Annotated in this window: 53 protein-coding genes (1 of these 53 only partly in view); 25 read left to right on the top strand and 28 right to left on the bottom strand. The window is 67.0% G+C overall.

Translation table 11 applies throughout. From position 1 onward, the window contains the following. Both IM760_RS15900 and IM760_RS15895 read left to right on the top strand, forming a co-directional pair. Positions 1 to 126, top strand: the 3' portion of a protein-coding gene (locus IM760_RS15900; RefSeq protein WP_204431224.1) for a hypothetical protein. The gene continues 252 nt to the left of window position 1, outside the view; only the last 126 of its 378 coding nucleotides appear in the window; the start codon falls outside the window, past its left edge; the stop codon is at positions 124 to 126. A 105-nt stretch (positions 127 to 231) separates the two neighbouring features. Next, a complete protein-coding gene (locus tag IM760_RS15895) occupies positions 232 to 591 on the top strand; it encodes a hypothetical protein (protein ID WP_204431220.1) in 360 nt (119 codons plus the stop codon). Positions 592 to 818: 227 nt separating this feature from the next. Here the strand turns inward: IM760_RS15895 and IM760_RS15890 are convergent, their stop codons facing one another. The 3 genes from IM760_RS15890 to IM760_RS15880 form a co-directional block, all read right to left on the bottom strand. Then, entirely contained in the window at positions 819 to 1,736 is a 918-nt protein-coding gene (locus IM760_RS15890; RefSeq protein WP_204431219.1) for a hypothetical protein, read from the bottom strand. 405 nt (positions 1,737 to 2,141) lie between these two features. Further along, positions 2,142 to 2,879 (bottom strand): pteridine reductase, encoded by a 738-nt coding sequence (locus IM760_RS15885; RefSeq protein ID WP_204431218.1) that lies wholly within the window; start codon positions 2,877 to 2,879, stop codon positions 2,142 to 2,144. Continuing rightward, positions 2,867 to 4,108, bottom strand: coding sequence for a multifunctional CCA addition/repair protein (locus IM760_RS15880; RefSeq protein WP_204431216.1), 1,242 nt, complete (start codon positions 4,106 to 4,108; stop codon positions 2,867 to 2,869). Before IM760_RS15880 ends, IM760_RS15885 begins: the two co-directional genes overlap by 13 nt. Positions 4,109 to 4,327: 219 nt before the next feature. Here IM760_RS15880 and IM760_RS15875 point away from each other — a divergent pair, with 219 nt between their 5' ends. Then, complete coding sequence (locus tag IM760_RS15875) at positions 4,328 to 5,251, top strand: DMT family transporter (RefSeq protein ID WP_204431214.1); 924 nt, start codon at positions 4,328 to 4,330, stop codon at positions 5,249 to 5,251. 63 nt (positions 5,252 to 5,314) lie between these two features. Continuing rightward, the gene (locus tag IM760_RS15870) at positions 5,315 to 6,292 is read left to right on the top strand and encodes an NAD(P)H-dependent flavin oxidoreductase (RefSeq protein WP_204431213.1); all 978 of its coding nucleotides are present in this window, start codon (positions 5,315 to 5,317) and stop codon (positions 6,290 to 6,292) included. On the opposite strand, the gene IM760_RS15865 is transcribed toward IM760_RS15870, so the two are convergent. From IM760_RS15865 to IM760_RS15810, 12 genes are all read right to left on the bottom strand, one after another. Further along, the gene (locus tag IM760_RS15865; RefSeq protein WP_204431212.1) at positions 6,265 to 7,320 is read right to left on the bottom strand and encodes an ABC transporter ATP-binding protein; all 1,056 of its coding nucleotides are present in this window, start codon (positions 7,318 to 7,320) and stop codon (positions 6,265 to 6,267) included. The two genes, IM760_RS15870 and IM760_RS15865, sit on opposite strands and share 28 nt — an antisense overlap. 10 nt (positions 7,321 to 7,330) lie before the next feature. Beyond that, the gene (locus tag IM760_RS15860) at positions 7,331 to 8,932 is read right to left on the bottom strand and encodes an ABC transporter permease (protein WP_204431211.1); all 1,602 of its coding nucleotides are present in this window, start codon (positions 8,930 to 8,932) and stop codon (positions 7,331 to 7,333) included. Between the two features lie 4 nt (positions 8,933 to 8,936). After that, a complete protein-coding gene (locus IM760_RS15855) occupies positions 8,937 to 9,959 on the bottom strand; it encodes a Fe(3+) ABC transporter substrate-binding protein (RefSeq protein WP_204431210.1) in 1,023 nt (340 codons plus the stop codon). A gap of 110 nt (positions 9,960 to 10,069) precedes the next feature. Beyond that, positions 10,070 to 11,581 (bottom strand): SpoVR family protein, encoded by a 1,512-nt coding sequence (locus IM760_RS15850; RefSeq protein ID WP_204431208.1) that lies wholly within the window; start codon positions 11,579 to 11,581, stop codon positions 10,070 to 10,072. Further along, positions 11,578 to 12,858 carry a YeaH/YhbH family protein gene (locus IM760_RS15845; RefSeq protein WP_204431206.1) on the bottom strand — a complete coding sequence of 427 codons (1,281 nt, stop codon included), beginning with the start codon at positions 12,856 to 12,858 and terminating at the stop codon, positions 11,578 to 11,580. Before IM760_RS15845 ends, IM760_RS15850 begins: the two co-directional genes overlap by 4 nt. Positions 12,859 to 12,883: 25 nt before the next feature. Further along, positions 12,884 to 14,806, bottom strand: coding sequence for a PrkA family serine protein kinase (locus tag IM760_RS15840; protein ID WP_204431205.1), 1,923 nt, complete (start codon positions 14,804 to 14,806; stop codon positions 12,884 to 12,886). A 421-nt stretch (positions 14,807 to 15,227) separates the two neighbouring features. Beyond that, entirely contained in the window at positions 15,228 to 16,037 is an 810-nt protein-coding gene (locus IM760_RS15835) for a symmetrical bis(5'-nucleosyl)-tetraphosphatase (protein WP_204431204.1), read from the bottom strand. A gap of 16 nt (positions 16,038 to 16,053) precedes the next feature. Next, positions 16,054 to 16,443: a Co2+/Mg2+ efflux protein ApaG gene (apaG, locus tag IM760_RS15830; RefSeq protein WP_239549906.1), complete on the bottom strand. Its 390-nt coding sequence runs from the start codon at positions 16,441 to 16,443 to the stop codon at positions 16,054 to 16,056. Beyond that, entirely contained in the window at positions 16,440 to 17,246 is an 807-nt protein-coding gene (gene rsmA / locus IM760_RS15825) for a 16S rRNA (adenine(1518)-N(6)/adenine(1519)-N(6))-dimethyltransferase RsmA (RefSeq protein WP_204431203.1), read from the bottom strand. The genes apaG and rsmA overlap by 4 nt, the downstream gene beginning before the upstream one ends. Further along, the gene (pdxA, locus tag IM760_RS15820) at positions 17,243 to 18,235 is read right to left on the bottom strand and encodes a 4-hydroxythreonine-4-phosphate dehydrogenase PdxA (protein WP_204431202.1); all 993 of its coding nucleotides are present in this window, start codon (positions 18,233 to 18,235) and stop codon (positions 17,243 to 17,245) included. Before pdxA ends, rsmA begins: the two co-directional genes overlap by 4 nt. Then, entirely contained in the window at positions 18,232 to 19,524 is a 1,293-nt protein-coding gene (locus IM760_RS15815) for a peptidylprolyl isomerase (protein WP_204431201.1), read from the bottom strand. The genes pdxA and IM760_RS15815 overlap by 4 nt, the downstream gene beginning before the upstream one ends. Further along, the gene (locus IM760_RS15810; protein ID WP_204431200.1) at positions 19,517 to 21,787 is read right to left on the bottom strand and encodes an LPS-assembly protein LptD; all 2,271 of its coding nucleotides are present in this window, start codon (positions 21,785 to 21,787) and stop codon (positions 19,517 to 19,519) included. The genes IM760_RS15815 and IM760_RS15810 overlap by 8 nt, the downstream gene beginning before the upstream one ends. A 145-nt stretch (positions 21,788 to 21,932) precedes the next feature. On the opposite strand from IM760_RS15810, the gene IM760_RS15805 reads away from it, so the two are divergent. The 6 genes from IM760_RS15805 to IM760_RS15780 all read left to right on the top strand — a co-directional run bounded on the left by IM760_RS15805 (position 21,933) and on the right by IM760_RS15780 (position 26,895). Continuing rightward, positions 21,933 to 22,922: an aminoglycoside phosphotransferase family protein gene (locus tag IM760_RS15805; protein ID WP_204431192.1), complete on the top strand. Its 990-nt coding sequence runs from the start codon at positions 21,933 to 21,935 to the stop codon at positions 22,920 to 22,922. A 17-nt stretch (positions 22,923 to 22,939) separates the two neighbouring features. Then, on the top strand, positions 22,940 to 23,605 hold the full coding sequence (gene murU / locus IM760_RS15800; RefSeq protein ID WP_204431238.1) for an N-acetylmuramate alpha-1-phosphate uridylyltransferase MurU: 666 nt from the start codon (positions 22,940 to 22,942) through the stop codon (positions 23,603 to 23,605). Positions 23,606 to 23,626: 21 nt separating this feature from the next. Continuing rightward, positions 23,627 to 24,295, top strand: a complete 669-nt coding sequence (rpe, locus tag IM760_RS15795; RefSeq protein WP_204431189.1) for a ribulose-phosphate 3-epimerase — start codon at positions 23,627 to 23,629, stop codon at positions 24,293 to 24,295. 116 nt (positions 24,296 to 24,411) lie between these two features. Beyond that, the gene (locus tag IM760_RS15790; protein WP_204431187.1) at positions 24,412 to 25,074 is read left to right on the top strand and encodes a DUF4396 domain-containing protein; all 663 of its coding nucleotides are present in this window, start codon (positions 24,412 to 24,414) and stop codon (positions 25,072 to 25,074) included. Positions 25,075 to 25,137: 63 nt separating this feature from the next. Next, positions 25,138 to 25,728, top strand: coding sequence for an NlpC/P60 family protein (locus IM760_RS15785; RefSeq protein ID WP_228232310.1), 591 nt, complete (start codon positions 25,138 to 25,140; stop codon positions 25,726 to 25,728). Positions 25,729 to 25,782: 54 nt separating this feature from the next. Beyond that, entirely contained in the window at positions 25,783 to 26,895 is a 1,113-nt protein-coding gene (locus IM760_RS15780) for an NADH:flavin oxidoreductase (RefSeq protein WP_204431185.1), read from the top strand. Positions 26,896 to 27,007: 112 nt separating this feature from the next. On the opposite strand, the gene IM760_RS15775 is transcribed toward IM760_RS15780, so the two are convergent. Next, entirely contained in the window at positions 27,008 to 28,321 is a 1,314-nt protein-coding gene (locus tag IM760_RS15775) for an MFS transporter (RefSeq protein ID WP_204431183.1), read from the bottom strand. A 222-nt stretch (positions 28,322 to 28,543) separates the two neighbouring features. Here IM760_RS15775 and cyoA point away from each other — a divergent pair, with 222 nt between their 5' ends. Genes cyoA through IM760_RS15740 form a run of 7 tightly spaced genes read left to right on the top strand, consistent with a single transcriptional unit; the run spans position 28,544 to position 35,224 of the window. Next, complete coding sequence (cyoA, locus tag IM760_RS15770; RefSeq protein WP_204431181.1) at positions 28,544 to 29,572, top strand: ubiquinol oxidase subunit II; 1,029 nt, start codon at positions 28,544 to 28,546, stop codon at positions 29,570 to 29,572. Between the two features lie 23 nt (positions 29,573 to 29,595). Beyond that, positions 29,596 to 31,596, top strand: a complete 2,001-nt coding sequence (cyoB, locus tag IM760_RS15765; RefSeq protein ID WP_239549905.1) for a cytochrome o ubiquinol oxidase subunit I — start codon at positions 29,596 to 29,598, stop codon at positions 31,594 to 31,596. Beyond that, entirely contained in the window at positions 31,589 to 32,230 is a 642-nt protein-coding gene (gene cyoC, locus IM760_RS15760; protein ID WP_204431179.1) for a cytochrome o ubiquinol oxidase subunit III, read from the top strand. The genes cyoB and cyoC overlap by 8 nt, the downstream gene beginning before the upstream one ends. After that, positions 32,227 to 32,604, top strand: a complete 378-nt coding sequence (gene cyoD / locus IM760_RS15755; protein ID WP_204431178.1) for a cytochrome o ubiquinol oxidase subunit IV — start codon at positions 32,227 to 32,229, stop codon at positions 32,602 to 32,604. Before cyoC ends, cyoD begins: the two co-directional genes overlap by 4 nt. 4 nt (positions 32,605 to 32,608) lie before the next feature. After that, complete coding sequence (locus IM760_RS15750) at positions 32,609 to 33,385, top strand: SURF1 family protein (protein ID WP_204431177.1); 777 nt, start codon at positions 32,609 to 32,611, stop codon at positions 33,383 to 33,385. Beyond that, complete coding sequence (locus IM760_RS15745; RefSeq protein ID WP_204431176.1) at positions 33,363 to 34,667, top strand: ATP-binding protein; 1,305 nt, start codon at positions 33,363 to 33,365, stop codon at positions 34,665 to 34,667. Before IM760_RS15750 ends, IM760_RS15745 begins: the two co-directional genes overlap by 23 nt. Beyond that, entirely contained in the window at positions 34,667 to 35,224 is a 558-nt protein-coding gene (locus IM760_RS15740) for a response regulator transcription factor (protein ID WP_204431173.1), read from the top strand. The genes IM760_RS15745 and IM760_RS15740 overlap by 1 nt, the downstream gene beginning before the upstream one ends. 20 nt (positions 35,225 to 35,244) lie before the next feature. On the opposite strand, the gene IM760_RS15735 is transcribed toward IM760_RS15740, so the two are convergent. Beyond that, a complete protein-coding gene (locus IM760_RS15735) occupies positions 35,245 to 35,793 on the bottom strand; it encodes a pyridoxamine 5'-phosphate oxidase family protein (protein WP_204431171.1) in 549 nt (182 codons plus the stop codon). Between the two features lie 265 nt (positions 35,794 to 36,058). On the opposite strand from IM760_RS15735, the gene trpE reads away from it, so the two are divergent. From trpE to trpC, 4 genes are read left to right on the top strand one after another with little or no spacing between them, the layout of a single operon-like run. Next, positions 36,059 to 37,549: an anthranilate synthase component I gene (gene trpE / locus IM760_RS15730; protein WP_204431169.1), complete on the top strand. Its 1,491-nt coding sequence runs from the start codon at positions 36,059 to 36,061 to the stop codon at positions 37,547 to 37,549. Continuing rightward, positions 37,549 to 38,139, top strand: a complete 591-nt coding sequence (locus tag IM760_RS15725; RefSeq protein WP_228232319.1) for an anthranilate synthase component II — start codon at positions 37,549 to 37,551, stop codon at positions 38,137 to 38,139. The genes trpE and IM760_RS15725 overlap by 1 nt, the downstream gene beginning before the upstream one ends. Next, a complete protein-coding gene (gene trpD, locus IM760_RS15720) occupies positions 38,136 to 39,179 on the top strand; it encodes an anthranilate phosphoribosyltransferase (RefSeq protein WP_204431168.1) in 1,044 nt (347 codons plus the stop codon). The genes IM760_RS15725 and trpD overlap by 4 nt, the downstream gene beginning before the upstream one ends. A gap of 8 nt (positions 39,180 to 39,187) precedes the next feature. Next, positions 39,188 to 39,979, top strand: coding sequence for an indole-3-glycerol phosphate synthase TrpC (gene trpC, locus IM760_RS15715; protein ID WP_204431167.1), 792 nt, complete (start codon positions 39,188 to 39,190; stop codon positions 39,977 to 39,979). A gap of 129 nt (positions 39,980 to 40,108) precedes the next feature. On the opposite strand, the gene crp is transcribed toward trpC, so the two are convergent. Next, positions 40,109 to 40,738, bottom strand: coding sequence for a cAMP-activated global transcriptional regulator CRP (crp, locus tag IM760_RS15710; RefSeq protein ID WP_138772954.1), 630 nt, complete (start codon positions 40,736 to 40,738; stop codon positions 40,109 to 40,111). 259 nt (positions 40,739 to 40,997) lie between these two features. Between crp and IM760_RS15705 the strand changes: the two genes are divergently transcribed. Beyond that, positions 40,998 to 41,420, top strand: a complete 423-nt coding sequence (locus tag IM760_RS15705; RefSeq protein ID WP_204431166.1) for an OsmC family protein — start codon at positions 40,998 to 41,000, stop codon at positions 41,418 to 41,420. Positions 41,421 to 41,450: 30 nt separating this feature from the next. After that, on the top strand, positions 41,451 to 42,254 hold the full coding sequence (gene speD, locus IM760_RS15700; protein WP_138772952.1) for an adenosylmethionine decarboxylase: 804 nt from the start codon (positions 41,451 to 41,453) through the stop codon (positions 42,252 to 42,254). A gap of 63 nt (positions 42,255 to 42,317) precedes the next feature. On the opposite strand, the gene coq7 is transcribed toward speD, so the two are convergent. The 10 genes from coq7 to prmA all read right to left on the bottom strand — a co-directional run bounded on the left by coq7 (position 42,318) and on the right by prmA (position 54,556). Continuing rightward, a complete protein-coding gene (gene coq7, locus IM760_RS15695) occupies positions 42,318 to 42,968 on the bottom strand; it encodes a 2-polyprenyl-3-methyl-6-methoxy-1,4-benzoquinone monooxygenase (protein WP_204431165.1) in 651 nt (216 codons plus the stop codon). A gap of 84 nt (positions 42,969 to 43,052) precedes the next feature. After that, complete coding sequence (locus IM760_RS15690) at positions 43,053 to 45,764, bottom strand: hybrid sensor histidine kinase/response regulator (protein ID WP_338021407.1); 2,712 nt, start codon at positions 45,762 to 45,764, stop codon at positions 43,053 to 43,055. A gap of 31 nt (positions 45,765 to 45,795) precedes the next feature. Further along, positions 45,796 to 46,902, bottom strand: a complete 1,107-nt coding sequence (locus IM760_RS15685) for a cyclic nucleotide-binding domain-containing protein (protein ID WP_239549903.1) — start codon at positions 46,900 to 46,902, stop codon at positions 45,796 to 45,798. A 124-nt stretch (positions 46,903 to 47,026) separates the two neighbouring features. After that, positions 47,027 to 47,773 carry a TSUP family transporter gene (locus IM760_RS15680; RefSeq protein ID WP_204431163.1) on the bottom strand — a complete coding sequence of 249 codons (747 nt, stop codon included), beginning with the start codon at positions 47,771 to 47,773 and terminating at the stop codon, positions 47,027 to 47,029. Positions 47,774 to 47,782: 9 nt separating this feature from the next. Then, a complete protein-coding gene (purD, locus tag IM760_RS15675) occupies positions 47,783 to 49,069 on the bottom strand; it encodes a phosphoribosylamine--glycine ligase (protein WP_204431162.1) in 1,287 nt (428 codons plus the stop codon). A 105-nt stretch (positions 49,070 to 49,174) separates the two neighbouring features. Continuing rightward, positions 49,175 to 50,743, bottom strand: coding sequence for a bifunctional phosphoribosylaminoimidazolecarboxamide formyltransferase/IMP cyclohydrolase (gene purH / locus IM760_RS15670; RefSeq protein ID WP_204431160.1), 1,569 nt, complete (start codon positions 50,741 to 50,743; stop codon positions 49,175 to 49,177). Positions 50,744 to 50,862: 119 nt separating this feature from the next. Beyond that, positions 50,863 to 51,144: a DNA-binding transcriptional regulator Fis gene (fis, locus tag IM760_RS15665; protein WP_138772945.1), complete on the bottom strand. Its 282-nt coding sequence runs from the start codon at positions 51,142 to 51,144 to the stop codon at positions 50,863 to 50,865. Positions 51,145 to 51,188: 44 nt separating this feature from the next. Beyond that, positions 51,189 to 52,244: a tRNA dihydrouridine synthase DusB gene (gene dusB / locus IM760_RS15660; protein WP_204431158.1), complete on the bottom strand. Its 1,056-nt coding sequence runs from the start codon at positions 52,242 to 52,244 to the stop codon at positions 51,189 to 51,191. A gap of 152 nt (positions 52,245 to 52,396) precedes the next feature. Beyond that, entirely contained in the window at positions 52,397 to 53,566 is a 1,170-nt protein-coding gene (locus IM760_RS15655; RefSeq protein ID WP_204431156.1) for a zinc-ribbon and DUF3426 domain-containing protein, read from the bottom strand. Positions 53,567 to 53,680: 114 nt separating this feature from the next. Further along, entirely contained in the window at positions 53,681 to 54,556 is an 876-nt protein-coding gene (gene prmA / locus IM760_RS15650) for a 50S ribosomal protein L11 methyltransferase (RefSeq protein ID WP_204431154.1), read from the bottom strand. A gap of 174 nt (positions 54,557 to 54,730) precedes the next feature. On the opposite strand from prmA, the gene IM760_RS15645 reads away from it, so the two are divergent. Beyond that, on the top strand, positions 54,731 to 55,315 hold the full coding sequence (locus tag IM760_RS15645) for an isoprenylcysteine carboxylmethyltransferase family protein (protein WP_228232343.1): 585 nt from the start codon (positions 54,731 to 54,733) through the stop codon (positions 55,313 to 55,315). 31 nt (positions 55,316 to 55,346) lie between these two features. Continuing rightward, the gene (locus IM760_RS15640) at positions 55,347 to 56,009 is read left to right on the top strand and encodes a BUD32 family EKC/KEOPS complex subunit (protein ID WP_204431150.1); all 663 of its coding nucleotides are present in this window, start codon (positions 55,347 to 55,349) and stop codon (positions 56,007 to 56,009) included. The last annotated feature ends 112 nt before the right edge of the window (positions 56,010 to 56,121 follow it).

Genomic DNA, 56,121 nt, shown 5'->3' with positions numbered 1-56,121 from the left:
TGGGCAGGTGGTGGTCTGACAGTTATCCCTCCGGTGATTTTGAGTGGCGTCACTTATATTTTTATGTGGGCCTACAAACCTGAAAGAAAGCTCAAAAATTTTGGTTGGGAAAAAATTGAAAATTAGGGTTGCGTAGAGGGTTTATTTTTTTAGTTGTGGGATTGAGCATTCCTTGCGTTCGGTTTTTGGATGGCGTTTTGACAAAAGCGTGATTAATTCGGGGGTAAGTTTATGATGGTGATTGTTTTTAAAGTATGGATTAGGTCGGTGTTTTGGGGGCTTCCCCTTGGCCTTGCAATTGGAGTATATCCCGCTATGGCGGGGACCTGTGGGGCAGGAAAGATCGTCTCAGTGCTCGAAGGTGGTTGGGACTCTAATGATTTTATGATCAAGCTTGATTATTCATCGGCTGATAGTTCACACCCGGGCACAGAAAAGAGCGGCTGGATAGTTTACAAAAGCACGCTGGATGAGCAGCGAATCAACGGGATACGCGCAATGGCATTGGCGGCTTATATCTCGGAAAGGGACGTCGTTGCTTTTACTCACAATGGAAGCTGCAGTGATGCAGGTGAGCTGAAGCTTCAGTAGCAAGGGGCTGTTGTTGAGGTTGCAGAGAGCAATAGTGTTTGTTAAAGGAAAAAGCGCAGCTTTTTGAAGGCGCCAGGAATTTGGTCTTTCTTTAAAGAGATTGGCGTTTAGCGGCAATTTTTGCAATTGGCTCGCTCTGAGCGTCCCTCCCCCCGGGGATTGACTGGTGTTTTCGCATACACGTCAACCGAATTGAAAGCGGCGCTCAGACCAATTTGTAGCACTGCCTAATGCGCGATCACCAGCGCCGCCATCGGATCGGCGAGGTCGAGCAGGTCACCGCAGTCGACCAGCCGGGCGAGGCCGTTGGTGGTGATCACCGCTTCATCGGCGTGCTGAACGCTGAGGCGCACCTGGCTGTCTTGCGCGCCGGTGACGGTCAGGCCGCCGGAGTCCGGGCAGGCCGCCATGGAGGTGGACAGCAGCGGGTCGGTGTCCAGGTCGACGAACCCGGCGGGCTGATCCGGGCCGGTCAGCGTCAGCCGCCCGTGGGCGCCGATGCCCATGCCGCCGGTCATCAGGTCCACGGCGAACGGCACGGCGAAGTGCCTCAGTTGCCATTCACGAACATCCACCACCTGATCTTCTTCCAGGTACTCGAAGGCCAGGGTCAGTCCGGCGTCGCTGACGCTGGCGAAGGGCAGGCCGGCGATCGGGTCCGGTGTCATGCGCAGGGTGCCGTCCAGGCGGGTGCGGTTGCCGTACACGGTGCCGCTCTGGTCTTCGCGCAGATCGGAAACGAAGGCGGTGGCGTCGACCTGGAAGGGCGAGGCCGGGTCGGCGCTGTCGTATTGGAAAACCAGGTCGCCGTCGAGCATCAGATCGGTGTCCGGCCCCAGGGAGATCCGGCAACTTTCATAATGAATCGCGGTGACGCGCCCGGCGCCGTCCGCTTCACTTTCCCTTGCCACGGTGCCGTCGTTGTCACAGGCGGTCACCGGCATCACCACGCTGTACATGTTCAGGTCGTAGGCCACGTTCAGGGCCACCAGATTGGTGACGAACATCACCTCACCCAGTAAGGGCTCGGCGTTTTGCGCGTCCACGGCGATGGCGCGGGCGCCGTCGCTCGGTGGGGCACTGTCCACGGGCTGATGATCGTGATCGCCGCCGCAGGCGGCCAGCAGCACGACAAGGCCGGGCACAGCCCGGCGCGGAAGCGATATGAACTGGAGTGAAGCAAACATGGATATTCCCCCTGGCGGTGCGTTGTTGTTGCGCCGCAGTCTGCCAAGGGGAAAAGACGCCGGCTTTCACCCCCGTCCCGCCGCAATGTGCATTCCGTCCGACTCTGCCTGGCGACTCTGCCTGGGGTCGGACCTCGGCAAGTCACTGAGTTTATTAATTTAAAAAAGTTTTATGGCCGGTATTTAGGGCTTGGCAGGGCTTTTTTGGCGGGCAAATACCGGCTGTTAACACAGGGCGCGCCCGGTCTTTTTCCCCTTAGAAAGGCCTTTTTACTGTCGTAAAAGCAGCCTAAGGGCTGTAAATCTGCCCGTTATTTGATGGTTTTTCTTATAAATCAGTGGCTTGTGGTGGTCCGACCCCGATCAGGTGCCGGCGAGGGCGAGGGAGCGGCCGCCGTCCACGGCCAGGATCTGGCCGGTGACGTAGGGGGCGTCCAGGGCGAGCCAGGTGACCGCGCCGGCGATGTCGTCCGGGTCGCCGGCGCGTTTCAGGGCGCTGGCCTTGAGCACCGCGTCCTGGTCGGCGCCGCCCTGTTCGGGCCACAGGATCGGGCCCGGCGCGACGCCGTTGACGCGCACCGCCGGGCCCAGGTCGCGGGCCAGGCTTTTGGTCATCATCGCCAGGCCGGCCTTGGCCATGCAGTAGAGGGGATGGTCGGCGAGGGGTTTTTCGGCGTACACGTCCACCAGATTGACGATGGCGCCCCGGCCGGAGCGGGCCAGGTCGTCGGCCAGGGCCTGGCTGAGCAGGAAAGGGGCGCGCAGGTTGCTGTGCACCAGCTCGTCCCAGTCGTGGTCGGTGGCCTCGGCCAGGGGGGTGGGGTAGAAGCTGGAGGCGTTGTTGACCAGCAGGTCCAGACCGCCGAAGCAGGCGCGGGCCTCGGCGGCCAGCCGGCGCACGGCGGCCGGATCGCTCAGGTCCGCTTGCAGGCAGGCGGCGCTGTCCGCCCGCGTGGCGTTCAGTTCCGCCGCCAGGGCACGGGCCTCGGCCTCGCTGTTGCGGTAGTGAATCACCACCCGGCAATCGCGGGCGTGCAGGGCGCGGACGATGCGCGCGCCGATGCGGCGGGCGCTGCCGGTGACCAGCGCTATGGCTGCCATCGTTCGAGAAACTCCTTTTTGTATTCCTTGATGACCTTGAGACGCTTTTCGTCCAGGGCCAGGCCCAGGGCCTGGCCGGCCAGGCCCGCTTCGCGCAGGCCGGTCACGTCCACCTGGCGCACCGCCTCGGCCACGCCGGCCAGGTACTCGCCCTGGGGGAACGGCGCCTTGGGGTCGGCGGCGCAGGTGCGCGCGTCCGCTTCGCAGGCGGCCAGAAAAAATTTCAGCCGCCGGGGGCGGCGCACCACGTCCAGGCTGTGCAGCATTTCCCAGACGTCGGCGGGGCGCAGTTTCAGGGCCCGTTGGGCACGCCGCTGCCAGCGCGTCATGGTGACGGCGGCGTCGGCCAGTTCCCGGGAGACCCGCAGGCGCTGGGACATTTCCCGGGCCAGCTGCTCGCCGCGCCGTTCGTGGCCCTTGTGCTCCGGCCAGCCGTCCGGCGGCGTTTCCGCCTTGCCCAGATCGTGACAAAGCAGGGCGTAACGGGACGTCAACGGCAGCTGCTGGCGGGCCGCCTGGGCCAGGCAGCGGTACTGGTGGGTGAGCACGTCCACGGTGGGATGGTGGTCCGGGCACTGGGGCACGCCGTCCAGGTGCGCCAGCTCCGGGAACAGTTCCGCCAGGGCGCCGCAGTCGTGCAGGGTCTGGAAGTAGGCCTGGGGGGAGCGCTCCATCAGGGCGCGGTTGGTTTCCTTCCAGACCCGTTCGGCGGGCAGGTGGGTCAGTTCGCCGCTGATGGTGATGCGGGTCATCAGTTCGACGGTTTCCTCGGCCACGCGGAAGCCCATCCAGCGATAGCGGGCGGCCAGCCGCGCCACCCGCAGCACCCGCAACGGGTCCTCGGTGAACGCCGGCGACACATGGCGCAGCAGCCGCGCCTTGAGGTCCCGCTTGCCGCCGAAGGGGTCGATGATTTCGCCGTCGGCGGTGCGCGCCATGGCGTTGACGGTCAGATCCCGGCGGACCAGGTCCTGCTCCAGGGACACGTCCGGTTCCGCGTGGAAGACGAAACCGGTGTAGCCGTGGCCGCTTTTGCGCTCGGTGCGCGCCAGCGCGTATTCCTCCCGGGTGTCCGGATGCAGGAACACGGGAAAGTCCTTGCCCACCGGTTTGAAGCCCTGATCGATGAGCTGCTGTGGGGTGGCACCCACCACGACCCAGTCTCGTTCCTTGACCGGCAGGCCCAGCAGTTCGTCACGAACCGCTCCGCCTACTAAATAAATATCCATTTGTTGTCACCCACCCTTTGCAGCAGAATATTCTCGCGAGCCGCGGTGCTGTACAAGCCCGCGGCTTTTTTTGGCCCGCCGTGCGTGGCGCGCGCCCTGTGCGCCGTCGCCGGAGGGCCTTCTCAGGTATCCCCATCGTTGCCCGGTCAAGGTATTGTCCCCGGCCTCCGGAGCCTTCACAACCTCGCCGCAACCGCGCCACCATACGCAAGGAATGACATGAACACCTTGGCCGCCTATCTGATCGTGATCGCCGTTTGGGCGACTACGCCGTTGGGCATCAAATGGAGCGGCGAGGCGCTGCCGGCGTTCGCCGCCGCCGGCGGGCGCATGGCGCTGGCGGCGTTGCTCGGGGTGCTGTGGTTGCTGGCGCGCCGCCAGGGGCTGCCATTGCACCGCCGCGCGCTGGCCAGCTACGGCGCCGCCCTGCCGGGCATTTTCGGGGCCATGGGCTGCAGCTACATGGCGGCGCGGGATCTGCCTTCCGGGCTGATTTCGGTGGTGTTCGGCATGGCGCCGTTGATTTCCGGGGTGATGTTGCTGGCGGTACGCGGCGGCGCCCGCTTCAATGCCTGGCACTGGCTGGCCTGCCTGTTGGGGTTGGCCGGGCTGGCGCTGGTGTTCGGCGACAGCCTGGCGGCCCTGGGCCGGGGCGACGTGGCGCTGGCGGGGCGCGTTCGCGGCATGCTGTGGATTCTGGCGGCGGTGAGCCTGTTCGCCCTGTCGGGCATCGTGGTGCAGCGGGTCGGCGCCGGCCTGGCGCCCATGCAGCAGACCGTGGGCGGGCTGATCGCCTCGCTGCCGCTGTACGGCCTGGCGGTGCTGGTCACCGGCCAGGGTGTGCAGTGGAGCGGCGATGTGCGCGGTCTCGGGGCGATCGTCTATCTGGCGGTGTTCGGTTCCCTGGTGGGCTTCTATTGCTACTTCCTGGTGCTGACCCGGCTGCCGGCGGCCACCGTGGCACTGGTCACGTTGATCACGCCGGTGCTGGCGCTGTCCCTGGGCGCCTGGCTCAACGATGAGCAGCTCGGCCCGCGGGTGCTGGCCGGGGCGGCGGTGATCGTCGCCGCCCTGGGGTTGTACCTGTTCGGCGACCGGCGGGTGCGCCGGCAGGTCGTTTCCGCCACAGTCGGTGACGGATAAGATCATTGTACGGCGCCCGGTGGCTGGGTAGGGTCGGTGAACCACGATGGGAGAGAGACCTTCATGAAAACGCGTCTTACCGAATTGCTGGGTACCCGCTACCCGATCATCCAGGGCGGCATGCAGAACGTGGGCTACGCGGAGCTGGCCTCCGCGGTGTCCAACGCCGGCGCCCTGGGCATCATCACCGGCCTGACCCAGCCCACGCCGGAGGATCTGGCCCGGGAAATCGCCCGCTGCCAGGAGATGACCGACCAGCCGTTCGGCGTCAACCTGACCCTGCTGCCGACCATCAAGCCGGTGCCCTATGAGGAATACGCCCGGGCCATCGTCGAGTCCGGCGTCAAGATCGTGGAAACCGCCGGGCGCAGCCCGGAGCCGTTCATGGCCCTGTTCAACGAGCACGGCGTCAAGGTGATCCACAAGTGCACCTCGGTGCGTCACTCCCTGAAGGCCCAGAGCCTGGGCTGCGCGGCGGTGTCCGTGGACGGCTTCGAGTGCGCCGGCCATCCGGGCGAGGACGATGTCACCAACCTGGTGCTGCTGCCCGCCGCCGCCAAGGTGCTGGACATCCCCATGGTCGCCTCCGGCGGCATCGGCACCGGCGCGCAGATGGCCGCCTGTCTGGCCCTGGGCGCCGACGGCATCAACATGGGCACGCGCTTCATGGCCACCAAGGAAGCGCCCATCCACGATAACATCAAGCGCGCCATCGTCGAGGGCAGCGAGCGCGACACGGCGCTGGTCTACCGGCCGCTGCGCAACACCGCCCGGGTCTACAAGAACAAGGTGGCGGAGCGGGTCAACGAGATCGAGCGTGAAGCCGGCAAGGACATGAAGTTCGAGCTGATCAGCGATCTGGTGGCCGGCGCCAAGGGCAAGGTGGCGCTCAAGGAAGGCGACGTGGACTACGGCATCTGGACCAGCGGCATGGTGCAGGGCCTGATCGACGCCATTCCGTCCTGCGACGAGCTGGTGGCCTCGATCATCGAGGAGTGCACCGCCACCATCCGTCAGCGGCTGGTGAGCCTGCTCGACTGAGCGAACACCACCAGGTGTTCCAGATCCAGACGCACCGCCACGCCCGTGCCTTCCGCATGGGCGTGGTGGCTGTTGGCCAGGCAGGGCAGCCGCTGGCCGTTGTCCAGTTCCAGCGTGTAGAGCATGCGCGCCCCCCGGAACAGACACTCCACCACCCGCGCCCGGCGCGGCCCGGCGTCGTCGATCACCAGATCGTCCGGCCTGACCAGCACGTCCACCTCGGCGCCCGGCGCCAGCCCCGGCGGTAGCGGCCCGCGCAGCTCGCCCAGGGCGGTGTCCACCCGGTCCACGTCCCGCACCCGTCCCGGCATCAGCACGCCGCCACCGATAAAGTCCGCCACCGTGCGGTCCGCCGGCTGATGGTAGACCCGGTAGGGCGTGTCCCATTGCCGCAGTTCCCCGCCGTGCATCACGCCCACCTGATCGGCCAGCGCGAAGGCCTCGTTCTGGTCGTGGGTGACGAACAGCGCGGTGATGCCCTCGCGCAGCAGAATCTGGCGCACCTCACGGCTGATCTGTTCGCGCAGTTCCGCGTCCAGGGCCGAGAACGGCTCGTCCAGCAGCAGCAGGCGCGGCCGGGGCGCCAGCGCCCGGGCCAGGGCCACCCGCTGTTGCTGGCCGCCGGACAACTGGTGCGGATAGCGGTCGCCGAGGCCGGGCAGGCCGACCCGCGCCAGCAGCTCGGCGACCCGGGCCCGGCGTGCCGCCGGCGGCTGCCGGTGCAGGCCGAAGGCGATGTTGTCGGTGACGTTGAGGTGCGGAAACAGGGCGATGTCCTGGAACACCATGCCCACCCGGCGCTGCTCCGGCGGGGTCTGCCGGTGCGCCTCGGCCACCGGCTCGCCGTCCAGCAGCACGCGGCCGCCGTCGGGAGCGAGGAAGCCGGCGATCAGCCGCAGCAGCGAGGTCTTGCCGCAGCCGGACGGGCCGATCAGGCAGCCGATGCGGCCTTCGTCCAGGGTCAGGCTGACCAGGTCCAGCACCGGCTGGTGGTCGAAACGCAGGGAAAGACGATCCAGAGTCAGCATAACGAAACGCTCATCGTGACGGGGCGTGGGGCACGCGCATGGAACGGGTCAGCAGGATCACCGGCGCCACCCCGGCCAGCAGGATGGCCAGCGCCGGCAGGGCGGCGTCCGCCAGCCGTTCATCGGAGGCCAGTTCGAAGGCGCGCACCGCCAGGGTGTTGGTGTTGAAGGGGCGCAGTACCAGCGCCGCCGGCAGTTCCTTGAGGGTGTCCACGAACACCAGCAGGGCGCTGGTGGCCAGCGGCACCCGCAGCAGCGGCAGATGCACCCGCCGCAACAGGCCGGCGGGGCGGGCGCCCAGGGAGCGGGCGGCGCTGTCCAGATTGGGCGACAGGTTCTGCAGGCCGGCGTCCAGGCCCTGCACCGGGATGGTCAGAAAGCGCACCGTGCAGGCGAAGATCACGGCGAACAGGGTGCCGGAAAACAGTAGCCCCGGCCCCGGCAGGCCGACGGCGGTGAGCAGGTCGTTGAGGCCCCGGTCCAGGCCGGCCAGCACCATCACCACGCCCACCGCCAGTACCGTGCCCGGCACCGCGTAACCGAATCCGGCCAGCCGCGCGGCGGCCCGCCGGGGCCGGTCGGCGCGCAGCCGCCGGGCCCAGATCAGCAGCAGCCCCAGGGCGGTGGCCGCCAGCGCGGTGCTGGCGGCGATCAGCAGGCTGGTGCCGAGCAGCGCCAGGAAGTCCGGCGCCAGCAGGCCGCGCCAGCGGGGCAGGCTCCAGAGCGCCAGTTGCAGCACCGGCAGCAGGAAGCCGAGTACGATAGGCAGCCACAGCAGCGCCGCCAGCAGCAGCCCGGGCAGCGGGCGCAGCGGCGTGGCCGGGGCCGGCGGGCCGCCGCCGGCGATGCGCCGCTGCTGGCGGGCGTGGCGCTCCACCCACAACAGCACCACCATCGCCAGCAGCAGCACGCCGGCCAGCTGCGCCGCCGCCAGCCGGTCGCCGAGCCCGAACCAGGTGCGGTAGATGCCGGTGCTCAGGGTGGGCACGCCGAAATAGGCCACGGTGCCGTAGTCCGCCAGGGTCTCCATCAGCACCAGCGCCAGGCCGGCGACGATGGCCGGCCTGGCCAGCGGCAGCGCCACCCGGAAGAAGCGCCGCCAGGGCCCGGCGCCCAGGGTGCGCGCCACCTCCTGGGCCAGCGCCGCCTGGCTGACGAAGGCGGCCCGCGCCATCAGGTACACATAGGGGTAAAGCACCAGGGTAAACATGGCCACCGCCCCGGCGGGGCCGCGGATGTCCGGCAGGGGGATCGCCAGCGCCCGCTGCAGGGCCCCCTCGCTGGCCAGCAGGCCGGTCCAGGTGTAGGCGATCAGGTAGGCGGGGCAGGCCAGCGGCAGCAGCAGCGCCCATTCCAGCAGCCGGCGCCCGGGAAAACGCAACCGCGCCACGGCCCAGGCGGCGCCCACGCCGATCACCAGGGCGCCCAGGCCGGTGCCCAGGGCCAGCAGCAGCGACAGGCGCACATAGCCGGGCAGCACCGTGGCGCGCAGGTGCGCCCAGTTGGGGGAGGCGCCGGCCAGCCAGCTGCCGGCCACCACCAGCACCGGCGCGGCCAGCGCCAGGGCCAGAATCAGCAGCAGCCAGGAGCGGCCGCCCGCCGCGGACCGCAACGGCTTATTTCCAGCCGGCCTGGTCCATCACCTTGACGGCGTCGGCGTTCAGCTCACCCAGCTTCACCAGCGGCAGGTCGTCCTGCTTGAACTCGCCCCAGCTTTGCAGCAGCTCGCTGGTGGGCACGCCGGGGCGCACCGGGTACTCGTGGTTGGTCTCCGCGTACCACTGTTGGGATTCGTCGCTGACCAGGAATTCCAGCAGCTTTTGCGCGTTGTCGGGGTTCGGGGCGTTGGCGGCGACGCCGGCGCCGGAGATGTTGACGTGGATGCCACGGCCGTCCTGATTCGGCCAGAACACCCGCACCCGGTGGGCGATGTCGCGGGTCTCATCGTCCTGATCGGCCTGCATCATGCCGAGATAGTAGGTGTTCACCACCGCCAGATCGCAGTCGCCGGCGGCCACCGCCTTGATCTGGTCGCGGTCGCCGCCCACCGGATCCCGGGCCATGTTGGCCACCAGACCCTCGGCCCATTCGCGGGTGGCCTGCTCGCCGTCGTGGGCGATCAGGCTGGCCACCAGGGACTGGTTGTAGATGTTGTCCGAGGAGCGGATGCAGATGCGGTCGGCCCATTGCTCGTCGGCCAGGGCTTCGTAGGTGGACAGGTTGGCCGGGTCCACCCGGTCCGGGGCGTAGACGATCACCCGGCCGCGCACCGACAGGCCGAACCAGCGGCCTTCGGGCTCGCGCAGGGCCGGCGGCACCTGGCGGTCCAGTTCCTGGCTGCTGGTGGCGGCCAGCAGGCCTTCCTGCTGGGCGCGGTACAGCCGGCCGGCGTCCACGGTGATCAGCACGTCGGCGGGGCTGTGTTCGCCCTCCGCCTTCATGCGTTCCACCAGGGCATCGGCGCTGCCGGTGATCAGGTTCACGGTGGTGCCGGTCTGTTCGGAGAAGCGGTCCAGAAGCGGCTTGATCAGCGCTTCCTTGCGGGCGGAGTAGACGTTCACTTCGTCGGTTTGCGTGCCGCAACCGGTGGTGATCAGGGCGGCGACGAGCAGGGAAACGAGCAGGCCAAGACGGCGCATGGGGAAAGGCTCCAGGCAGAAAACACGCGCCGGATACAATCATTAATGAGAATATTTATCAATCAAGGCACCGGACGTATCTGCCCGGTGCCGGCGTGCCCGGTGGCGGCTCAGGGCGCGGGCATCGACAGCCGTTCCACCACGGTGCCGTTGTCGATGCTCTCCAGGTGCACGTCGAAGCCCCACAGGCGGTGCAGATGGCGCAGCACCTCGCGGCCACTGTCCGCGTCCAGGGGGCGGTGGTGCTGGCGGATATGCTGCAGGGTCAGGGAGCGGTCGCCGCGTACGTCGGCATGGTAAACCTGGATATTGGGCTCCTGGATGCTCAGGTTGTACTGCTCCGAGAGCCGGTTGCGGATCAGGTAGTAGCCACGGTCATCGTGGATGGCGTCGATTTCGATATAGTCCCGCTCGGCGTCGTCGAACAGGCTGAACAGCTTGAACTCGCGGATCAATCGGGGCGACAGGAACTGCTGGATAAAGCTCTCGTCCTTGAAGCTCTCCATGGCGAACTTGAGGGTTTTCAGCCAGTCGCTGCCGGCCATGTCCGGGAACCAGCGCCGGTCCTCCTCGGTGGGGTCCTCGCAGATGCGGCGGATGTCGGTGAACATGGCGAACCCCAGGGCGTAGGGGTTGATGCCGGAGTAATAGGGGGAATCGAATGGCGGCTGGTAGACCACCTGGCTGTGGTTCTGCAGAAACTCCAGCATGAAACCGTCGCCCACCTGGCCGCTGTCGTAGAGGTCGTGGAGCAGGGTGTAATGCCAGAAGGTGGCCCAGCCCTCGTTCATGACCTTGGTCTGCCGCTGTGGGTAGAAGTACTGGGCCATCTTGCGCACGATGCGCAGAATCTCCCGCTGCCAGGGCTCCAGCAAGGGGGCGTTTTTTTCCAGGAAATAGAGCAGGTTTTCCTGGGGCTCCGCCGGAAAGCGGCGGCTGGGCTCGCGGCGCTGCACCGCCGGCTGCAGTTCCGGGAACGTCTTCCACAACTCCGACACCTGCCGCTGCAGCACTTCCTCGCGCTCCCGCTGGCGCTGCCGTTCCCGCTGGGCGGAGATCGGCGTGGGGCGCTTGTAGCGATCCACGCCGTAGTTCATCAGCGCGTGGCAGGAATCCAGGGTCTCTTCCACCGCCGCCACGCCATGGCGCTGCTCGCACTCGGCGATGTAATGGCGGGCAAACACCAGGTAGTCGATGATCGCCGAGGCGTCGGTCCAGGTCTTGAACAGGTAGTTGCCCTTGAAGAAGGAGTTGTGGCCGTAGCTGGCGTGGGCGATCACCAGGGCCTGCATGGTGATGGTGTTCTCTTCCATCAGGTAGGCGATGCAGGGGTTGGAGTTGATCACGATCTCGTAGGCCAGCCCCATCTGCCCGCGCCGGTAGCGGCCTTCCACCTCCACGAACTGCTTGCCGAAGGACCAGTGGTTGTAGCCCACCGGCATGCCCACCGAGGAGTAGGCGTCCATCATCTGTTCCGAGGAGATCACCTCGATCTGGTTGGGGTAGGTGTCCAGGCCGTACTTGCCGTGGGCCAGCTCGGCGATGGCCTGGTCGTAGCGGGCCAGGGTGTCGAAGTCCCAATCCGAGCCGGTGGAGAGAAGTTTGCTTTCGGTCACCGTCATGCCGCCTCCATCCGCTTTTTGAACAGACGCCGGAATACCGGATAGATGTCGCCGGGTTCGTCGAGCTGGGCCATGGAGAAGCTGTCGCCGTGCCGGTCCTGCACGCTCTGGTACTGCTCCCACAGGGCCTGGTGGCTGCGCGGCATCACTTCCACGTAGGAGAAGTGCTGCAGGCGCGGCAGCAACTCCTTCTCCAGCAGGCGCGCGCAGGACGGAGAATCATCGTTCCAGTTGTCGCCGTCGGAGGCCTGGGCGGCGTACAGGTTCCATTCGTCCACCGGGTAGCGCTGCTTGATGATGTCCAGGGTCAGCTTGAGCGCGCTGGAGACGATGGTGCCGCCGGTTTCCCGGGAATAGAAGAACTCCTCCTCGGTCACCTCCTTGGCGCTGGTGTGATGGCGGATAAACACTACTTCCGTGTGCTCGTAGTTCCGTTGCAGGAACAGATAGAGCAGCAGGAAGAAGCGCTTGGCCAGGTCCTTCATGTCCTGGTTCATGGAGCCGGACACATCCATGATGCAGAACATCACCGCCCGGCTCACCGGGGTCGGCACCTGGACGTGGTGGTTGTAGCGCAGATCCACTTCGTCCAGAAACGGAATACGTTCCAGCCGCCGCTGCAGGCGCGTGATCTGCTCTTCCAGTTCCGCCAGCCGCTGATGGCGCTCCGGCGACTGGTCCTGGCGCAGCAGGGCGTCGCGCTCCTCCTTGAGCAGGCGCAGCCGCTTGCGGCTGGCGGACGACAGGGCGCGCCGGCGCATGGAGGCCTGGCGCATGGAGCGCACGATATTGATCTTGGCGGGCAGGCCGTGGCTGACGATGCCGCCGTGGCGGCGGTGAAAATTGCGGGTGCCCTGCAGGTGGCGTTTCACCAGATTGGGCAGGGCCAGATCCTCGAACAGAAAGTTGAGGAATTCGCGCTGGTCGATCTCGAAGGCGAATTCGTCCTCGCCATCGCCGCTGTCGCCGGCCTTCTGGCCGCCGGCGCCGCCCTGGCCACCGGACGGTTTTTTGATGCGGTCGCCCTGCTGGAATTCCTTGTTGCCCGGGTGCACCACGTTGCGGCGGCCGCCGGCGCCATGGTGGAAGCCGGGCTCGGACAGGTCTTTGCGCGGGATGGAGATGCGCTCGCCCTGTTCCATATCGGTGATCGAGCGCCGCCCCACCGCGTCGTTCACCGCTTCGCGGATATGGCGCCGGTAGCGCTCCAGAAAGCGCTGCCGGTTCACCGTGCTTTTGTGCTTGCCGTTAAGACGCCGGTCGATGATGTAGCTCATGGGCTTACTCCGGAAGCAACTGCCTTTATTGGGCTTTCCGTACGCGCAGGTACCATTCCGACAGCAGGCGCACCTGCTTCTCGGTGTAGCCCCGGTCCATCATCCGTTTGACGAAGTTGTCGTGCTTGCGGCGGTCGTCCTCGCTGCCCTTGGGATTGAACGAGATCACCGGCAGCAGATCTTCGGTGTTGGAGAACATTTTCTTCTCGATCACGTCGCGCAGCTTCTGGTAGCTCATCCAGCTGGGATTGCGGCCGGCGTTGTTGGCGCGGGCTCGCAGCACGAAGTTGACCACCTCGTTGCGGAAGTCCTTGGGGTTGGAGATGCCCGCCGGCTTCTCGATTTTTTCCAGCTCCTCGTTGAGGGCCTGGCGGTCGAAGATCTCGCCGGTGTCCGGATCACGGAATTCCTGGTCCTGAATCCAGAAGTCCGCGTACATCACGTAGCGGTCGAAAATGTTCTGGCCGTATTCGGAGTAGGACTCCAGGTAGGCGGTCTGGATTTCCTTGCCGATGAACTCCACGTAATGCGGCACCAGGTATTCCTTGATAAAGCGGCGGTACTGGTCCTGCCGCTCCTGGGAATACTGCTCCTGTTCGATGCGCTGCTCGAGCACGTGCATCAGATGCACCGGGTTGGCCGCCACCTCGGTGTGGTCGAAGTTGAACACCTTGGAAAGAATCTTGAAGGCAAAGCGGGTGGAAAGCCCGTCCATGCCCTCGTCCACGCCGGCCATGTCGCGATATTCCTGGATCGACTTGGCGCGCGGGTCGATATCCTTCAGGTTTTCGCCGTCGTAGATGCGCATCTTAGAGTAAATGCTGGAGTTCTCCGGTTCCTTGAGACGGGTAAGCACCGAAAACTGGGCCAGCATGCGCAGGGTATCCGGGGCGCAGTGCGCTTCGCGCAGGCTGGAGTTGCGCAGCAGCTTGTCGTAGATCTGCTGCTCCTCGGTGACGCGCAGGCAGTAGGGCACCTTGACGATATAGACCCGGTCGATAAAGGCCTCGTTGTTCTTGTTGTTCTTGAAGGTCTGCCATTCCGCTTCGTTGGAGTGCGCCAGCACGATGCCGTCGAACGGAATCGCGCCCATGTGCTCGGTGCCGTTGTAGTTGCCCTCCTGGGTGGCGGTGAGCAACGGGTGCAGCACCTTGATCGGCGCCTTGAACATTTCCACGAATTCCAGCAGGCCCTGGTTGGCCCGGCACAGACCGCCGGAGAAGCTGTAGGCGTCCGGGTCTTCCTGGGCGAAGTCCTCCAGCTTGCGGATGTCCACCTTGCCCACCAGGGAGGAGATGTCCTGGTTGTTCTCGTCACCGGGTTCGGTCTTGGCCACCGCCACCTGATCGAGAATCGAGGGGTAGCGTTTGACCACCCGGAACTGGCTCAGATCGCCGCCGAATTCCTTGAGCCGCTTCACCGCCCAGGGCGACATGATGGTGTTCACGTAGCGGCGGGGTATGCCGTATTCCTCTTCCAGAATGGGGCCGTCCTCCTCCGGGTCGAACAGGCCCAGGGGAGACTCGTTCACCGGCGAATCCTTGATCGCGTAGAACGGAATCTTCTGCATCAGCGCCTTGAGTTTTTCCGCCAGCGAGGATTTGCCACCGCCCACCGGGCCCAGCAAATAAAGAATCTGCTTGCGTTCTTCCAGGCCCTGGGCGGCGTGCCGGTAGTAGCTGACGATGTTTTCGATCACGTCTTCCAGGCCGTAGAACTCGGAGAACGCCGGGTAGCGCCGGATCATTTTGTTGGAAAAGATGCGGGAGAGGCGCGGGTCCTTGGAGGTGTCCACCAGTTCCGGCTCGCCGATGGCCATCAGCATGCGCTCGGCGGCCGAGGCGTAGACGCCGGGGTCGGTCTTGCACAGGGCCAGGTAATCCTCCAGGGACATTTCATCTTCCTGGGCGGCATCGAACCGGGCCTGGTAGTGGCGAAGAATACTCATGCCTTACTCCCTCCTGACGATGGGGAATCGGTGGAATCAAACGGATGCCATGCCAGTTCCGTTCCAACTTCGCGGCGCGGCGCGAACCGCGGCGGGAAAAAAGAGGCGAGAAAAAACGGGACGGCGGAAAGAATTAAAGCGGGCCCGTGCCACCGGGCGGTGGTCAGGAAAAGCCAGATCAGGGTCCGCGCATAATTCATCGGATACTCCCGGCCGCCGTCCGCGGACGGCGGCGTGATGACGGGGTCGAGCAATGCGGGCGGATTCAAAACCGTGGGATGTTTTGAATCACTCTGGTTCTAGCATGGCGCCAAAACGAACGCCAAGTCAAAAGCAAAAATGGACAAAACCGTGAAGAAAAAGTGGAGGGCGTGTGATATCGGATAAGCGGTGGAAAACGCCCGCCGGGCGTCCGCCGCGATCAGCAGTCGCAGCGGAAGCGGACGTTGTCGTCCAGCCGCAGGGCGGTCAGGCAGCCGCCCCAGACGCAGCCGGTGTCCAGGGCTTCCACCCCGTCCACGCCGCTGCGGCCTTCCAGGGCGGCCCAGTGGCCGAACAGCACCCGGCGCCCCGGGTCCAGGCGATCCGGATGCTCGAACCAGGGCACGAAGCCCGCCGGCGGCTGGTCGGCCTCGCCCTTGGTGGTCAGGTCCAGGTCGCCCTGGCGGTCGACGAAGCGCATGCGCGTGAAGTAATTGGTGATCACCCGCCAGCGGGTGGCGCCGGTCAGGTGATCGCGCCAGCCGGCCGGTTCGTTGCCGTACATCTGGCCGAAAAAAATATCCGCCCGCTGCGGATCGGCCAGCACCTGCGCGATCTCCGCCGCGCGCCGGCGCGCCTGGTCCAGGGTCCACAGGGGCGGCAGACCGGCATGGGTCATCACGGCGCCGAATTCCGGCGCGTCCACCAGCAACGGCTGACTTTGCAGCCAGGCCAGCAGGGTGTCCCGGTCCGGGGCGTCCAGAATCGGCTGCAGGGTGTCCTTGCTCTTCGGACGGGCGTGGCCGTGGGCCACCGCCAGCAGGTGCAGGTCGTGATTGCCCAGGACCACCTGCACGTTGTCGCGCAGGGCGTGCACCCGGCGCAGGGCCCCCAGGGAGTCCGGACCCCGATTGACCAGGTCCCCGGCCAGCAGCAGCCGGTCCCGGTCCGGGTTGAAGCCAATGGTGTCGAGCAGCGCCTCGAAGGGGCCCAGGCAGCCCTGCAGGTCGCCGATGGCGAAGGTACTCATGGGGCGCTCCGGTGTATCAGTGCAGGGCCCGCGGCACCGCCAGCGTGAACGCCGGGATGTCCGCGTCGAAACAGGTGCCGTCCTCGGCCAGCATCTGGTAACTGCCGTGCATGGTGCCCACCTCGGTTTCCAGCACCGCGCCGCTGGAATACTGGTAGAACCCGCCGGGCGCGATACTGGGCTGCTCGCCGATCACGCCCTCGCCGTGCACCTCCCGGGTGCGCTCCTCGCCGTCGGTGATCACCCAGTGGCGGGTCAGCAGGCGGGCGGTCTGTTTCCCTTTGTTCTTCAGGGTGACGTGATAGGCGAACACCCAGCGCTGATTGTCCGCGTCGCTCTGGTCGGGCAGGTATTCCACTTTCACGGAAACCTGGATCCGGTAGCGGTTCTCGTCCACGACGGTCATGAACTGGCTCCTTGTGATTCCGGTGCGCCGCCGCTGGCGTTGGCCAGGGCCACGTAGTCCGCCACCGTCAGGTGATCGGGGCGCAGGCCCGGGTCGATGCCGGTGGCGGCGAACAGATCGGCGTCGATCAGGCGTTTCAGGCTGTTGCGAATCGCCTTGCGGCGCTGGCTGAAGGCCTGGGCCACCAGCCGCGCCAGCCAGGCCGGGTCGTCGGCGGGCCAGGGCGGCGTCGCATAGGGCGTCAGCCGCACCACCGCCGAATCCACCTTGGGCGGCGGCTGGAAGGCCCCCGGCGGCACGAAAAACAGGTAATCCGCCTGGCAATGATACTGCACCATCACCGACAGGCGCCCGTAGTCCTTGCCGCCGGGGGCGGCGGTCAGCCGGTCCACCACCTCCTTCTGCAGCATGAAGGTCATGTCGGCGATGGCGCCGGCCTGGTCCAGCAGATGGAAGATCAGCGGCGTGGAAATGTTGTAGGGCAGGTTGCCCACCACCCGCAGCGGGCGGCCGTCCGCCAGGGCGGCGAAGTCGAACCGCAGGGCGTCGCTCTCGTGGATGGTGAGCCGTTCCGGGGCGATGCGTTCACGCAGCAGGGCGATCAGGTCCCGGTCCAGCTCCACCACCTGCAGATGGTTCACCTCGTCCAGCAGCGGGTAGGTGAGGGCGCCCTGGCCGGGGCCGATTTCCACCAGCGACTGGCCCTCGCCGGGGGCGACGCTGCGCACCAGCCGTTCGATGATGGCCGGGTCGTGCAGAAAGTGCTGACCGAAGCGCTTGCGGGCGCGGTGCGGGGTGCTCATGAGACGGGCTCCGACGGGGCGGCGCGGCGCGCCAGTTCCGCCGCCAGCCGGGTGGCGGCGCGCAGGCTGCCGGCCAGGGCGCGACCGGTGCCGGCCAGATCAAAGGCGGTGCCGTGATCCACCGAGGTGCGGATGAACGGCAGGCCTAGGGTCAGGTTCACCGCCTCGCCAAACCCGGCGAACTTGAGCACCGGCAGGCCCTGGTCGTGGTACATGGCCAGCACCGCGTCGTGGCGTTCCAGCAGAGCCGGCTGGAAGGCGGTGTCCGCCGGCACCGGGCCGGTCAGATCGAAGCCTTCGCCGCGCAGGCGTTCCAGGGTGGGGATGATGATGTCCAGCTCCTCGCGGCCCAGGTGGCCGCCTTCGCCGGCGTGGGGGTTGAGCCCCAGCACCAGGATGCGCGGCCGCGGCAGGGCGAATTTGGCGCGCAGGTCGTTGCGCAGAATGGTCAGCACCCGGGTCAGGCCGGCGTCGGTGATCGCCGCCGGCACCCTGGCCAGGGGCAAATGAGTGGTGGCCAGGGCCACCCGCAGGTCGCCGGCGGCCAGCATCATCACCACCCGGTCCACGCCGGCGCGCTCGGCCAGAAATTCGGTGTGGCCGGTGAAAGCCGGGTCGGCGGCCTCGCAGATCACGTTCTTGGCCACCGGGGCGGTGACCATGGCCGAGAAGGTGCCGTCCAGGCAGCCATCGGCGGCCCGCCGCAGCATCGCCAGGGTGCCGGCGCCGGTGGCCGGGTCCGGCCGGCCGGCGGTGACCGTCGCCCCCGCAGGACAGTGCCAGAGGGCGGCGCCGGCCGGCGCCGGCCGGTCCGGCGACCAGTCGGGCAGGTCCGGGTCCAGGCCCAGGGCCCGGGCGCGGTCGGCCAGCACCGCGCGGTCGCCGAAAATCACCAGCGGCGCGGCGGGCGTTTCCGCGGCCAGGGTCAGGGCCAGGTCCGGGCCGATGCCCGCCGGGTCGCCGCTGGTCAGGGCCAGGGGGCGGATCATGAATCCGGGTTCAGGCGGATGTCCACGTAGGCCTCCGCGCGCTGCTCCTGCAGCCAGGTTTGCAGCTCTTCGTCGAAGCGGCGCTTCTGCAGGGCCTGGCGGGCCTGCAGATCCCGGTAGCGGTCGCTCATGTCGGTTTCGCGCACGTCCTCCACCTGCAGGAAGTGCCAGCCGAACTGGGTCTGGAAGGTCGGAGACAGTTGCCCCTTGGGCGTTTCCTGCATCATCTGCTCGAACTCCGGCACCATTTCGCCGGGGGCCACCCAGCCCAGCTCGCCGCCGGCGCGGGCGCTGCCCGGGTCGTCGGAGGACTGCTCGGCGGCCTGGGCGAAGGTGAGCTCGCCGGAGGCCACCTGGTCGTGCAGCCGGTCGATTTCCTGGCGGGCCTGCTCCTCGGTGGTGAGGGTGTCCGGGCGCACCAGCACGTGGCGCACCTTGTACTGGGTGACCAGGCGCTCGCCGCCGCCACGGCGGTCGATCATCTTGAGAATGTGGAAACCGGCGCCGGAGCGCAGCGGCTCGCTGATGTCGCCTTTTTGCATATCAATGGCGGCGTCGGCGAACAGGCTCGGCCACTGGGCCGCTTCCCGCCAGCCCAGGTCGCCGCCTTCCAGGGCTTCCGGGCCGTCGGATTCCGCCACCGCGGTTTCCGCGAAATCGGCGCCGCCGCGCAGGCGGCTGACCAGATCGTCGGCCTTCTGCTTGGCCGCGCGCACCTGTTCCGGGGTGGCGCCGCCGGGCACCTTGACCAGAATATGGCCGAGGTGGAAATCCGCCTGGAACATGCGCTTGCCGGTCTCGGACTGCAGGAAGCGCTCCACCTCCCGGTCGGTGACCCGGATGCGCGACGCCACGCTGCGCTGCTGCAGGCGCGAGATCACCATTTCGTTACGGATCTGCTCGCGGAACTGGGACCAGTCGTAGCCCTCGCCGCGCAGCCGCTCGGAAAACTGCGGCAGGGTCATGTTGTTCTGCCGGGCGATGCCCTCCAGGGCCTGGTTAAGCGCCGCGTCGTCCACGCGGATGCCGCCGCGCTCGGCCATCTGCAGCTGCACCCGCTCCAGGATCATGCGGTCGAGCACCTGCTCGCGCATCACGTCCAGGGGCGGCAGCGGGCGGTTGTCGGCGCGGAACTGGGCGGCGATGTCGTTGACCCGCGCGTCCAGCTCGCTGTCCATGATCACGCCGTCGTTGACCACCGCCACGATGCGGTCCAGGGGCTGCATGTCCGCCTGGGCGGCCTGGGTCATCAACAAGGCGCCCAGCAACCAGGCTCCGATCCTACTCATATTCACTCCTGTATCCGGGAATGCTGCGTTCCAGCAGGCTGTCCACGCGCCCGCCGAACCCGCCGAGCCCGGTCATCTGAATCTGCATTAATACCGTGGAGTCGCCTTCCAGGGTGCCGTTGCCGTCGTCGTCGACAAGCTCCCGCTGGCTGACCAGGCGGATCTTCCAGCAGCAGTTGCGCCACTCGGCGCCGGCCAGGGTCTCCAGGGTGCGCTGGTTTTCCAGGTCGTACAGCCAGCGGCCGATCAGGCGCCAGTTGCGGTGGATCGGCCAGATGGCGGCGATTTCCGATTGCTGGATGTCCTCCTCGGCCAGGTCGTGAAAACCCAGGTTGAGGACGCGGCGCTCCCGGTCGGTGTAGCCCAGGCGCAGGGACGAGCGCTGCCGCTCATTGGCGTGCGTGTCCCACTGGCCTTCGGAATAGAGGTACCAATCGTGCCCAAAGTTCCAGCGCGCGTCGGCGACCATCGGGGTCTGGTCGGCGTCGTCGGGCTCCCGGCCGCGCAGCTGCACCTTGCGCTCGCCGGTGTAATAGCCCTGGCCCACGCGCAGACGCAGCTGCTCGCGGCCGTCGTCGTTGCGCAGGAAGCGGCTGGTCACGCCCACCGACATCTTTTCCTCGTCGCCGATGCGATCGTAGCCGATGAAGCGGTTTTCCCGGAACAGGGTGTTGTAGGAGAAGGTCAGCTCGCCGGCGTCGAAGTTGGGCAGCGGGTCCTGGTATTCGTAGGCCACCTTGTTGAGGAACACGCGCGGTTCCAGGGTCTGGGTGTAGCCGCGCCCGAACAGGCTGGTGTCGCGCTGCAGGAACAGCCCCGAATCCAGGCTGGCGCCCCAGGTGGTCAGGGTCGGGTCGGCGCTGTTGTCGGCGTCGTCCAGCTGGTAGCGGGTGTGGTAGAGCCGCGCCCGGGGTTCCACGTAGCCCCAGGGCTTCTTGAGCCGCACCGCCAGCCCCGGGGCCATGTGCACCCGGGCGCCGGTGGGGTTGTTGCTGGTGTCGTTGTCGGCCCGGTCGAAGGCGGTCACGTCGCTGAGCCACAGGCCGTGCAGGGGGCCGAACAGTCGCGGGTCGCCGGACAGCTGCAGCTGCGGCAGACGCCGGTAGGGTTCCAGGTTGTCCGGCAGGGTCGGGTCGATGGTCTGCCAGGACTGAATCCGGGCCAGGGCCTGCCAGCGGCGGCCGTAATAGCGGGCCTCGCCGAGACGGGGCAGGTGGGTCTGGGAGCTGACCTCCAGGCCGGTGTCCAGATCCTTGAAGTAGAAGTCGTCGGACACGTAATTGACGTCGGCGGTGAGCTGCCAGCGGTTCACCGAGCCGCTGTGCCGCCAGGACGCCACTTCCCGGTTCTCGTCGTTGAACTGGCGATCGCTGAACAGCACCCCGTAACTGACCTGGCCCAGGCCGAAGCGGTTCAGGTAACGGAACTCGGTTTCCAGGCCGCTGCCACGGCCGTCGATGTAGCGCGGCGACACCGTGGCGTCCATCTGCGGATGCAGATTGATGTAGATCGGCTGGGTCACGTCCAGGCCGCCGTTGTCACTGGTGGCGATGGTCGGGAACAGCAGGCCGGTCTTGCGGCGGTCGTCGATGGGGAAGGTGATCCACGGCAGCCACAGCACCGGCACGCCCTTGACCCGCAGCGTCACGTCGCGGGCCTCGCCCCAGCCTTCCTGGCGGTCCAGGCGGATCTGCCGGCCCTTGAGCTGCCAGCCGTTGGAAGCCGGCGGGCAGGTGGTGTAGCTGCCCTGTTCGATGGTGACGAAGTTGTCGACCAGATCGATGTAATCGGCGGTGCCCCGGGCACCCGGCCCGAACAGGGAATACCGCACGCCGTCCAGGCTCACCTCGCGGCGGTCGGTCTGGCCGCTCATGCCGTTGGCGAGGAAGGTGAACTGGTCGGTCTCCAGGCGCAGGTCGTTGTCCACCTGGAACTTGCCGCTGGACTGGTCGAGCAGGGCGGACTGGGTGGTGAGCCGGCGGCCGGGCTCCTCGATCAGCACGTCGCCGCCCATCTCGATCAGGCCGTCCTGGGTGAGGCTGGTGCGGTCGGCGGTGATCACCGTGTCGCTGCGCTCGGCGGGCACGCCCACCCGCGGGTTGTAATAGATGCCGCTGCACCACACCGGAATCGGCCGTTGCAGCACCGGGGGCAGGGCTTCCATGGACTCCCGGTCGACCCAGTTGAGGTCGTCGTCGGCGCCGGCGAAGCCGGCCAGGATCAGTGCCAGGCCGGGTAAAAACGATGGTTTGGGCAGTGGCATCGGCTGCTCGGAACAGGTAAAAAGGCCGTTTCGGAATCCCCGACCGCGTCCTTGATGGCGCGTACCCTGCCGGTGGGGCCGGCGTTGTCGTTGGCGGTGCGGAGTTTCAGTCGAATCGCGGCAGTGTAATGGATTGAAGGTGGCAATGCAGCCTGAGAACGGTAATCAGGATCACCGGCGCGCGGCGCTGGACCAATGGGTGAGCGCCTGGCTGGGTGCGCCGGTGGCCGGCGAGCCGGCCTCGGCGGATGCCAGTTTCCGGCGCTATTTCCGTTACCGCCACGGCGACCGCACCCTGGTGGCCATGGACGCGCCCCCGGAGCAGGAGGACTGCCGGCCCTTTGTCGACGTGGCCGGACGGCTTGCCCGGGCCGGAGTGAACGTGCCCGAGGTGCTGCACCAGGACCTGGAGCGGGGCTTTCTGCTGCTCACCGACATGGGCACCGAAACCTGGCTCACGGCGCTGGACGACGGCAACGCGGACGCCTGGTTCGGCGCCGCCTTGGACACCCTGGTCGCCCAGCAGAGCCGTGCCGACGCCGGCGGGCTGCCGGTCTATGACCGCCCCCTGCTGCGCCGCGAGCTGGATCTGTTCCCGGACTGGTACCTGGCGCGCCATCGCGGTGTGAGCCTGTCGGAGCAAGACCGGCAACGCCTGGAGGCGGTGTTCGACACCCTGATCGAGTCCGCCCTGGCCCAGCCCCGGGTGTTCGTGCACCGCGACTTCATGCCCCGCAATCTGATGGTCAGCGACCCCAACCCCGGGGTCATCGATTTCCAGGACGCGGTGCTGGGGCCGCTCAGCTACGACCCGATCTGCCTGTTCAAGGACGCCTTCCTGAGCTGGCCGGAGGATCAGGTGCTGGCCTGGCTGCGGCTTTACCATGAGCGCGCCGGCGCCGCCGGCCTGCCGGTGCCGGCGGCCTTCGACGACTGGCTGCGCTGGTGCGACCTGATGGGCGCCCAGCGCCACCTCAAGGTGATCGGCATCTTCGCGCGCATCCGCCACCGGGACGGCAAGCCGAAATACCTGGAGGACGCGCCGCGTTTCTTCGCCTACCTGCGCACCGTGATCGCCCGGCGGCCGGAACTGGCCGACCTGGGGCGGCTGCTGGACCAGTGGGGCTGCCCGTGAGCGGCACGCCCACGGCGATGATCCTGGCCGCCGGCTACGGCAAACGCATGCGGCCGCTCACCGACCGCACGCCCAAGCCGCTGCTGGAGGCCGGCGGCCGGCCGTTGATCCAGTACCCCATCGAGGCCCTGCGCGACGCCGGGGTCCGCGATATCGTGATCAACACCGGCTGGCTGGGCGAGCAGCTGCCGGCGCGGCTGGGTGACGGCTCCGAGCTGGGCGTGCGCCTGCACTGGTCCCACGAGGGCACGCCGCTGGAAACCGCCGGCGGCATTCGCCGGGCACTGCCGCTGCTGGGCGAGGCGCCCTTTATTCTGGTCAACGGCGACATCTGGACCGACTACGATTTCCGCCGTCTCGGCGAGCTGGCGGGGGACGACCGCGCCCATCTGGTGCTGGTGGACAACCCGGCCCACCACCCGGACGGGGATTTCCATTTAACAGAGCACGGCCGGCTGGGCGATAATGCCGCGCCCCGGCTTACCTACGCCGGCATCGCGCGGCTGCATCCGGCCCTGTTCCGCGATCTGGATGACGGCGAACGGCCGCTGGCGCCGCTGCTGCGCGCCGCCATCGCCGCCGACCGCGCCACCGGCGAGCACCATGCCGGGCACTGGTGGGACATCGGCACCCCCGAGCGCCTCGCCGAACTGGACCGCTTTCTGGCCCACCGCCGCCGCTGAGTCACGCACCGAGGATTTTTCATGGCCAAGCAAACCCCCTGGATCGCCCCCTCCATTCTCGCCGCCGATTTCGCGCGCCTGGGCGAGGAGTGCGAGGCGGTGCTTGCCGCCGGCGCCGACGTGATCCATTTCGACGTGATGGACAATCACTACGTGCCCAACCTGACCATCGGCCCCATGGTCTGCCAGGCCCTGCGCAAGCACGGCATCACCGCGCCCATCGACGTGCATCTGATGGTCAGCCCGGTGGATGACCTGATCGGTATGTTCGCCGACGCCGGCGCCTCCATGATCACCTTCCACCCGGAAGCCTCCCGCCACGTGGACCGTTCCCTGCAGCTGATCCGCGACGCCGGTTGCCAGGCCGGCCTGGTGCTCAATCCCGCCACCTCGCCGGACTGCCTGGACTACGTGCTCGACAAGCTGGACATGATCCTGCTGATGAGCGTGAACCCGGGCTTCGGCGGTCAGAAATTCATTCCCGGCACCCTCAGGAAGATCGAGCGGGTACGCCGCCTGATCGACGACAGCGGCCGCGATATCCGCCTGGAAGTGGACGGCGGTGTTTCCGAGAAGAACATCGGCGAGGTGGCCGCCGCCGGCGCCGATACCTTCGTGGCCGGCTCGGCCATCTTCGGCAAGGACGACTACCGGGCGGTGATCGACGCCATGCGCGCGCAACTGGCCTGATCCGGCGTTTTCCGGCGCCGCACATCGTCAAACACCGTAAAGATTACCGGCCCCGCCTTGCCGCGCCGGCGCCCTCCCCGTTGCAATGACCGGGAGTTTTGGCAAGGAGGCGAACCGTGCTTGAAGGACTGAGCTGGCCGGTGCTGGCGGTGTGGGCCCTGGTGGCCCTGGCCTGCGCCGCCTGGACGGCCCGCGATCTATACCGCAACAACCGGTTTCTGGGCGGCATGATGAAGGTCGCCTGGGTGCTCACGGTGCTCTATTCCGGGCCGCTGGGGCTGTGGGTCTACTACTACTCCGGGCGCGGCCAGATCCGCCGGGATTCCCTGTGGCGGCGCAGCTTCCGGTCGGTGGCGCACTGCTATTCCGGCTGCGGGCTGGGGGAAATCATCGGCGTGCTGTTCATGGTCGGGGTACTGGCGCTGAGCGGCTGGCCGGTGAATCTGGTGACCTTCGCCCTGGCCTACCTGATCGGTTTCGCCTTTACCCTGGGCCCCCTGGTGCAAAGCGGCGAGGCGTTCGCCGCGGCCCTCAAGGACTCGGTGGTGGCGGAAACGCTCAGCATCACCGCCATGGAGGCGTCCGCCCTGGGCGTCAATACCTGGCTGGGCGGCGGCGCCCGGCTCGGGGAGCCGCATTTCTGGGGCGCTCTGGTGATCTCCCTGAGCGCCGGTCTGCTGGTGGCCTACCCGGTCAATGTGCTGCTGATCCGCTTCGGTGTGAAACAGGGCATGCACGACCCCAAGCACATGATGGAGCACGGCCACGGCGGCCATTGAGGCGGGCCCGGACTGAACGGTATAGTCCGTGAAACCGAATTCCGGAAATCCCAGGGAGACGCCGTGCCCGGTGTGTCGTACCCCCGCTCCTGGCGAACCGTTCTGATCCTGCTGGCGCTGGCCGCCGTGGCGGCGGGCTGTGCCACCCGCCCCATGGGCGAGGGCCCGCGGGTGGAAGAGCGCGGCGCCGGTGCCGAGCCGCCGCCGCTGTTGCGCGATGATGTGCCCGCCGCCGACCTGGCGCCGATCTCGCCGCTGCTGCGCGCCCAGGCGGAACAGTGGCGCGGCGTGCCCTACCGGCTGGGTGGCAACGACCGCCAGGGCATCGACTGCTCCGCCTTCGTGCAGGTCACCTTCCAGTCGCGGCTGGGCATCCAGGTGCCGCGCACCACCGACGAGCTGGCCCGGCAGGGCCGCCGGGTGGGTCGCGACGAACTGCGCGCCGGCGATCTGGTGTTCTTCAAGACCGGCTTCCGCCAGCGCCATGTGGGCATCTACATGGGCGGCGACCGCTTCCTGCACGCCTCCACCAGCCGGGGCGTGATGACCTCTTCCCTGAATAACGTCTATTGGCGGCGTCATTACTGGAAGGCGCGCCGCCTGGATCTGGACGAACGGCCCTCGGCGGTGTCGCTTTCGGACGAATCACGGTAGATTACGTCACTGTTTTTGTGAGTCATCACCGTTTGATTGACCGGGAGAGTCTGAATGAGCGCCGATCTCGCGCCCCTGTTTCGTCCGTTTGAATGCAAATCCCTGAAACTGCGCAACCGCGTGGCCATGGCCCCGATGACCCGCAACTTCTCGCCCGGCCAGGTGCCCGGCGAGAACGTGGCCGGCTACTACCGCCGCCGCGCGGAAGGGCAGGTGGGCCTGCTGATCACCGAAGGTACCACCATCAATCACCCGGGCGCGCCGGGCCACGACGCGGTGCCCGCCTTCCACGGCGAGGCCGCCCTGGCCGGCTGGAAGCGGGTGGTGGAAGAAGTGCACGGCGCCGGCGGCGCCATCATTCCCCAGCTCTGGCACGTGGGCGGCACCCGCCGGCCCGGCGTGGGCCCGGACAAGGACGCCCCCGCCTACTCGCCGTCCGGCCTGTTCAAGCCCGGCAAGCCCAATGGCAAGGCCATGGACCAGCAGGACATCGACGACGTGATCCGCGCGTTCGCCGACGGCGCCCGGGACGCCAAGGCGCTGGGCTTCGACGGGGTGGAAATCCACGGCGCCCACGGCTACCTGCTGGACCAGTTTTTCTGGGAAGGCACTAACCAGCGCGACGACCGCTACGGTGGCTCCCTGGAGAACCGCGCCCGGTTCGGCGTGGAAGTGGTCCGGGCGGTGCGTGAGGCGGTGGGTGAGGACTTCGCCATCGTGCTGCGCTATTCCCAGTGGAAGCAGCAGGACTACGAGGCGCGCCTGGCCCACGACCCGGAGGAGCTGGAGCGTTTTCTGGCGCTGTTCGTGGACGCCGGCGTGGACATCTTCCATGCCTCCACCCGCCGTTTCTGGGTGCCGGAGTTCGAGGGTTCGGATCTGAACCTGGCGGGCTGGACCAAAAAGCTCACCGGCAAGCCGGCGATCTCCGTGGGCAGCGTGGGGCTGGACGACGATTTCATCGGCGCCAACAACCAGGGCATCGGCGGCACCGCCAACCCGAAGGGCATCGAGGAGCTGGTGAAGCGCATGGCGGCCGACGAATTCGACCTGATCGCCGTGGGCCGGGCCCTGCTGCAGGATCCGAACTGGCTGGTGAAAATGCGGGAAGGGCAGGGTGACGAGATCGAGCCCTTCACCAAGGCGGCGCTGGGGTCGTTGAGCTAACGCCGCTATCGCGGCGTTCGATACAGGGGACAGGATACAGGATGAAGGGGCGGGCAGCTGTGCCTGCCCCTGTATCCTTCAGCCTGTATCCTGTATCGCGGCCGCAGGCCGCTTAATCGTTTTCCAGCCGCTTGTTGATGCGCAGGGCCAGCAGGGTGCAGATCACCCCGGACAGCAGATAAACGCTGACGTAGGCGAGCCCGAAGTTCGCCGACAGGCCCAGGGCCACCAGCGGCGCGAAGGCGGCGCCGAACAGCCAGGCGAAGTCGGAGGTGAGCGCGGCGCCGGTGTAGCGGAAGCGGCGCTCGAAGTTGGCGGTCACGGTGCCGGACGCCTGGCCGTAGGACACCCCCAGCAGGGCGAAGCCGATCAGGATGAACAGGTCCTGCTGCAGCGCGGAGCCGTTCATCAGCATCGGCGTGAACAGGCTGAATACCCCGATCAGTACCGCCAGGGTGGCCACCGTGGTGCGCTTGCCGATGCGGTCGGCGATCCAGCCGGAGAACACCGTGCCGCCCATGCCGATGATGGCGCCGACGATCTGGACCGCCAGCACATTGCCGATGGCCTGGGTGTCGCCCAGATAGATCCAGGACAGCGGGAAGATCGTCACCATGTGGAACAGCGCGTAGCTGGCCAGGGCGGCGAACGAGCCGATAAAGATGTTGTAGCCCTGTTTGCGCAGCATTTCCCGGGTGCCCAGGGGCTCCAGTTCGCGCTCTTCCAGGGCGGCGGTGTACTCATGGGTCACCACCAGCCGCAGCCGGGCGAACAGCGCCACCACGTTGATGGCGAAGGCCACGAAGAACGGGTAGCGCCAGCCCCAGCCCTGGAAGTCCGCGTTGGACAGGCTGGTGAACAGGAACAGGAACAGGGCGCTGGCCACCAGGAACCCGATGGGCGCGCCCAGCTGGCCCAGCATGGCGTACCAGCTGCGCCGTTCCCGCGGCGCGTTCAGCGCCAGCAGCGAGGGCAGCCCGTCCCAGGAGCCGCCCAGTGCAATCCCTTGCAGTATCCGGAACAGCGCCAGCAGCAGAATCGAGAAACCGCCCAGGGTCTCGTAGCCGGGCAGGAAGGCGATGCCCGCCGTGGCGGTGCCGAGCAGGAACAGCGAGGCGGTCAGTTTGACGCTGCGGTCCCAGCGGCGCTGGATCATCATGAACAGGGCGGTGCCGAACGGCCGGGCGATGAACGCGAAGGAGAAGATCGTGAAGGCGTACAGCAGGCCTTCCAGCTGGCTGGCGAACGGGAAGAACACCGACGGAAACACCAGCACCGAGGCGATGCCGTACACGAAGAAGTCGAAATATTCTGAGGTGCGTCCCACCACCACGCCGACGGCGATTTCGCCGGGCGCCACCTTGGTGCGGTCGGCCGGCGGCCGGTTGTAGGTGGTCGGGAGGTCGGACTCGTAGGCTCTGGACATGCTCGGGTCTCGCTGCGTACTGGTCTGTTTGAATCCAATAAGAGTATGCTGGGCCGGGCGGCGAAGGAAATCCACTCCTTTAACCGGTGCGCCGTACTATCGCGTGGGCGAAGGATGCCCGGAAGCGCGGGCCTTCGCCATGGGACAAAATGTCCAATTCCCGCCACCCGCCCCGGCGGGTACAGTGCGCCGCACCCTGGGCCACCTCTGTTTGATCCGGTAATGCGACTACACAACTTTTTTCGTTTCGTCCCTCTCGTCGCCGCCGCCGTTCTGCTGAGCGGTTGCGATATGGTGCTGATGTCGCCGTCCGGTGATATCGCCGCCCAGCAGCGCGACCTGATTCTCTGGTCCACCTTCCTGATGCTGCTGGTGATCGTGCCGGTGATCATCCTGACGCTGGTGTTCGCGATTCGCTACCGGGCCGGCAACGATGCCACCTACAAGCCCGATTGGGATCACTCCACGGTGCTGGAGCTGGTGATCTGGGGCGCGCCCCTGCTGATCATCATCGCTCTGGGCGCCATGACCTGGGTGAGCACCCACAAGCTGGACCCCTACCGGCCGCTGGAGCGCATCGACGCCGGTCGCCCGCTGCCCGAGGGCGTGGAGCCGCTGGTCATCGAGGTGGTGTCCCTGGACTGGAAATGGCTGTTCTTCTACCCCGAGCAGGGCATCGCCACGGTCAATGAACTGGCGGCGCCGGTGGATCGTCCGATCCGCTTCAAGATCACCTCCGACCGGGTGATGAACTCGTTCTTCATCCCGGCCCTGGCCGGTCAGATCTATTCCATGGCCGGCATGGAGACCAAGCTGCACGCGGTGATCAACGAGCCCGGTGTCTACGACGGCTTCTCCGCCAACTACAGCGGCGCCGGCTTCTCGCAAATGCGCTTCAAGTTCCACGGCCTCAGCGACGCCGATTTCGACGCCTGGGTGGCCAAGGTCAAAAGCAGCGACGAGGCGCTCAGCCGCGTGGAATACCGGGAGCTGGAGCAACCCAGCGAGAACCATCCGGTGACCTACTACGCCAGCGCCGACGACAACCTCTATCACGACATCCTCAACCGGTGTCTGAACGAGGGCGATGTGTGCATGGACGAGATGATGGCCTTCACGGAACTGGGCATGCCCATGTGCATCGCCGGCGATCCCCGCGATCGCAAGGCGCGCCGCGAGGACGACGAGCTTCGCGAACTTCTGGACCTGACCATGGCCGACGACAGCGACCGTCGGTCCCTCAATCAGTAAACGCTGCCAGCGTCGGATAAGAGATGTCTGAATTGGACCTGACAAAGCTGATCTTCGGTCGCCTCTCCTGGGAGTCGATCCCGTTACACGATCCCATCCTGATCGGCACCTTCATCATGGTCGCCATCGGCGGCACCGCGGTGCTGGGTTTCATTACCTACAAGAAGGCCTGGGGTTACCTCTGGCATGAGTGGTTCACCAGCATCGATCACAAGAAGATCGGCATCATGTACATGGTGCTGGGTCTGGTGATGCTGCTGCGCGGCTTCGCCGACGCCATCATGATGCGCATCCAGCAGGCCTGGGCGTTCGGCGGTTCGGAGGGCTATCTGCCGCCGGAACACTACGACCAGATCTTCACCGCCCACGGCGTGATCATGATCTTCTTCGTCGCCATGCCGCTGATCACCGGCGTCATGAACTATGTGGTGCCGCTGCAGATCGGCGCCCGCGACGTGGCCTTCCCGTTCCTCAACAACTTCAGCTTCTGGATGACCACCGCCGGCGCCGTGCTGGTGATGGTGTCGCTGTTCATCGGCGAGTTCGCCAAGACCGGCTGGCTGGCCTATCCACCGCTATCGGGGATCATAAAGAGTCCCGGGGTGGGGGTGGACTACTACATATGGGCGCTACAGATCGCCGGGGTGGGGACACTGCTATCGGGGGTCAACCTGCTGGTCACCATCGTCAAGATGCGGGCCCCGGGCATGTCCCTGATGCGCATGCCGGTGTTCACCTGGACCGCGCTGTGCACCAACGTGCTGATCGTCGCCGCCTTCCCGGTACTGACCGCGGTGCTGGCGCTGCTGGCGCTGGACCGCTACGCCGACTTCGCGTTCTTCACCACCGATCTGGGTGGCAACGTGATGATGTACATCAACCTGATCTGGATCTGGGGTCACCCGGAGGTGTACATCCTGATTCTGCCGGCGTTCGGTATCTTCTCCGAAGTGGTGTCCACCTTCTCGCGCAAGCGCCTGTTCGGCTACGCGTCCATGGTCTACGCCACGGTGGTGATCACGGTGCTGTCGTACCTGGTGTGGCTGCACCACTTCTTCACCATGGGCTCCGGGCCGACGGTGAACTCGTTCTTCGGCATCACCACCATGATCATCTCGATCCCCACCGGGGCCAAGGTGTTCAACTGGCTGTTCACCATGTACCGCGGCCGCATCGAGTTCGACGTGCCGATGCTGTGGACCGTGGGCTTCATCATCACCTTCGTGATCGGTGGCATGACCGGTGTGCTGCTGGCGGTGCCGCCGGCGGACTTCGTGCTGCACAACAGCCTGTTCCTGGTGGCGCATTTCCATAACGTGATCATCGGTGGCGTGCTGTTCGGCCTGTTCGCCGGCATCACCTACTGGTACCCGAAGGCGTTCGGTTACAAGCTGGATCCGTTCTGGGGCAAGATGTCGTTCTGGTTCTGGACCATCGGCTTCTATTTCGCCTTCATGCCGCTGTACGTGCTGGGCCTGATGGGCGTGACCCGCCGCATGAACAAGTTCGACGATCCGTCCCTGCAGATCTGGTTCGTGATCGCCGCCTTCGGCGCGATCCTGATCGCCATCGGCATCGCCAGCTTCCTGATCCAGCTGTACGTCAGCTACCGCCGCCGCGACGAGCTGCGCGACGACACCGGCGATCCGTGGCACGGCCGCACCCTGGAGTGGTCCACCTCCTCGCCGCCGCCGTACTACAACTTCGCGTTCACGCCCCGGGTGCACGATCTGGACGCCTGGTGGCAGATGAAGGAGCACGGCTACCAGCGGCCGACCAGTGGCTTCCTGCCGATCCACATGCCCAAGAACACCGGCGCCGGCATCATTCTGGCGGGCATCAGCACGGTACTGGGCTTCGCGTTGATCTGGCACATGTGGCTGCTGGCCGGCGTGAGCTTCTTCGCCCTGCTGGCGGTGGCCATCGGCCATACCTTCAACTATGACCGCGACTATCACATCCCCGCCGACGAAGTGGCCGGGATCGAGGCGGAACGTACACGGATGCTTGCGAACCATGTCTGAGATCACCCACGACACCCTGGCCGGTAGCGCGGAAGACGGGCAGCGCCTGCAATTCCACGAGACCACCGAGCACCATCCGGAGACCGGCACGCTGCTGGGCTTCTGGATCTACCTGATGAGCGACTGCCTGATTTTCGCCAGTCTGTTCGCCACCTACGGGGTGCTCGGCCGTGCCTACGCCCACGGCCCCACCGGCCAGGAACTGTTCGATCTGCCGCTGGTGGCGATGAATACCACCCTGCTGCTGCTGTCCTCGATCACCTACGGCTTCGCCATGCTGCGCATGCAGATGGGCAAGCTCGGCGGCGTGATGGTGTGGCTGGCGATCACCGGCCTGCTCGGCGCCGGCTTCCTGGGCCTGGAACTGTACGAGTTCCACCACCTGATCACCGAGGACGCGGGCCCCGGCCGCAGCGCCTTCCTGAGCTCGTTCTTCGCCCTGGTGGGCACCCACGGCCTGCACGTGCTGTTCGGCATCGTGTGGCTGGTGACCCTGCTGTTCCAGCTGAAGAAACACGGCCTGATCGCCGAGAACCGCCGCCGGCTGTTCTGCCTGTCCATGTTCTGGCACTTCCTGGACGTGGTCTGGATCGGCGTCTTCACCTTCGTTTATCTGATGGGAGTGCTGCCATGAGCCAGTCCGATCACGCTCACGATCCGCACGGCCACGATCATCACGACGACGCGCCGCACAGCACCTTCAAGGGCTACATGACCGGCTTCGTGCTGTCGGTGATCCTCACCGCCATCCCGTTCTGGCTGGTGATGGCCGGAGTGATCCAGGATTCCGGCATGACCGCGCTGGTGATCCTGGGCTTCGCCGCGGTGCAGATCGTGGTGCACATGATCTACTTCCTGCACATGAACTTTCACTCCGAGGGTGGCTGGAACATGCTGGCCCTGATCTTCACGGCGGTGATCGTGTTCATCGCCCTGGCCGGTTCACTGTGGGTGATGTACCACCTGAACGTGAACATGATGCCCGGGTTGATGAAGGAGTACCTGTAAGCGCATGTCCCGCTCGGCCGCCGCGCCGGTGAGCGCCCGCCGCCAGATCGCCCGCCTGCTGTGGGGGCTGCTGGCGCTGGGCGCCTTTCTGGGCTTCCTGGCCCTGGGCCACTGGCAGGTGGAGCGACGAGCCTGGAAGCTGGACCTGATCCAGCGCGTCGATGAGCGGGTCCACGCCGACCCGCTGTCCGCCCCCCGCCCGGCGGACTGGGCGTCGCTCAATGAAGACCGGGACGAATACCGCCCGGTGCGTCTGCAAGGCCATTATCTGCACGACCGCGACACCCTGGTGCAGGCCACCACCCGGCTGGGCGGCGGCTACTGGGTGATGACCCCGCTGGCCCGCGACGACGGCAGCGTGGTGCTGATCAACCGGGGGTTCGTGGCCGGCCGCGACGCCGATTACGCGCGTCCGGACGGGCCGGTGTCGGTGACCGGCCTGCTGCGCCTGAGCCAGCCCGGCGGCGGCTTCTTGCGCGACAACGACCCCCAGGCGGATCGCTGGTATTCCCGGGACCTGGACGCCATCGCCGCGGCCCGCGGGCTGGACACGGTGGCGCCGTATTTCGTGGACGTCACCGGCGACCCGGAGGCGGCGCCCGCCGCCGGACCGGTGCCGGGGCTCACGGTGGTCGAGTTTCACAACAATCACCTGGTCTACGCCGTCACCTGGTATATGCTCGCCCTGATGGTGGCCGCCGGCGCGCTGTTCGTGGCGCGTCACGAATTCCGGCCCGCGCCCCGGGGAGACAAACACCATGACCGCACCGGTACCCACTGAGCTCGACGCCACCGGCCGCAAGAACATGCAGCAACTGATCCAGCTCCGCTGGATCGCCGTGCTCGGCCAGATCGGTACCATTCTGGTGGCCGATCTGGTGTTCCATGTGGCGCTGCCGGTGCACTACATGCTGGCGGTACTCGCCGGCCTGGTGGCGTTCAACGGTCTCAGCATGTTGCGCCTGAAGTGGGTGCGCCGCGAGGTCAGCAACGGTGAGCTGTTCCTGGCCCTGCTGGTGGACGTGGTCACCTTCACCCTGCAGCTGTGCCTGAGCGGCGGCGCCACCAATCCCTTTATCTTCCTCTACCTGTTGCAGGTGGTGCTGGCGGCGGTGCTGCTGGAAGCCTGGTCCACCTGGCTGATCGTGCTGGTCACCGCCGTGGGGTTCGTGTGGCTGGAGTTCGCCGGCCGCCCGCTGACCCTGCCGCCGGACTACGAGCGGGGTCCGTTCAGCCTCTATATCCAGGGCATGCTGATCTGCTTCGTGCTCAACGCCGTGCTGCTGGTGATTTTTATCAGCCGCATCACCCGTAACCGGCGGGAGCGGGACGAGCGGCTGGCCGCCCTGCGCCAGCGCGCCGCCGAGGAAGAGCACATCGTGCGCATGGGGCTGCTGGCCTCCGGGGCCGCCCACGAGCTGGGCACGCCGCTGTCCACCCTGGCGGTGATTCTGGGCGACTGGCGCCATATGCCGGTGTTCAAGGGCGACCCGGATCTGGATCAGGAGATCGCCGAAATGCAGGCCCAGGTGCAGCGCTGCAAGTCCATCGTCAGCGGCATTCTGCTGTCCGCCGGCGAGGCCCGCGGTGAATCCTCGGCGGAGACCACGGTACACGCCTTCCTGGACGACATCGTCGACGAATGGCGCCGCACCCGGCCGGTGGAGGACTTCGCCTACTACAACGAGTTCGGCGAGGACGTGGACATCGCCTCCGACTCGGCCATCAAGCAGAGCCTGCACAACATGCTCGACAACGCCCTGGAGGCCTCGCGGCGCCGGGTGGTGCTCACCGCGCGCCGCCGCGAGGAGGAACTGGTGCTGACGGTGAGCGACGATGGCCCGGGCTTCAGCGACGCCATGTTGTCGCGGCTCGGGCGACCCTATCAGTCCACCAAGGGGCGGGCGGGCAGCGGTCTGGGCCTGTTTCTGGTGGTCAATGTGGCGCGTACCCTGGGCGGCGGGCTGGAAGCCCGCAACCGGCCCCAGGGTGGCGCCGAGGTCACGTTGTCGCTGCCGCTGGATTCGTTGATGCTGGAAGACGCGCAGCAAGGAGACCCCTGATGAACGCCGACACCGAAACGCCGGACGACGTCCGGCGCCTGCTGATCGTCGAGGACGACGCCGCTCTGGCGCGCACCCTCGGCCGTTCCTTCGAGCGGCGCGGCTACCAGGTGCGCAGCGTGGAGGGCATGGACGGGCTCCCGGAGACCCTGGCCGAGTACCGCCCCGGCTACGCGGTGGTGGACCTGAAGCTCAAGGGCGATGCCTCCGGCCTGACCTGCGTGCAGGCGCTCCACGACCACGACCCGGACATGCTGATCGTGGTGCTCACCGGCTACGCCAGCATCGCCACGGCGGTGGAGGCGATCAAGCTGGGCGCCTGCCATTACCTGGCCAAACCCTCCAACACCGACGACATCGAAGCCGCCTTCGAGCGCGCCGACGGCAGCACCGAGGTGGCGGTGGAAGGCCGCCCCACCTCGATCAAGACCCTGGAATGGGAACGCATCCACCAGACCCTGGCGGAAACCGGCTTCAATATCTCCGAAACCGCCCGCCGCTTGGGGATGCATCGCCGCACTCTTGCCCGCAAATTGGGGAAGCGGCAGGTTAAATAGCGGCTTTGTGGCCGCTGCCCCTAAGGCATCAACCGCGTCGGCGCGGCGCGCCCCTCCCCGGGGTAATACCAATGCCGATGCGGCAGGTCCGCCAGTTCCAGCACCTTCACGTGTTCCGCGCGCAGCACCAGGATGGAAAAATCCTCGGCGATGTGGTCCCCCGGTTGCGGCAGTCCGGTCTGGTGCAGGCTGCCCGGCGGCGGGCCGTGAAAACGGGCGCGGTCCGCGCTGTCCAGTTTCGCCCAGAGCCGCTGGCAGTCCTCCGGGTGAGTGTCCGGCAACAGAAACCGTACCGGCCCGCGAAAGCGCCATTGGGTGCGGCTGGTCAGGTCGTACCAGCAGGCCTCCGCGTGGGGGTGGCCTTGCGGTGGCGCCTGGCGCTGCAGCTCGATCACTTTCTCGCTGCGCTGGTCGGTGGTGAACCACAGCTCGGCGCCGTGCCGCTCGCGCAGCGCCAGGGTGCGGCAGCGGGCGCCGTCCGGGCCCACGGTGGCGAGTTGGGCGAAACAATGGGGCGCGCCGGCGCGGGTGGCGTCGAACCAGGCGGTCCAGGGTTGAGGTACGCTCATGGGGTGGGTCTCCCTCCTTGGCTGATCGTTGGCTTTTGCGGTGCTCGCGGGCTAGAATCCGGCCATTCATTCGCTTGAACGTCCCCGAGGATTCGTGGTGATGCTGTCGCGCCCGCACAATCCGCTGCTGTTTTCCGCCTCCCGCGGCCCCGCCCGCTGGCGATGGTGAAGCTCGCCCCCGCGTGCCGCTGAGGCGCGTCCGCCGGTAACGGCGCCCCTTTGTTTTCGCTACAATCCGACACCTGAATAAGAACCGGGGACCACCATGTCACCACGCAATCTCGACGATGCCGCCCGTCAGGGCTTTACCCGCGTACCGGTGGTGCGCGAAGTCCTGGCGGATCTGGACACGCCGCTGTCCGCCTATCGCAAACTGGCCGCCGGCCCTTACAGCTACCTGTTCGAGTCGGTGCAGGGCGGCGAACGTTGGGGGCGCTACTCCATGATCGGGCTGCCGGCCCGGGAAGTGGTGCGCATCACCGGCCAGCATATCATTGTCGACGGCGAGAGCGGACGCCGGGAATTGCAGTGCGAGGACCCGATTGCCTGGATCGAGGACTACCGCCGGCAGTACCGCGCCCCGGATATTCCCGGCCTGCCGCGCTTCAACGGCGGCCTGGTGGGCTATTTCGGTTACGACAGCGTGCGCTATTTCGAGCCCCGTCTGGGCCCGGCCCCGGGGGAAGACGTGCTCGGCGTGCCGGACATCCTGCTGATGCGCTCCGAGGAAGTGGTGGTGTTCGATAACCTGCGTGGCAGCCTGTTTCTGGTGGTGCACGTGGACCCGGCCGAGGCCGGCGCCGAGGCCCGTGCCGACGCGCGCCTGGACGAACTGGAACGGCGGCTGCGCGCGCCCCTGCCGGAGCCGGAGCATCAGGTCTACGGCGAGCCGGTGGACGAGAACGACTTCGTTTCCGAGTTTCCCCGCGACCGGCACGCGGCGGCGGTGGAAACGATCCGCGAGTACATCCTCGCCGGTGACGTGATGCAGGTGGTGCCGGCCCAGCGCATGAGCTGCGAATTTCCGGCGCCGGCCATGGACCTGTACCGGGCGCTGCGCTACCTGAATCCGTCGCCTTATATGTTCTATCTGGATCTGGAGGACTTCCACATCGCCGGCTCCTCGCCGGAGATCCTCACCCGGGTGGAGGACGACCAGGTCACGGTGCGGCCGATCGCCGGCACCCGCAAGCGCGGCGCCACGCCGGAACGCGACAAGGAACTGGAAGAAGAGCTGCTGGCCGATCCCAAGGAGATCGCCGAGCATCTGATGCTGATCGATCTGGGCCGCAACGACGTGGGCCGGGTGGCGAAGCCGGGCCAGGTGCGTGTCACCGGCCATATGGAAATCGAGCGCTACTCCCACGTGATGCACATCGTCTCCAACGTGGAAGGCACCCTGCGCGAAGGCCTCGGGCCCCTGGAGGTGCTGGCCGCCACCTTCCCGGCGGGCACCCTCAGCGGCGCGCCCAAGATCCGCGCCATGGAGATCATCGACGAGCTGGAACCCACCAAGCGCGGCGTCTACGGCGGCGCGGTGGGCTACATCGGCTTCAACGACGACATGGACATGGCCATCGCCATCCGCACCGCGGTGGTCAAGGACGGCCGGCTCTACGTGCAGGCCGGCGGCGGCATCGTCGCCGATTCGGTGCCGGACCTGGAGTGGAAGGAAACCATGAACAAGGCACGCGCCGTGTTCCGCGCCGTGAACATGGCCCTGGGCGGGCTCGATCTGAACGGGGAGGGCAAATGATGCGCGTGCTGATGATCGACAACTACGACAGTTTTACCTACAACCTGGTGCAGTATCTCCAGGAGCTGGGGGCGGAAGTGCTGGTTCACCGCAATGACCGGATCGATCTGGCCGGCATGGAAGCGCTCAACGCCGACCGGCTGATGATCTCACCGGGCCCGTGCACCCCCAACGAGGCAGGCATCTCCGTGGACGCCATCCGCCATTTCGCCGGCAAGCTGCCGATTCTCGGCGTCTGCCTGGGCCACCAGGCCCTGGGGCAGGCGTTCGGTGCCCGGGTGGTGCGCGCCCGCACCGTGATGCACGGCAAGACCTCGCCGGTGTATCACACCGGCCAGGGCGTGTTCCGGGGCCTGCCCAGCCCCTATGTGGCCACCCGTTACCATTCCCTGGTGGTGGACAAGGCCAGCCTGCCGGACTGTTTCGAGATCACCGCCTGGACCCTGGACGACAACGGTGACATGGACGAGATCATGGGCATGCGTCACAAGGAACTGCCCCTGGAGGGGGTCCAGTACCATCCGGAGTCGATTCTTACCGAGCACGGCCATGACCTGCTGAACAACTTTCTCAAGGGGGAGCGCGCATGAACATCAAGGAAGCCCTGGCCACGGTGGTGGACCATATCGATCTGACCACCGACCAGATGCAGGACGTGATGCGCGAGATCATGACCGGCGGCGCCACCGACGCCCAGATCGGCGGTTTTCTGGTGGCCCTGCGCATGAAGAGCGAATCCCTGGATGAGATCACCGGCGCCGCCATGGTGATGCGCGAACTGGTCACCCCGGTGGTGGTGGACAACCGCCGCCATCTGGTGGACATCGTCGGCACCGGCGGCGACGGCGCCAACCTGTTCAACGTGTCCACCGCCAGCGCCTTCGTGGCCGCCGCCGCCGGTTGTCGGGTGGCCAAGCACGGCAACCGCTCGGTGAGCTCGAAAAGCGGCTCCTCGGACCTGCTGGAAGCGGCGGGCATCCGTCTCGATCTGAGCCCGACGGAGATCGCCCGTTGCGTGGACGGCGTGGGCGTGGGCTTCATGTTCGCGCCGGCCCATCATGGCGCCATGAAGTACGCCATCGGCCCGCGCAAGGAGCTGGGCATGCGTACCCTGTTCAACATCCTCGGGCCGATGACTAACCCGGCCGGCGTGCAGCGCCTGGTGGTGGGGGTGTTCTCCGACAAGCTTTGCCGGCCCATGGCCGAGGTGATGGGGCGCCTGGGCGCCGAGCACGTGATGGTGGTGCACGGCCTGGACGGCCTGGACGAGATCAGCCTGGCCGGCCGCACCCATGTGGCCGAGTACAAGGACGGCACCGTCAACGAATACACGCTGACCCCGGAAGACGTGGGCCTGGAGTCCGATTCCCTGGTGGGCCTGGACGTGACCGACCCGCAGGCCTCCCTGGCGCTGATTCGCGATGCCTTCGGCAAGCGCAAGGGGCGCCACGCCGGCAAGGCCGCCGACATGATCACGCTCAATGCCGGCGCCGCCATCTACGTGGCCGGCGTCACCCGCACCCTGGAGGAGGGGGTTCGGATGGCGGAGGATCTGGTCCACAATGGCGAGGCGGCGGAACGCATGCGCGAACTGGCGCAATTCTCAGTGGCCCTCAAAGAGGAGGTGTAGAGCCCACCATGAGCGAGACGATTCTGGATCGGATCATTGAACGCAAGCGGGCGGAGATCCACGCCGGCCAGCAGCACTATACGATCGGTGATTTCGAGGCCATGGCCGAGAACCAGGGCAAGGCCCGGGGCTTCGCGGCGGCCCTCTACCGCAGCGTCGCCGAGAAGCGGCCGGCGGTGATCGCCGAGGTGAAGAAGGCCTCGCCCAGCAAGGGCGTGATCCGCGAGGATTTCGACCCGGTGGACATCGCCCGCCGCTACCAGGCCGCCGGCGCCAGCGCCCTGTCGGTGCTCACCGACGAGGAATTCTTCCAGGGCCACGAGGACTACCTGCGCGCCGCCCGCAACGCCGTGACCCTGCCGGTGCTGCGCAAGGACTTCATGATCGACCCCTGGCAGATCTTCCAGAGCCGCGCCATGGGCGCCGACGCCGTGCTGCTGATCGTGGCGGCGCTGTCCGATGCCCAGCTCGACGAGCTTTACCACGCCGCCCAGCGGGCCGGCTGCGATGTGCTGGTGGAGGTGCATTCCGGCGAGGAGCTGGAGCGCGCCATGAAGCTGAACATCGAGCTGGTGGGCATCAATAACCGGAACCTGAAAACCTTCGAGACCAGCCTGGACACGACGCTGACCCTGGCCGAGCAGGTCCCCGGCGACCATCTGGTGATCACCGAGAGCGGCATCCACAGCCGTGAGGACGTGCGGCTGATGCGCGACAGCGGCATCAACGGTTTCCTGGTCGGTGAGGCCTTCATGAAGGCGGACGACCCGGGCGCCGCTCTCAAGGCGTTGTTTTTCTAGCGACAAGCTGCCAGCCACAAGCTTCAAGCAGGCGGTCTCTTGCTTGTAGCTTGTAGCTTGTGGCGGCCCCGGTAACGAAAAAAGCCCGCGTTAGCGGGCTTTTTCGTGGAACGCCGGGGCGGGGCGTCGTCAGCGGGTGCCGTAGACCACCATGGTCTTGCCCTTCACCGACACCAGGCCCTGTTCTTCCAGGTTCTTGAGGACCCGGCCCACCATTTCCCGGGAACAGCCGACGATACGGCCGATTTCCTGGCGGGTGACCTTGATCTGCATGCCGTCCGGGTGGGTCATGGCGTCGGGCTGCTTGCACAGGTCCAGCAGGGTGCCGGCGACCCGGCCGGTCACGTCCAGGAACGCCAGGTCGCCCACCTTGCGGGTGGTGGCGCGCAGGCGGCCGGCGATCTGGGCGGACACCGCGAACAGAATGTCGGCGTCTTCCCGGGTCAGCTGGCGGAACTTGGCGTAGCTGACCTCGGCCACCTCGCACTCGGTTTTCGCCTTGACCCAGGCGGAGCGGGACGGCTCGGCCTCGAACAGGCCCATCTCACCGAAGAAATCGCCGGCGTTCAGGTAGGCCATGATCATTTCGCGGCCGTCGTCGTCCTCGATCATGACGGTGACGGAACCCTTGAGGATGTAATATAAGGCGTCCGATTCGTCGCCGGCGTAAATAATGGTGCTTTTGGCCGGGTATTTACGGCGGTGGCAATTGGCCAGAAACCGATCCAGATTGGGGATTATCTTATTTCCGTCGCTCATGGGAACTCTGCTTTGGCACTGCTTGATGGCTTTCAGGGTTAAGGGCCGGAAGCCGGAAAAAAGTCGTAGCAATTCAAGCTAAAGGAGTTTGCCCTTTTTTCACGTGGCTGCCAAGGGATGTGGTGCACACTCTGTATCTTCCTGTCTCCCCTCCCGACCGCCCTCAAAGCCGCGCCCGCGGGCGGCCGGACTATGGCGAAACGCCGCTCTGTGGTAGTCTGCGCGGCCATTCCGGGACGCTTTGAGCAGGAGAGAGCGGATGAAGGCGGTGGTCGAATGGCAGGGCGATGTCTGCTTCCAGGCGGAATCCGGTAGCGGGCACACCATCGTGATGGACGGGCCTCCGGACCACGGTGGCCAGAATCGGGGCGCGCGCCCCATGGAAACCGTGCTGATGGGCCTGGGCGGTTGCTCCAGCTTCGACGTGGTGCACATTCTCGGCAAGGCCCGACAGGACGTGAGCACCTGCCGCTGTGAACTCAGCGCGGAACGCGCCGAGGACGAGATTCCCGCCGTTTTTACCAAAATTCACCTGCACTTCGTGGTCTCCGGCAATAACCTCAAGGAAGCGCACGTCAAGCGGGCGGTGTCCTTGTCCGCGGAGAAGTACTGTTCCGCGGCCATCATGCTCAGCCGTGGGGGTGTCGAGGTAACCCACAGCTATACCATCGAGTCCCGCTAACGCGGCAGCAACGGTCAACGGGGAAACGCAGTGGTGAAAGATCCCAATCCCAAGATTACGGTTCATGGTTTCAACAACCTGACCAAATCCCTGAGTTTCAATATCTTCGATATCGCCTATGCGAAGACCGAGCAGCACCGCAAGGAGTACATCGAGTACATCGATGAACTGTACAACGCGGAACGGCTCACCGAGATTCTCACCAATGTGACGCGCATCATCGGCGCCAACATCCTCAACATCGCCCGCCAGGATTACGATCCCCAGGGCGCCAGCGTGACCATGCTGATCGCCGAGCATGAGTCGCCGCCCACCGACGAGGACTGGGACGAGGAAGCGCCGGGGCCGCTGCCGGATTCGGTGGTGGCGCACCTGAACAAGAGCCACGTGACGGTGCACACCTATCCGGAATCCCACCCGGACAACGGCATCTCCACCTTCCGGGTGGACGTGGACGTGTCCACCTGCGGCGTGATTTCACCGCTACGCGCGCTCAATTACCTGATCCACAGCTTCGATTCGGACATCGTCACCATCGATTACCGGGTGCGCGGCATGACCCGTGACGTGGACGGCACCAAGCACTACATCGACCACGACATCAACTCGATCCAGAACTTCCTGACCGAAAGCACGCAGAACGCCTATCAGATGATCGACGTGAACGTGTACCAGGAGAACATCTTCCACACCAAGATGCTGCTCAAGGAATTCGACATCGAGAACTATCTGTTCGGCGCCGGCAGCGACGAATTCGACGAGGCCGCCCTGGCCAACATCAAGGAGCGTCTGCGCACCGAGATGCTGGAGATCTTCTACAGCCGCAACATGTAGTCGTCGCAAGCTTCAAGCCGTATAAAAAAAACCGCCGGTTTCGCCGGCGGTTTTTTTGTTCGTTCAAACCCGGTAGGTGGCGAAGGTCATTACCTTGCTCATCAGGGTCATGGCGCCGCGTATCGGCGGCGGCAGGGGGGCGCCGCCGGCGTCGCTGGCGGTGACCGCGTGTTTCAGCTCATCGGTGCGCATCTGTTCAAGGATGGCCCGGCTGCGGCGGTCACGCTGGGGCAGCCGCGCCATGTGGTTCTCCAGGTGGCGCACCACCTGATTTTCCGTTTCCGCCACGAAGCCCAAGCTCCAGCGGTCACCGGCCAGGCCCGCGCCGGCGCCCAGGGTATAGCTCATGGCGTAGAAAATCGGATTGAGGCGACTGGGCACCCCGCCCAGTTCGCGGATGCGGTCCTCGCACCAGGCCAGATGGTCCTCTTCCTCGCGGGCCGCCTCCTCCATGGCATGGCGCACATGGGGCAGGGTGGCGGTGCTGGCCTGGCCCTGATAGAGGCCCTGGGCGCACACCTCGCCGGTATGGTTGATGCGCATCAGCCCGGTCACATGCCGCCGTTCGCCGTCGGACAGGGGGCCCTCGTCGCGGGCCTGATCCAGCCCGGGGGGCTGGCGCTCGGCGCGGGCGGAGCCCGGCGTCAGGGTGCGCATGGCGTTGTCCACCCGGCTGAGCAGGCGGTCCAGGGGGGTCAGCTGTCGCTCGGTCATGACGGTCTCCGAAGCAGGGTTGCGGGCATGCTAGCGCCAAAGGCGGCCGCCGTGAAGCGCCGGGCGGCCCGCCGTTGCGCTGGATCAAGCCGGGTCGGCGGGTTCGGCCGGTCGCCCCGTGAAACGCACCAGGGTCTCGCGCAGCACGCTCATTTCCACCGGCTTGGGGATGTGGGCGTTCATGCCCGAGGCCAGGCTGCGCTCGCGGTGCTCACGCAGGATATGGGCGGTCAGCGCCACGATCGGCACCGCCGGGCGGCCGTCGCGCCGTTCCTGCTCGCGGATGCGGCGGGTGGCCTCGAAGCCGTCCATCACCGGCATTTCGCAGTCCATCAGGATCAGGTCGTAGCGGGTCCGTTCCGCCATCGCCACCGCCTCCTGGCCGTTGGCGGCCAGCTCCGGCGTCAGCCCCAGCTTGTGCAGCATGCCGCGGATCACCTTCTGGCTGAGCTTGTGGTCCTCCACCACCAGCAGCCGCAGGTGCGGGTCCGGCGCGGTCTGCGGGTCATCGCGCGGCGGCGCTTTCAGGCCCAGCTCCTCGGCCAGTACCTGCTTGAGCCGGGGCGCCGACACCGGTTTGGGCAGCACCCGGTGAATGCCGGCATTGCGCGCCTCCTTGTCGTCCGGGGCGCTGTTCACGCCGCTGAGCATGATCAGCACCGCCGGGTGGGTGATCACCGGATCCTCGTGGATGCGCGCCGCCAGTTGCAGCCCGCTCATGCCCGGCATCAACTGGTCCACCAGCACCACGTCGTAGGGTTCGTGGATATTGGCCTGGGTGCGCAGGGAAGCCAGCGCTTCGCGGGGATCGTGGCTGGCGGTGACGCGCATGCCCCAGCTCAGGGCCAGATGGCGGATCACCCGGGTCACCGTGGAGGAGTCGTCCACCACCAGCATGCTGCGGCCCTGCAGCAGGTGGTCGTCGGTATCCGCCGGCGCATGGCCCGGGTCCAGGGAGGGCAGCGGCAGCACGAACCAGTAGCCCGGCTCCGCGCCGTGTTCGTCGCGGCGGCCGTGGCGGCCTCCCATGGCGGTGATCAGCTGCTCCGCGATCACCCGGTTGAGGCCGGCGCTGTCCCGGCGGCTGTCCTGCTCGCGCAGCCGCCGCAGGCTGCCCGCCCGCAGGGCGCTGCCGGCCAGCTCGAAGCGCACCAGGCCGGCCCGGCCGGTGGGTTCCAGGGAAATATCGATGACCAGTTCGCCGGGCTGGGCGTGACGGATCAGGGCACCGATCAGGTTGGTGAGCACCTGGCGCAGCCGGCCGGCGTCGCCTTCCACCAGGGTCGGCACATTGGTGTGCACATGGGTGATCAGCTCCACCTGCTTTTCCTCGGCCCGCTCGCGGAACAGGTCCACCGCGTCCATCAGCAGGTCATGGGTGTTCAGGGCCTCCCGGTCCAGCTCCACCTCCTGGTCGGCCAGCTGCGAGTATTCCAGCACGTTGTTGATGATCTTCAGCAGATTCTCGCCGGCGTTGCGAATGCCGCCCACGCATTCCCGCTGGTTCGGTGACAGGGGGGTGTCCTCCAGGATCTCGGCCATGCCGAGGATGCCGCTCAGCGGCGTGCGCACGTCGTGGCCCATGCGCGCCAGGGTTTCCCGGCGGGTGCGCTCCACCGCCTCCGCCACCGCCTGGTCACGGCGTGCCTCGACCACCAGCCGTTGCCGGCGCTGCAGCTGGATGCGCAGACCCACCGCCTGCACCAGGGCCGCCAGGTTGACCGCGATCATCACGCTCAGCACCAGGTCGAAGCCACCGTCGGTGATGCCGAACATGGTCAGACAGGCCAGCACCAGCGGGCTGGAGATCAGCAGGCTGGTGAAAAAGTAGAGGCTGCCCTGGGGCGCCTCCCGGTGCCAGGCCTGATAGGCCAGCATCACCAGCAGCGCCGCCGCCACCAGCGCCAGGCCGAAGGCCAGGCTCAGGCCGGTGACCACCGGCAGCCAGGGCGCCACCAGCAGGCCCGCCACCGCCAGCCCGGAGACGCCCAGCAGCAGCCGGTGCAGCCAGGGGGCGTAGCGGCGGCTGTCCACGAAGGTGCGGCCCACGCCACAGGCGCACACGATCACCAACATGATCGACGCCACCTTCAACGCCGGCAGCGGCGGGCCCCAGAACGGGCTGTCGGCGAGCTGGCCGGAGGCGAACAGCAGCAGCGCCACCATCGCCACCAGGAAGCCGGCGTGGTAGCCGTGGCTGGGGCCGCCGCGCAGCAGGGCCACCAGCAGGTTGTAGAGGGCCAGGGTCAGCATCACTCCGAGCAGGACCCAATACAGCAGGTAGCGGGGATCGTTGCCCACGGCGCCGGCCAGATCGGTCAGGGTCACTGAATAGAGCATGCTGCCACGGGGATTGACCCGCCAATAGAACACGCGGGTGCGCTGCGGGGGCAGGTCCACCAGGTACACCGGATTGCGGTGCAGAAACCGTTCCGCGCCGGTGGCCGGGCGATAGCCGGCGTCGCCGGGCACGAACAGGGTGCTGTCGACGTAATTACGCGGCCCCAGCACCAGCGCGAAGCGGCCCGCCACCGGCAGTTCGTTGCGCACCGCCACGCGGATCCACCAGGGGTGATCGCTGAGGCCCAGCCCTTCCACGAAGCGCGCCCCGGGGCGGAAGTCGTCGTCGTGGGCGCCGGCCGCCAGCGTCTCCACGGTGAGGGCGCCGTCCGGATCGGACAGGTACTCGGAATAGATGGTGATGCGGGCCTCGTCCAGCGGGCCGCTGATCACATAGGGCGGCGGCGTATCGGCCCGGGCCAGGCCGCCGATCAGCAGGCACGGCACCAGCAGCACCAGCAGCCAGGGCCACGCCGCGCCCGTCGCGCTAGCGGGGCGCCACCGCCTCCGCGTCCTCTTGGTCCTGCCTTGCCCTGTCGTCATCGCTTCCCCGATCCAGCACCAGGGCGTCCAGCCCCGCCTCGGAGAGGATATAGGCTCCCAGCTCACTGCGTCGACCTTCCGCGCACAGCACATAGGTAAAGGCGCGTTCCAGACGCGGGGCGCGCTGGCGCAGTTCGTGCAGCGGCAGATTGCGGGCGCCGGGGATCATGTCGTGGCGCGCTTCCATGGGCAGGCGCACGTCCACCAGCACCAGCGGCCGTTCCCCTTCCAGCACCAGGGTGTCCAGCTGATCCTCGCTGAGGCGGCGGATCACGGAGCTCTGCAGCAGCGTCTGGAAGTCCGCCTTGTCCAAGCACATCAGCTCGCCGTCGCTGGTCATGGTGACGGTGGCGTTGCGGGGCTGGTCGCTGATCAGCGCGTCCTCGCCGAAGAAGCGTCCGGCGGACAGCGCCGCCAGCGGTTCGCTGCCGGCGGCGCCGGCGCGGGTGACCATGGCCTTGCCGCGCTTGATCACGTAGAAGGTGTCGCCGGCGGCGCCTTCCTGGATCACCGTCTCGCCCAATTGCACCGGCCGGGGCTGGAATTTGACGAACAGGGCGTGCAGTTGCGCCGGGGGGACCTGAGCCAGCAGCCCGGAGGCGAGCAGGGCGTCCATCCAGTCGTGGTCGTCGGCGTGTTCATCGGGCAGCAGGTCCGGGGCCTGGGTCCAGGCCATCAGCAGGTCGAGTTTGTCCCGGTCGATGCTGTAGAGCACGGCACTGTCGCGGGTGATGGCGTTGACCGTATGGCGGGGGTAGTTGTCCAGAGCCAGGTAGTTTTCGTCGTCGGCGGCGGCGAAAACACGCACCGTGTAGCCGGCGTCGATCAGATCCAGCTCGCCCTCGACCAGAAAAAACGCCTGATCCGACCTCTGACCGCGTTTGAACAGCAGCCGCCCGGCGGGCAAGCGGTGCACCTGAAACTGGTCGCGAATCTCGCGCAAATGGGACGGACTCAGGCCGTCGAACGGAATGAACAGACTCAGGCGGCGCATATCGGCGCCGTCGCCGTCCGGGGACGGGTGGCGCGTGTCGGGCCCGGTGGCGCTCATGAAACTCCCCCTTTTTTTGTCATCGCGGCCGTCCCCCAGGGCGGCCAGTCTTTCACTGTAGGGGGTTTCGCGGCGCCACGCACGGGCCGGGGGTTGCCGGTGTGATGGAGTCCGCGCGGGGGCCCTACAGCAGCGCCAGCAAGGTCACGGCGCCGCCGCTGAGCATCAGCAGCAGGAACACCAGCCGGCGCATGGCCGGTTCACTCAGGGGCGGCGGATAGCGATGGCCCAGCCAGGACACCAGCGCCACCACCGGCAGGCTCATCAGGCCGGTGCGCAGCACGTCGCCGGTGAGATCACCGTGCAGGGAGACCACCGTGAGGCGGCCCAGGGAAGTCAGGGAAAACAGCGCCACCAGGGTCAGGCGCAGGGTGGCGGCGGGCACCGGCTGCCGGTAGAACTGATAGACCACCGGCGGGCCGCTGATGCTGAACAGGCCGCCGAAGAAGCCGCCCAGGGCGCCGGCACCGATGAACGCCGGCGGCGAGGAGAGGGTGTCGCGCTGATGGGGGCGGCGCGCCATCACCGCGCCGGCGGCGAAGATGATGACCCCCAGCAGCAGGTGCAGCAGGTGTTCGGCGTTGCGGTCCAGGTAGCCCAGGGCGAACACGCCCACGGCCATGGCCGGCAGGCCGCCGGCCAGGCTCAGCACCACCAGCCGCCAGTTCACCTGGCGCAGGCGCGGCAGCACCACCACCGAGGCGAGCATCAGGTTCATGATGTTGAGCGCGGTGGCGGTGACCGGAATCGACGCCACCTGGGTGAGGGTGACCACGGTGAGCACGAAGATGCCCAGGGCGAAGCCGGTCACCGTCTGGATGTAGCAGCCGACGGCCACCGCCGCCAGGAACAGGGGAATCGATTCAGGCACGGCGTGCCGTCACGATTGTTCCCGTGCTACCGCCCGGTAGCCGATGTCGGTGCGGTGGTAGGCGTCGCGCCAGGTGATCTTCGCCACCGCCTCATAGGCGCGGCGCTGGGCATCGGCGACGCTGTCGCCCAGGGCGGTGACGCACAGCACCCGGCCGCCGTTGGTGACCACCTGGCCGTCTTTTTCGGCGGTGCCGGCATGGAACACCTTGACCGTGTCCGAGTCGGCCTCGTCCAGGCCGCTGATGGCGTCGCCCTTGTCGTAGCCGTCCGGGTAGCCGCCGGCGGCCATCACCACGCCCAGGGTGGGGCGCGGGTCCCAGTCCGCCTCGATGCGGTCGAGCTGGCCGTCCAGGGCGGCCAGGCACAGCGCCGCCAGATCGGAGCGCAGGCGCATCATGATCGGCTGGGTTTCCGGGTCACCGAAGCGGCAGTTGTACTCGATCACCTTGGGCTGGCCGTCGGCGCCGATCATCAGGCCGGCGTACAGGAAGCCGGTGTAGGGCATGCCCTCGGCGGCCATGCCGGCCACGGTGGGGCGGATCACCTGATCCATGATGCGCTGGTGGACCTCGTCGGTGACCACCGGCGCCGGTGAATAGGCGCCCATGCCGCCGGTGTTGGGGCCGCTGTCGCCATCGCCCACGCGCTTGTGGTCCTGGCTGGTGGCCATCGGCAGGATGTGCTCGCCGTCCACCATGACGATGAAGCTGGCTTCCTCGCCGTCCAGGAATTCCTCCACCACCACCCGGTGGCCTGCGTCGCCGAACTTGTTGCCGTCCAGCATATCGCGCACCGCGTCCTCGGCTTCCTCCAGGGTCATGGCCACGATCACGCCCTTGCCGGCGGCCAGGCCGTCGGCCTTGATCACGATCGGCGCGCCCTGCTCGCGCACATAGGCGAGGGCTTCATCCATGTCCGTGAAGTTGCCGTAGGCGGCGGTGGGAATGGCATGGCGGGCCAGAAAGTCCTTGGTGAAGGCCTTGGAGCCTTCCAGCTGGGCGGCGGCCTTGGAGGGGCCGAAGCACTTCAGGCCACGGGCCTGGAAGTAGTCCACCAGACCTTCCACCAGCGGCGCCTCGGGGCCGACGATGGTCAGGGCCACGCCTTCGCGCTCGGCCAGTTCGGCCAGGGCCGCCTGGTCGCTCACGTCCACCGCCACGTTTTCCAGCTTGGCGTCCCGGGCGGTGCCGGCGTTGCCCGGCGCCACCAGCACCTTCTCCACCGCGTCCGCCTGGGCCACTTTCCAGGCCAGTGCATGCTCGCGGCCACCGCCGCCGATGATCAGAACCTTCATTACGAATACCTTGGTAAATCCGATACAGGATACAGGATGCAGGATACAGGGCCGGACCGAGTGTTTTCCTGAATCCTGTACCCTGAATCCTGTATCGTTTTTGCTTTAATGCCGGAAATGGCGCATGCCGGTGAACACCATCGCCATGTCCGCCTCGTCGGCGGCGGCGATCACTTCCTCGTCGCGGATCGAGCCGCCGGGCTGGATCACGCAGCGGATGCCGGTCTCGGCGGCGTTGTCGATGCCGTCGCGGAACGGGAAGAAGGCGTCGGAGGCCATCACCGAACCCTTCACCTCCAGGCCCGCGTGCTCGGCCTTGATGGCGGCGATGCGCGCGGAATTGACGCGGCTCATCTGGCCGGCGCCGACGCCGATGGTCTGCCGGTTACGGGCATAGACGATGGCGTTGGATTTGACGAACTTGGCCACCTTCCAGGCGAAGATCAGATCGTGCATTTCGGTCTCCGTGGGCGCCCGCTTGGTGACCACCTTGAGGTCGCCCTCGGTGATCATGCCCACGTCCCGGTCCTGTACCAGCAGGCCGCCGTTGACGCGCTTGTAGTCCAGGCCCCGGGCGGTGGGGCCGTCGATCTCGCCGCACGTCAGCACCCGCACGTTTTTCTTGGCGGCGGTGACGGCCAGGGCCTCTTCGCTGACCCGCGGGGCGATGATCACCTCCACGAACTGGCGGTCGACGATGGCCTTGGCGGTGGCCGCGTCCAGCTCCCGGTTGAAGGCGATGATGCCGCCGAAGGCGGATTCCGGGTCGGTGGCGAAGGCCAGGTCGTAGGCGTGCTCGATGCCGTCCAGACTCACCGCCACGCCGCAGGGGTTGGCGTGCTTGACGATCACGCAGGCCGGCTTGGTGAAGGATTTGACGCACTCCAGGGCGGCGTCGGTGTCGGCGATGTTGTTGTAGCTGAGCGCCTTGCCCTGCAGCTGGCGGGCGGTGGCGACGCTGGCGGCGGCGGGCTCGCGCTCCACGTAGAAGGCCGCTTTCTGGTGCGGGTTCTCGCCGTAGCGCATGTCCTGCGCCTTGCGGAAATTCAGGTTGATGGTGCGCGGGAAGTCCTGGTTGTTCTCGCCCACCAGCTTGCCGAAGTGGTTGGCGATGGCGCTGTCGTAGGCGGCGGTGTGCTCGAACGCCTTGATCGCCAGGTCGAAACGCAGCCCGTCGGACAGGGCGCCCTGGTGCGCCTGCATATCGTCCAGCACCCGGGCGTAGTCGGCGGCGTCGGTGACGATGCCCACGTGGGCGTGGTTCTTGGCCGCCGAGCGCACCATGGTCGGGCCGCCGATGTCGATGTTCTCCACCGCCTCTTCCAGGCTGCAGTCCGGCCGCGCCACGGTGGCTTCGAAGGGATACAGGTTAACCACCACCAGGTCGATGCGCTGGATGCCGTTGTCCGCCATCACGCCGTCGTCCTGGCCGCGCCGACCGAGAATGCCGCCGTGCACCTTGGGATGCAGGGTCTTGACGCGGCCGTCCATCATTTCCGGGAAGCCGGTGTAGTCGGACACTTCGCGCACCGCGATGCCGGCGTCCCGGATGGCGCGGAAGGTGCCGCCGGTGGACAGCAGCTCGACGCCACGGTCCGCCAGGGCACGGGCGAAGTCGACGATGCCGGTTTTGTCGGAAACGCTGATCAGCGCGCGTTCAACGGCCTTGCTCATGGTTGCTCACCTTCGGTGTCACGCCGGCACGCCGGGGGCGGCGCGGGGCGCGCGTACATTCATCGGGTCGGAAAAGAAAAAAGGGCAGTATCACTGCCCTTGGGATCGGCGGCCCGCCGTTACAGCAGGCCGTACTGCTTGAGTTTCTTGCGCAGCGTGCCCCGGTTCAGGCCCAGCAGCTCGGCGGCCTTGGTCTGGTTGCCCCGGGTGTATTCCAGGACTTTTTCCAGCAGCGGGATTTCCATCTCCGCCAGGACCATCTGGTAGAGCTCGCTGACCGGCTCGCCGTCGAGCTGGTTGAAGTAGTCGGCGAGGGAACGACGCACGCAGTTGCGCAGGGTGTCGTGGGTCTCGCTACGGGCCAGCGTCAGATGGGGTTTGCGTGATTCGGCGGTATTCATTTCTGTGAGTGTCCGTGCTGCAGCGGTCTTCATTGAAGAAAGGGTCATGCGGCCAATGCTCCGTCTTTTGTCCGGGCTGAGGGGTTCCGGGCAGACACCTCGCCATAGCGACCGAAGCGGACACGGTCGCCGAGGGCGTTGATCTCTTGGAAAAACTGCTCAACGGCCCGCTGTTGTGGGCCGGCCTCGTCCAGCTTGTTGAACCCGCGCCGGAAAGCGTCTCCGCCGGGCAGGTATTGCGTGTACCAGCCCAGATGCTTGCGGGCGATACGCACGCCGGTGTATTCCCCATAAAAGTGGTGCAGGTCCGCGAGGTGCGTCAGGACGCGCTCGCGCACTTCCTCGACCCGCGGTGCCTGGGGCAGCCGGCCGTGTTCCAGGTAATGCAGGGTGTCCCGGAAGATCCAGGGATTACCTTGGGCGGCGCGGCCGATCATAATACCACTGGCACCCGTGGATTCCAGTATCCGATGGGCGTTTCGCGGCGATTTGATATCACCATTGGCGATAACCGGCAGGCTCACCGATTCCACCACCGTCTTTATGGTCTCGAACTCCGCCTCGCCGTTGAACTTGTCGGCCCGGGTGCGGCCGTGAATGGCCAGCGCCTGGATGCCGGCGCGTTCCGCCAGGCGGGCGATCTCCACGGCGTTGCGGTGCTCGCGGTCGGGGCCGGTGCGGATCTTCAGGGTCACCGGCACGTCCACGGCGGCCACCACCGCGTTCAGGATCCGGGCCACCAGATCCGGGTCGGACAACAGCGCGGAGCCGGCGGCGCGCTTGCACACCTTCTTCGCCGGGCAACCCATGTTGATGTCGATGATCTGGGCGCCCCGGTCCACGTTGGCGCGGGCCGCCTCGGCCATCATGCGCGGCTCGCCGCCGGCGATCTGCACCGAGATGGGACCGGGCTCGCCGCCATGGTCCAGGCGCTGGGCGGATTTGCGGGAGTTCCAGAGACGCGTATCCGAGGTCACCATTTCGGACACCACCAGTCCGGCCCCCAGCTCCCGGCAAAGACGCCGGAACGGGCGATCCGTCACGCCGGCCATGGGCGCGAGAATCAGGGGGTTGGGAAGCAGGTGGGGGCCGATCCGCATGGCAACTCGTTGTGAAAAGCGTCGGGTTGGCAGGATTTCCGTTTCAGGGTGTCGCCTGAAAATAGGTTCAAGGCCCCGCGCGGGGGCGCACGGGGGGCGACAATGATAGAGACCCGGGGCCCGGCTGGAAAGCCCCGATTGCCGCCTTGGGCTCAGGGCGCCCGGCTGAGGCGGTCGGGGGCGGCCTCGGCGGGCAGCAGGCGCAGGTCGTAATTGACCGCCCGGGGGCCCGGGTCGACGATCTCCAGACCGATGTGTACCGGGGTACCGCTGGGCATGGCGGTGGCGCCGCTGAGGTCGCCGCGCAGGTATTCCGCCGGCGGGAAGCGGCGGCTGGCCACCACCCGGCCCTGCAGGTCGGTGAAGGTGAGCTCCAGCACCGGGAACGGCTGCGGCCAGTCCGCCTCGTTGAACAGCAGGGCGTCCACCATCAGGGCGTCACGGAACCGGGGATGGCTGCGTACCACCAGATTGGCGCCGCGCAGCCGCGACGGGTCGGAGTGCAGCGGCAGGGCGCAGCCCAGCAGTTCGCAGGCCTGGGCGTAATAGGGGCGCCACTGGGGCTGGCGGGCCAGCTCCTGGAAATGGAACACCGCGTACTGACCGGCCAGCACCAACAGGGCCAGCAGCGACAGAAGCCCCCATTTGAGCAGTACCGCCGGCCCCGCCGGCGGCGGCGCCACATAGTCGAGCCGTTCGTTGGCGGCGCGGTGACGGGCGGCGTCGCGGTTGAGGAAATCGAACGGGTCCGGGTCGCGGTCCTCCGGCCCGCCGTCGGGGCCGGGGTCCGCGGTATTGCGGGTCAGCAGCGCCGAGGCGGGCGGCGGCGAGGCAGCAGGCGTGCCCCGGGCCGGGCCGGCTGGGGCGCCGGCCCCGGCCTCGTCCTCGTCCTCCAGGTCCCGGAGCAGTGCTTCCGCCCAGGATTCGTCCGCCGGGCCCGGGTCGTCGCCCGCCTGGCGGCCGTGCGCGGTGGCGTCGGAGAAGCCGTCGTCGGAAAAGCCATCGCCCAGGGCGTCGTCCAGATCCGCGAAGCGGTCGCCGTCCCGGTCCGGGCCGTCCATATCCAAAAAGGCGTCGCTCAGTTCCAGCCCGCCCTGTTCGCCGCCGGAGGGAGCCAGCCGCGGTGCGTCCTCGTCCAGAGCCCGGTCCCAGCGGCCGTCCTCGCCGCGTGGGGCGGCGCCGCCGATCAGATGGTCGGTGGCCTGGAAAATCCGCAGACAGGACCCGCACCGCACCGCGCCGCGGGCCTGGCTCAGGTGGTCGTCGTTGATCTTGAACTGGGCGCCGCAGTGCGGACAGCGGGTTTTATAGGGGCCGGCCATGGTTCGACGTCTCGGCGCATTGCAGCAAGCTGGAGGAAATAAAGGTTGTACAGAACAAAGCGGGTACGCCGCAAGGCTGGCGGCGCCCGTTTGCTACCTGGAACACGCCGGCGCTCAGCGGCGCACGCCGTCGATGCGTACCCAGTCGCCGCGCTGGCGGGTGGGGGCCAGATCGAACCAGGGCGCGTAGGCCTCGCGCACCGCCGCCGCCTGATCCGCCAGGATGCCGGACAGCGCCATGGGCGCGCCGGGCCGGCAGCGGCCGGCCAGGGTGGCGGCCAGCTCGATCAGCGGTCCGGCCAGAATATTGGCCACCAGCAGGTCGTACTGTTCCTGTGCCGCCAGCGCGTCCGGCAGGCACAGGCTGAGCCGCTCGCCGACGCCGTTGGCGGCGGCGTTGTCGGCGCTGGCGGTGAGCGCCTGGGGATCGATGTCGGTGCCCACGGCGGCGTCGGCGCCCAGCAACAGGGCGGCGATGGCCAGCACCCCGGAGCCGCAGCCGAAGTCCAGTACCCGGCGGCCACGCAGATCGGCGCCGTCCAGCCACTCCAGGCACAGCGCGGTGGTGTCGTGGGTGCCGGTGCCGAACGCCAGGCCCGGGTCCAGCTTCAGGTTCACCGCGTCCGGTTCCGGCGCCTCGCTCCAGCTTGGCACGATCCACAGCCGCTCACCGAAGCGCATGGGCTGGAAGTCGTCCATCCAGGCCCGTTCCCAGGCCTGCTCGGCCAGCGGCTCCACCCGGTGGTCGGCGAAGGCGAGACCCTGCTCGCCGAGGGCGGCCAGCACCGCGTCCAGATCGGCGCCGTCCTCGAACAGGGCGGTGACCACGGTGGTGTTCCACAGCGGCCGGGCCCCCGGCGGCGGTTCGAACACCGGCTGATCGGCGCCATCGGTGAGCGTCACCGCCGCGGCGCCCAGATTTTCCAGGCTGTCCTGAAAGGCGTCCGCGTGGCGCGGCTCGGTGGCGATGTGCAGCTGCTGCCAGGCCATGGCGTCTCCGGGGTCGGGTAGGTCGGAACCAAACCCGCGCAGTGTATATCACAGAGGGGGCGGGTTCAGCCGCGATGCGCCGCCGCTGGCGACACCGCGCGAGCGGCGCGTATAGTTGAAGTGAAATCATTGTCCGGTCGCCGTGGCGCGGCCGCTGCCTCGATGAGGAGACCCATGACCGAAAATATGGCCGAAACCATTCTGGCGGCGATGGCGTTGATGGCCCTCGGCGTGCATGGGCTGGTGCCGCGTCTGTCGCTGTTCGCCAATTCGGGTGCCCGTGCCAAGGCGGATCCGGAGAAGCGGCTGCTGCAGGTGCTGGTGGTGCTGGCCATGGTGGTGGTGCCGCTGTGCGACGCGCTGCTGCCCTGGTTCGAATTCGCCGACGTGGTGTTTCTGGACGAGGCCGCCTGGGTCGGGCTGATGCTCGGCAGCGCCGCCATCTGGCTGTTCTGGCGCGCCGGGCGCGACCGGGGGCCGGCGCTGGCGCCCTGCGGCACCCTGCGTGGTGGCGGTGTGTACCGCTATCTGCGCCATCCGGTGTACGCGGCCCTGCTGTTGTGGGCGCTGGCGCAGTTGCTGTTGCTACAGAACTGGCTGGCCGGGCCGGTGGCGGCGCTGACCTTCACGGTGGCCTATGCGCTGCGGATGCCTCTGGAGGAGCAGCAGAACCTGGAGCGCCACGGCCACCGGTATCTGGATTATATGGAGCGGACCGGGGGCATCATCCCCCGGTTGACGCGTCCGCGGTCCGATTGACGGCCGCCGGCGTACAGGGGAGTTCGGGATCATGATTCATATTCACCCTCTCAGCCGCGCGCAACTGGAGCGCGTGGTGGCCGATTCCCAGGTGGTGGAGCGGGACGGCCACGGCATCAAGGTGCTGCGGCTGCGGGATGGACGCTATCTGAAATATTTCCGGCGCAAGCGCTTTTTCAACCGCGAGTTGCTGTCGCCGGCGGCGGTGCGTTTCGCGCGCCACGCCCGGCGGCTGGAGCGTCTGCGCATTCCCACTCTGCGGGTGGAGAGCCTGCATCGCATTATCGGCGAGCCGCACACCGTGGCGGTGTATCAGCCGATGCCCGGCGAGACCCTGCGCGCGTTGCTGGCGCGCGGCGAAATGGATGGCCAGCTGATGTATCGGGTGGGCGTGTTTCTGGCGCGGTTGCATCGGCAGGGTGTGTTCTTCCGGTCGGTGCATCCGGGCAATATCGTGATCGACGGTTTCCGGATCGGGCTGATCGATGTGCTGGATATGAAGGTGCGGCCCTGGTCCATGTCGCGTTGGGCGCGGCGGCGTAACTGGCTGCATTTTCTGCGTTGCGTGGAGGATCGGGCCCATTGGCGGCCGGAGTGGATCGAGGCGTTGCTGTTCGGGTATCGGGACGCGGCGGATTTGCCGATGCGGGAGGTGGGGGAAGTGGCGGAGCGCATTCGCGATTTTCTGTTCTAGGGGGTTTTTTCTGGGGTGGGTTCTCCAGAGGGGCCGGCGGGAACGGTTTCCCCCGGCCCGGACACGCGGCAAGTACGTCCCTGTAGCTCGTTTCCGGCATCCCTGCCTCCAA

Origin of the sequence: Alloalcanivorax marinus (assembly GCF_016906305.1) — a bacterium.
Classification (GTDB): domain Bacteria; phylum Pseudomonadota; class Gammaproteobacteria; order Pseudomonadales; family Alcanivoracaceae; genus Alloalcanivorax; species Alloalcanivorax marinus.
Note: the sequence above shows the minus strand (reverse complement) of the source record. Positions and strands in the feature narration are given on the sequence as shown.

Excerpts from the sequence above, each read along its gene's own strand:
- IM760_RS15895 (WP_204431220.1), top strand. The coding sequence starts at position 232 with ATGATGGTGATTGTTTTTAAAGTATGGATTAGGTCGGTGTTTTGGGGG.
- IM760_RS15885 (WP_204431218.1), bottom strand. The coding sequence starts at position 2,879 with ATGGCAGCCATAGCGCTGGTCACCGGCAGCGCCCGCCGCATCGGCGCG.
- IM760_RS15880 (WP_204431216.1), bottom strand. The coding sequence starts at position 4,108 with ATGGATATTTATTTAGTAGGCGGAGCGGTTCGTGACGAACTGCTGGGC.
- IM760_RS15875 (WP_204431214.1), top strand. The coding sequence starts at position 4,328 with ATGAACACCTTGGCCGCCTATCTGATCGTGATCGCCGTTTGGGCGACT.
- IM760_RS15870 (WP_204431213.1), top strand. The coding sequence starts at position 5,315 with ATGAAAACGCGTCTTACCGAATTGCTGGGTACCCGCTACCCGATCATC.
- IM760_RS15865 (WP_204431212.1), bottom strand. The coding sequence starts at position 7,320 with ATGCTGACTCTGGATCGTCTTTCCCTGCGTTTCGACCACCAGCCGGTG.
- IM760_RS15855 (WP_204431210.1), bottom strand. The coding sequence starts at position 9,959 with ATGCGCCGTCTTGGCCTGCTCGTTTCCCTGCTCGTCGCCGCCCTGATC.
- IM760_RS15850 (WP_204431208.1), bottom strand. The coding sequence starts at position 11,581 with ATGACGGTGACCGAAAGCAAACTTCTCTCCACCGGCTCGGATTGGGAC.
- IM760_RS15845 (WP_204431206.1), bottom strand. The coding sequence starts at position 12,858 with ATGAGCTACATCATCGACCGGCGTCTTAACGGCAAGCACAAAAGCACG.
- IM760_RS15840 (WP_204431205.1), bottom strand. The coding sequence starts at position 14,806 with ATGAGTATTCTTCGCCACTACCAGGCCCGGTTCGATGCCGCCCAGGAA.
- IM760_RS15835 (WP_204431204.1), bottom strand. The coding sequence starts at position 16,037 with ATGAGTACCTTCGCCATCGGCGACCTGCAGGGCTGCCTGGGCCCCTTC.
- apaG (WP_239549906.1), bottom strand. The coding sequence starts at position 16,443 with ATGACCGTCGTGGACGAGAACCGCTACCGGATCCAGGTTTCCGTGAAA.
- rsmA (WP_204431203.1), bottom strand. The coding sequence starts at position 17,246 with ATGAGCACCCCGCACCGCGCCCGCAAGCGCTTCGGTCAGCACTTTCTG.
- pdxA (WP_204431202.1), bottom strand. The coding sequence starts at position 18,235 with ATGATCCGCCCCCTGGCCCTGACCAGCGGCGACCCGGCGGGCATCGGC.
- IM760_RS15815 (WP_204431201.1), bottom strand. The coding sequence starts at position 19,524 with ATGAGTAGGATCGGAGCCTGGTTGCTGGGCGCCTTGTTGATGACCCAG.
- IM760_RS15810 (WP_204431200.1), bottom strand. The coding sequence starts at position 21,787 with ATGCCACTGCCCAAACCATCGTTTTTACCCGGCCTGGCACTGATCCTG.
- IM760_RS15805 (WP_204431192.1), top strand. The coding sequence starts at position 21,933 with ATGCAGCCTGAGAACGGTAATCAGGATCACCGGCGCGCGGCGCTGGAC.
- murU (WP_204431238.1), top strand. The coding sequence starts at position 22,940 with ATGATCCTGGCCGCCGGCTACGGCAAACGCATGCGGCCGCTCACCGAC.
- rpe (WP_204431189.1), top strand. The coding sequence starts at position 23,627 with ATGGCCAAGCAAACCCCCTGGATCGCCCCCTCCATTCTCGCCGCCGAT.
- IM760_RS15780 (WP_204431185.1), top strand. The coding sequence starts at position 25,783 with ATGAGCGCCGATCTCGCGCCCCTGTTTCGTCCGTTTGAATGCAAATCC.
- IM760_RS15775 (WP_204431183.1), bottom strand. The coding sequence starts at position 28,321 with ATGTCCAGAGCCTACGAGTCCGACCTCCCGACCACCTACAACCGGCCG.
- cyoA (WP_204431181.1), top strand. The coding sequence starts at position 28,544 with ATGCGACTACACAACTTTTTTCGTTTCGTCCCTCTCGTCGCCGCCGCC.
- cyoB (WP_239549905.1), top strand. The coding sequence starts at position 29,596 with ATGTCTGAATTGGACCTGACAAAGCTGATCTTCGGTCGCCTCTCCTGG.
- cyoC (WP_204431179.1), top strand. The coding sequence starts at position 31,589 with ATGTCTGAGATCACCCACGACACCCTGGCCGGTAGCGCGGAAGACGGG.
- cyoD (WP_204431178.1), top strand. The coding sequence starts at position 32,227 with ATGAGCCAGTCCGATCACGCTCACGATCCGCACGGCCACGATCATCAC.
- IM760_RS15750 (WP_204431177.1), top strand. The coding sequence starts at position 32,609 with ATGTCCCGCTCGGCCGCCGCGCCGGTGAGCGCCCGCCGCCAGATCGCC.
- IM760_RS15745 (WP_204431176.1), top strand. The coding sequence starts at position 33,363 with ATGACCGCACCGGTACCCACTGAGCTCGACGCCACCGGCCGCAAGAAC.
- IM760_RS15740 (WP_204431173.1), top strand. The coding sequence starts at position 34,667 with ATGAACGCCGACACCGAAACGCCGGACGACGTCCGGCGCCTGCTGATC.
- IM760_RS15735 (WP_204431171.1), bottom strand. The coding sequence starts at position 35,793 with ATGAGCGTACCTCAACCCTGGACCGCCTGGTTCGACGCCACCCGCGCC.
- trpE (WP_204431169.1), top strand. The coding sequence starts at position 36,059 with ATGTCACCACGCAATCTCGACGATGCCGCCCGTCAGGGCTTTACCCGC.
- IM760_RS15725 (WP_228232319.1), top strand. The coding sequence starts at position 37,549 with ATGCGCGTGCTGATGATCGACAACTACGACAGTTTTACCTACAACCTG.
- trpD (WP_204431168.1), top strand. The coding sequence starts at position 38,136 with ATGAACATCAAGGAAGCCCTGGCCACGGTGGTGGACCATATCGATCTG.
- trpC (WP_204431167.1), top strand. The coding sequence starts at position 39,188 with ATGAGCGAGACGATTCTGGATCGGATCATTGAACGCAAGCGGGCGGAG.
- crp (WP_138772954.1), bottom strand. The coding sequence starts at position 40,738 with ATGAGCGACGGAAATAAGATAATCCCCAATCTGGATCGGTTTCTGGCC.
- IM760_RS15705 (WP_204431166.1), top strand. The coding sequence starts at position 40,998 with ATGAAGGCGGTGGTCGAATGGCAGGGCGATGTCTGCTTCCAGGCGGAA.
- coq7 (WP_204431165.1), bottom strand. The coding sequence starts at position 42,968 with ATGACCGAGCGACAGCTGACCCCCCTGGACCGCCTGCTCAGCCGGGTG.
- IM760_RS15685 (WP_239549903.1), bottom strand. The coding sequence starts at position 46,902 with ATGAGCGCCACCGGGCCCGACACGCGCCACCCGTCCCCGGACGGCGAC.
- purD (WP_204431162.1), bottom strand. The coding sequence starts at position 49,069 with ATGAAGGTTCTGATCATCGGCGGCGGTGGCCGCGAGCATGCACTGGCC.
- purH (WP_204431160.1), bottom strand. The coding sequence starts at position 50,743 with ATGAGCAAGGCCGTTGAACGCGCGCTGATCAGCGTTTCCGACAAAACC.
- fis (WP_138772945.1), bottom strand. The coding sequence starts at position 51,144 with ATGAATACCGCCGAATCACGCAAACCCCATCTGACGCTGGCCCGTAGC.
- dusB (WP_204431158.1), bottom strand. The coding sequence starts at position 52,244 with ATGCGGATCGGCCCCCACCTGCTTCCCAACCCCCTGATTCTCGCGCCC.
- IM760_RS15655 (WP_204431156.1), bottom strand. The coding sequence starts at position 53,566 with ATGGCCGGCCCCTATAAAACCCGCTGTCCGCACTGCGGCGCCCAGTTC.
- prmA (WP_204431154.1), bottom strand. The coding sequence starts at position 54,556 with ATGGCCTGGCAGCAGCTGCACATCGCCACCGAGCCGCGCCACGCGGAC.
- IM760_RS15645 (WP_228232343.1), top strand. The coding sequence starts at position 54,731 with ATGACCGAAAATATGGCCGAAACCATTCTGGCGGCGATGGCGTTGATG.
- IM760_RS15640 (WP_204431150.1), top strand. The coding sequence starts at position 55,347 with ATGATTCATATTCACCCTCTCAGCCGCGCGCAACTGGAGCGCGTGGTG.